Source organism: Sphingomonas trueperi, assembly GCF_011927635.1.
GTDB lineage: Bacteria > Pseudomonadota > Alphaproteobacteria > Sphingomonadales > Sphingomonadaceae > Sphingomonas > Sphingomonas trueperi.
Window position 1 is genome coordinate 278,731 of sequence record NZ_JAATJB010000005.1, and the last position, 48,120, is coordinate 326,850.

Below are 48,120 nucleotides of genomic sequence, written 5' to 3' on the forward strand. Positions count from 1 at the left end.
CGATGGGAATGCCGAGGCCGAGATATTCGGGCAGCAGGTTGGCGAGCATGCGCCAAACCACGCTCACCGGACCGCCCTCGGTCGCGACGAACTCGAACAGCCGAAGCATGCGATCGAGCACGAGCAGCATCGCGGAGATGATCAGGGTGGAGATCAGCGGCACCGCGATCAGCCGCGCCATGTAGCGATCGATCGAATTCATGCTGTTCGCTGAACGTCCTTCAGAGCTTGGATCCTTGCGCCCCTGTAACGGAAAACGGGCGGAAACGATCCGGTCGCGTATAGCCGTGCTGAACGCCGATGCCACCCGGAAAGTGTCATGTCGTTAGCCACATTGCCGGCAGGCGCGCTGCCGGGGGTGACGAAATTGCGCCGAACGTATATGGGCCCGCGATGCATTTCCTCGATCAAGCCAAGATTTTCGTCCGCTCGGGTGCCGGTGGGCCCGGTGCCGTGAGCTTCCGTCGCGAAAAGTTCATCGAATATGGTGGCCCCGACGGCGGCAACGGCGGCAAGGGCGGCGACATCATCTTCGAGGCGATCGCCGGCCTCAACACGCTGATCGACTTCCGCTACACCCAGCACTTCCGTGCCCCGCGCGGGAGCGGCGGCTCGGGCTCGAACCGCACCGGTGCAGGCGGCGAAGACCTGGTTATCAAGGTGCCGATCGGCACCCAGATCCTCGCCGACGACGACGAGCGCACGCTGCTGGCCGACCTCACCAAGGAAGGCCAGCGCATCGTCTTCCTGCGGGGCGGCGACGGCGGGCGCGGCAATGCAACCTACAAGACCTCGACGAACCGCGCGCCCCGCCAGCACGGCACCGGCTGGCCGAGCGAAGAGGCCTGGGTTTGGCTGCGGCTCAAGCTGCTCGCCGATGCGGGGCTGGTGGGCTTGCCCAATGCCGGCAAGTCGACCTTCATCAACGCGGTGACCAACGCGCAGGCCAAGGTGGGCGAATATGCCTTCACCACCACGCGGCCCCAGCTGGGCGTGGTGCGCCACAAGCAGCGCGAATTCGTGATCGCCGACATTCCCGGCCTGATCGAAGGCGCGGCGGACGGTGCCGGCATCGGCGACCGCTTCCTCGGCCATATCGAGCGCTGCCGCGTGCTGCTCCACCTGATCGACGCCAATGATGAGGACGTGGCGACCAGCTACCGGATCGTTCGCGACGAGCTGGAGGCGTATGGCGCAGGCTTGTCCGAAAAGCCTGTCGTGATCGCGCTCAACAAGATCGACACGCTCGACGACGAACTGATCGCCGCGCTCTCCGCCGAGCTGGAAGAGGCGAGCGGCGCGCAAGTCATTCCGCTGTCCGGCGCCGCCGGCACCGGGGTCGACTGGGTACTCGACCAGTTGCTCGAAGTGATCGGCCCGAACGAGAACCGGGCGGCCGACGAAAGCTTCGAAGATGGTGAAGAACCGGTTCAATGGTCGCCGGTCTGACGCATTTCTAGGGCAACGCTTCCCGCCTGATTCCTTTTGGGAGAGATGCGGATGGGTGTGTTCGGCTGGTTGCGCGGGTTGTTTGGTGCGAAGCCGCAGGCGGTTAGCAGGCCCGAGCCACACCGAATCGCCAGCGTTGCCGAACGTTCGGCCGAAGCGCGGGGGCTGTTCTGGTCGGCACTGGGGCCGGCGAGCGACCGCATCCTCTCGTCCGCGCCCGCAGGCTCGCTCTGGCCGGGCGGGCACGAGGCATACCGGCTGATCCACCGCGGCAGCGCGATCCTGCTCGCAACCGATGGCCTCTCGGATCCGTTCGACGATAGCGCCACCGCGAACGGTTTCGAGATCGAGCTGTTCGTCGAGGGCCCGGGCGAGGGCGCGCCGGCGCAGGTGGCGGGCGATGGCTGGATGCTGGAGGTGCTGCGCCGGGTCGCCGCGATCGTCGCCGAGGAGCAGGGCATCCTCCGCCCGCTCGAACGCCATGGCCCGATCCCGCTCGAACTCACCAACGTTTCCAGCTCGGCGGCGATCGCCGCGCGGCTGCCGGCGCATTTCCTCACTGCCGACGACGTGCTGGGCGTGATGATCGGCGGCCCGGAGCCCGATTTCGACACGCAGATCGAGGACATGCCGCTGTCTCCCGTCCGCGCGGTGCCGGTGGTGCTGCTCACCGCCGCCGAGTTGGGCGAGATCCGCGCGGGCGACAGTGATACCCGCGACGCGGTGATCGCGCGCCTCAAGGCGACCGGCGTCGGCCATTGCAGCGACCTCCAGCGCGAATCGATCGTGTGACCCGCTTGGCAGATGCCGAACCGCACCGCTAAGAGCGCGGGCATGTCCGCGCTCGCACGCCCTGCCGACGCCATCGGCTTCAGCCCTTCGACCTGCGGCCGGCTGGTCGTGAAGGTGGGCTCCTCGCTGCTCGTCGATCGCGAGGGGCAGATCCGCCGCGACTGGCTGGCGGCACTCACCGCGGATCTCGGCGCGCGGGCCCGTGAGGGGCAGCAGCTCGTCATCGTCTCCTCGGGTGCGATCGCACTCGGCGCGCGCCGGCTCAAGCTGCCCAAGGGCGGCCGCGCGAGCCTGGAGGATGCGCAGGCGGCTGCGGCGACCGGCCAGATCGCGCTCTCCAGCATCTGGGCCGAGCTGCTCCACGACCAGGGCATCACCGCCGCGCAGATGCTGGTGACGCTCGACGATCTGGAAGACCGCCGCCGCTACCTCAACGTCTCGGCGACGCTCGACCGGCTGCTGCGCCTCGGCGTGGTGCCGGTGATCAACGAGAATGATTCGGTCGCGACCGAGGAAATCCGTTTCGGCGACAACGACCGGCTCGCTGCCCGCGTTGCGAGCGCCGCCAATGCCGAGGGCGTGGTGCTGCTGTCGGACGTCGACGGGCTCTATACCGCCAACCCCAATACCAACCCCGATGCGCAGCTGATCGCGCTGGTCGACGTGATCGACGAGCGGATCGAGGCGATGGCCGATCGCGGCTCGGCCTCGGGCATGGGATCGGGCGGCATGGTGTCGAAGATCGAGGCGGCGCGGATTGCCACGAGCGCCGGCGCGCACCTCGCCATCGCCGATGGGCGGGTGGAGCATCCGCTGGCGCGGCTCGCGACGTCGCGGCGCGGCACGCTGTTCCTCGGCCAGAAGGGCGCGGCGGCGCGCAAGGCGTGGCTGCGCGGCGGACTCACCGCCAAGGGTGCGATCCATATCGACGAGGGCGCGGCGCAGGCACTGAAGGAAGGCCGCAGCCTGCTCTCGGCCGGGGCGACCCGCGTCGAGGGCCGCTTCGCACGCGGCGATCTCGTTGTTGTGGTGGGGCCGGACGGCAAGCATCTCGCGCGCGGGCTCGCCGAATATGGCCATGTCGATGCCTCGCGCATCGTCGGGCGGCGCAGCGAGGAGCTGGTCGGGATCCTCGGCTATGCCCCCCGCGCCGCTTTGGTCCACCGCAGCCACATGGCACTGCTGTGAGCGTGTTCGCGGTCACCGGCGGCACCGGCTTCGTCGGATCGCGGCTGATCGAGCTTGCGCTGAAGGCGGGGCACCAGGTCCGCGCACTCACCCGCCGTGACCAGCCGGCACGCGACGGCGTCACCTGGGTCCGCGGCGATCTCGATGCGACCGCGGCGCTGACGGAACTCTGCACCGGGGCAGATGCGGTCATCCATGTCGCCGGCGTGGTCAACGCGCCCGACCGCGAGGGCTTCGCGCACGGCAACATCACCGGCACCGCCAACATGCTCGCCGCGACCAAGCAGGCAGGTGTGCGCCGCTACGTCCATGTCTCCTCGCTCGCCAGCCGCGAGCCGGGGCTTTCCGGCTATGGCTGGTCCAAGGGCGAGGCGGACAAGCTGGTCCGCGATTCCGGGCTCGACTGGACCATCGTCCGCCCGCCGGCGATCTATGGTCCGGGCGACCTGGAGATGCTGGAGCTGTTCCGCGTCGCCCGCTTCGGGCTGGCGCTGCTGCCGCCGGGCGGCCGGATCTCGGTGATCGAAGTCGGCGACCTCGGCCGGCTGCTGCTGGCGCTCGCCGCAGCCGATCGCTTCCCCGGCGAGATCGACCCCGATGACGGCCGGGCAGGGGGGTGGACCCATCCCGAATTCGCCCATGCCATCGGCCGGGCGGTGGGACGGCGGGTGCTCGCGCTGTCGCTGCCCAAGGCGGTGCTGATGCTCGGCGCGCGCGTCGACCGGCTGCTGCGCGGCAAGCGCGCCAAGCTCACCCCCGATCGCGTGTCGTACTTCTGCCATCCCGACTGGGTGGCCGATCCCGCGCACCGTGCGCCAGCCAACCTCTGGACGCCGCAGGTGGAGACCGAGACGGGCCTTCAGGAGACCGCACGCTGGTACCGCACCAAGGGGCTGCTCTGAGCCCGGACGCCGCTTAACCATTCTATAAAGGGTGCATGTGGAACGCCCCGATCAAGCTCATCCTTTGGGACCTCGACGACACGCTGTGGCGGGGCACGCTCGCCGATGGCGACGCGGTCGCGCTGTTCGACCAGCGCGCCGAGATGGTCCGCGCCTTCAACGCGCGCGGCGTGGTCTCCTCGATCTGCTCGAAGAACGACTTCGACGCGGCGAAGGCCCGCCTGGAGGCGTTCGGGCTCTGGGACGAATTCGTCTTCCCCCACATCGCCTTCACCCCCAAGGCCGAGGCGATCCGCGGCATCATCGCCGACATGCAGCTGCGCGCGGCCAACACCCTCTTCATCGACGATAACCCGCACAATCTCGCCGAAGTGCGCCACGCCCTCCCCGAGATCCAGACGCTCGACGCCACTGCCGCCGATGCCGACGAGCAGCTCGCCGGCCTGCTCGCGATCCAGACCGGCACCCGCAGCCGCGTCGCCGAGTACCGGATCCTCGAAGCCAAGAAGCGCGACCGCGGCGCGGTGGAAGGCCAGTCCAACGAGGCGTTCCTGCGCGCCTCGGGCCTCTGCGCCTGCGCGCCGTTCATCATGGACAACCTCGAGTTCGTGCCGCGCATCGCCGAGCTGATCAACCGCGCCAACCAGCTCAACTACACCCAGTCGCGCGTCGACGCCGCCCAGCTCGAGCGCGACATCATCAACGTCACCCGCCACGACAGCTGGTCGATCTTCGCCTGGGACAAATATGGCCGCTACGGGCTGGTCGGCTTCGTCATGTACGACCGCGTCGAGCAAAAGCTGGTCCACTTCACCTTCTCGTGCCGCGCGATGCACATGGGGCTGGAGGCATATGCGCTGGGCAAGATCCGGGGGAACTGGCCCGATGCCGATTTCAGCGCGCTCGACGGCCGCTTCAGCCGGGTGTCTCCGGACTGGATCGAGGACCATGGCTTTGACGAGCCCGACGTTCGGGCCGCGATCCGCGCCGAGCGCAGTGGCCAGCTAGCGGGCGAGGCGGGAATCCGCATCATGTTCGACTGCCAGTCCGGCGGCATCGCGCATTACAGCCAATATCGTCCGGCGATCGACTTCGACAACAATCCCCGCCTTTTCGCGCTGCGGATGATGGACGACGACAGCTACAAGGCGCAGCACTTCCCGCCCTTCCTCGTCTATGGCGCGACCGTCGACTATCTCGACGTGCGCTGGCCGGGGAAATGGCACCTGCTGGAACGCGGCGTCTACCAGAAGTGTGTGCTGCGGCTGTGTATCCACCTGATCGAGAACGACCTTCGCATGCTGGTGGTGCTGCCGCCCGAGGACGCGCCGATCGAGAAGTATCGGCTGGGCCTCAACCATTCGCCCGAGCGCGCGCGAATCTTCAACGCGATCTGGCGGCAGATGGCGCGCGAGAATCCCGGCCGCATCTTCCTGCTGGAAGTGGCCGACCTGCTCGACAGCTATGAGGAGATGGCAGACGTCACCCATTTCCACCCCAGTCTGCTCCAGAAGATCGCCGCGCAGATGGACCTGTGGGTGTACGGCGTGCTCACCGCGGGCAGCGGGGATGCGGCGGCGGCCTGACCTTTCGGGCACTGCCCCGCCACGGGCCCGGTTTCGCCGCATTCGCTTGGCACCTGCGGCCGATCACACTAAGGACCGGCCGCATGACTGACCGTGCAGAAATCTTCGACATCGTCGCCGCGCAGATCGAACCCTTCAACAAGAAGGGAGTCGCGCTCACCGAAACTACCACCTTCGCGGGCGATCTCGAATGGGACAGCCTGACGGTGATGGATTTCGTCGCCGCGATCGAGGACGAGTTCGACATCGTCATCACCATGAACATGCAGGCCGAGATCGAGAATGTCGGCCAGCTGGTCGACGCCGTGCAGAAGCTCAAGGGCTGAACCGCATGACCGACCTGATGAGCAAGTTCGACGGCCTGATCGCCGAGCGGCAGGCGCTGCTCGACAGCGGCGTGATCGACCCGTTCGCGATCGTGATGGAGCAGGTGAAGTCGCCGACTGAAGCGGTGATCAAGGGCCGGGACACGATCCTGCTCGGCACCTACAACTATATGGGCATGACGTTCGATCCGGACGTGATCAAGGCCGGCAAGGACGCGCTCGACCAGTTCGGCTCGGGTACCAACGGCAGCCGCATGCTCAACGGCACCTTCCGCGACCATATGGACGTCGAGCAGGCGCTGCGCGACTTCTACGGCGTGTCGGGCGCGATCGTGTTCTCGACCGGCTACATGGCCAATCTGGGCATGATCTCGACGCTGGCGGGCAAGGGCGAGTACATCGTCCTCGACGCCGACAGCCACGCCTCGATCTATGACGGCTGCAAGCAGGGCAATGCCGAGATCGTCCGCTTCCGCCACAACGACGTGACGGACCTGGACAAGCGCCTCGGCCGCCTGCCTGCCGAAGCCGGCAAGCTGGTGGTGCTGGAAGGCGTCTATTCGATGCTCGGCGACATCGCGCCGCTCAAGGAAATGGTCGCCGTCGCCAAGAAGCACGGCGCGATGGTGCTGGTCGACGAAGCGCATTCGATGGGCTTTTTCGGCCCCAACGGCCGCGGCGTCTACGAGGATCAGGGGCTGGAAGCGGACGTCGATTTCGTCGTCGGCACCTTCTCCAAGTCGGTTGGCACCGTCGGCGGCTTCTGCATCTCGAACCACCCCAAGTTCGAGGCGATCCGCCTGGCCTGCCGCCCGTACATCTTCACCGCCTCGCTGCCGCCCAGCGTGGTGGCGACCGCGGCGACCTCGATCCGCAAGCTCGCGACGGCGCACGAGAAGCGCGCCAGGCTGTGGGAGAATGCCCGCACGCTGCACGGCGGCCTGAAGGCGATGGGCTTCAAGCTCGGCACCGAGACGCCCGAAAGCGCCATCATCGCGGTGATCCTGGAGGACCAGGAGCAGGCGGTGGTGATGTGGCAGGCGCTCCTCGAAAACGGCCTGTACGTCAACATGGCGCGCCCGCCGGCGACCCCGGCCGGCACCTTCCTGCTGCGCTGCTCGCTCTGCGCCGAGCATCGCCCCGAGCAGATCGAGCGCGTGCTGGGCATGTTCCGCGCGGCGGGGCAGGCCGTGGGGGTCATCGCCTAACCGGCCTTTTCACTTTCGTCCCAAGCGCCTAGAGTCGGGGCCGGATGAGCGAAGCGATCCCGTCTCTGGAGCGTTCGGTTCACGCGAAGAACTGGCGCCTGGTGCTGCTGGCGGCGCTGGCAGTGGCCGGCGTGCTCGTGCTCGGCGCGCTGATCCTGATCCAGCAGCGCACCGATCTCGAGCGGGACCGGGCGATCGCGCTCCAGCAGCACAGCTTCGAAGTGATTCTGCGCGCCAACCAGCTCTCCGGCGGCATCGCCTCGGCGGAGGCGGCGCTGGGCCGCTATGTGGTGAGCGCCGATCGCAATCTCGGCCAGCAATATAGCGATCAATGGGGCAAGGCCGGCGAGCAGCTCCAGCGGCTGCGCCAGCTGACCGGCGACAACCCGACGCTGTTCGCCGAGGTCCGCCAGCTGCAGCGCGCCTTCGCCGAGCGTGGCAAGGAACTCGACGCGACTGCGCTCTACACCACCTACAAGCGCAACAGCGACGCGTTCGGCGCCTATTATCAGGTCCGCGAGAGCGCGGCGCGCAAGCAGGTCGAAGCGATCCTCGACGATATCGTCGAGCAGGAACGACGGCTGCTGCGCGACCGCACCCGCGCGGCGGCGCAGCTGATCGAGAACAGCAGCTATGCCTCGCGCGTGCTCAGCGGCTTCGGCCTGGTGATTGCCCTGGGCGCCGTCATCTTTGGGTGGCTCGCGATCGAGGCGCAGGGCGATCGTGCGCTCGCCGATGCCGACGCCGCCTGGGAGCGCGAGCGGACGGGGCAACTGCGCGAAGCCGTTGCCGCCGCCACCGCCCAGCTGCGCGAGGAAGCGCGCGAGCGCGAGGTCGCCGAGGCCAAGCTGCGCCAGGCGCAGAAGATGGACGCGGTGGGTCAGCTCACCGGTGGTATCGCGCATGACTTCAACAACATGCTGGCCGTCGTGCTGGGCGGGGTGGAACTGGCGCGCCGCCAGATCGAAAGCGATCCCCGCGAAGCCGCGCGTCATCTCGACAATGCGATGGAGGGCGCGCACCGCGCCGCCGCGCTCACCCGCCAGTTGCTCGCCTTTTCGCGCTCCGAATCGTTGGCGCCCGAGCCGGTCGATGCCGGCGCGCTGATTCGCGGGATGCGCGACCTGCTGGATCGCACGCTGGGCGACGCGATCCGGGTGGAGGCGCAGGACCGCGGCATGGGGTGGCGGATCTGGGTCGACCGCCACCAGCTCGAAAACGCGGTGCTCAACCTGGCGGTGAACGCGCGCGACGCGATGAACGGGCGCGGCACGCTGGTGATCACCACCGGCGAATCGCGGCTGGCGGCGAACGAGGTCGGGCATTGCGCGGCGGGCGACTATGTCTCGGTCGCCGTCCGCGACGATGGCTGCGGCATGACCCCCGAGGTGCTGGAGCGCGTGTTCGAGCCCTTCTTCACCACCAAGCCGGTGGGCAAGGGGACGGGGCTGGGGCTCAGCCAGATCTTCGGCTTCGTCCGCCAGTCGGGCGGCGGCATCGCGATCGAGACCGCGCCCGATGCCGGCACCACGGTCACCCTGTACCTGCCGCGCTACAAGGGCGCGCTGACCGGCACCGTCACGGCGCCCGTGGTCATCGAGTCGGCGGAGGAGAAGGTGGGCGAGAGCTACGACATTCTCGTCGTGGAGGACGATCCCCGCGTGCTGGCTGCCACGCTGGCGGCGCTGCGCGAGCTGGGCCACCGGGCGGTGGGCTGCGCCGATCCGCTCCACGCGCCGACGGCGATCGCGGCGATGGCCTCGCTCGATCTGGTGATGACCGACGTGCTGATGCCCGGCCAGACCGGCCCGGAAATGATTGCCGCGGTCGAGGCGACGTTGACCGGGGTCGCGGTGCTGTTCGTCACCGGCTTCACCGGCGAGGCGAGCGCCGAGCAGCTCCGCGACCGCCCGGTGCTCCGCAAGCCGTTCACCGTCGCGGCGCTCGCGCGCGCGGTGCGCGAGGCCGTGGCGGGCGAAGCCCAGCGAATGGGGCAGGCGGCGGAGTAGGGCGCCGCGTCGCGCGTTACGGCCCTTCGCTCGCTGCCTCGATCCGCTCACGCAGCATCGCCGCGGCCAGGTCGCGCGCCGTGTCGCGCGGGAGGCCCAGCGCGCGGGCCATGGGGGCGCCGAGTAGCGCGTCGCCCAGCGCCATCAGGGTCAGCTGCAGCGTTTCCTCGCGCAGCGGCGCGCGCGAATCGGTGCCTTCGCTGATCCGGTCGACCAGCCGGTGGATCGCCTCCAGGATCGGGTCGAGCGCATCCTGATTGCCGGTGAGCAGCATCCAGCTCGCCAGTGCGCCCGCGCCCTCGCGGCCGAACGCGTCGAAGGTGAGGGCCACCACCTCGCGCAGGTCGTGGTCGGTGGTCCGGGCGCGCAGCACCGCCTCGCCGATCTTGGCGGTGACGGTCTCGGCCATGCTCGCCGCCAGCGCCTTTTGCAGCCCCGCCGCCGAGCCGAAATGATGGAGCAGGTTGGCGTGCGTCCGACCGATCCGCGCGGCGACGGCCTTGAGCGTCACCGCCTGCGGGCCGTCCTCGATCAGCAGCGCGCGGGCGGCTTCGAGCGCGGCATCGCGCGATTCTCCGGGGGAGAGGCGCCGGCGCGCCGCCTTGGTCGTCAAGCTGCTGGCCTTGTGTCCATATATGGCCGGCTTAGTCGAGCTCGCGCGCGGTGGGAAGCGCCGCGCCCATCCTCCCCCCTTGGAGGAAGGACGGGAAGGCGTCACGCCGCGAGGCGGGGTTCCGGCCCCGATCGGCAGCCTTCGGCGTCGAGATCCAGCTCGAAGCCGACGCACGCCATCTCGCATCCGCGACCCTTGGACCAGAGCGGCTCGACGCGGCCGGTCGGCTGGAAGCCCAGCTTGCGCAACACGCGGCCCGAGGCGGGGTTGTCGACCGCGTGGCGCGAGGTCACCCGGCGGATGCCCGACGCGCGCGCCGCGGCGAGCACGCCGCGCGCCGCTTCGGTGGCATAGCCCTTGCCCCAGGCGGACGGCGTGTACCAATAGCCGAGCTCGTGCGCCTCGCCGCCGGCCGCATCGATGCCGACGCAGCCGATCAACGCCACGCTGCCGCCCTGGTGCTCGAACACCAGGAAGCGCGTGTCGGTCCAATGGGCGAGAAAGGTCTCGGCCGCTTCGATCGAATAGGGCCAGGGCACGCGCGACAGATTGCGCACGACGGCCTCATGGTCGATCGCCCGGGCTAGGGTGGGGGCGTCCTCGGGCCAGCCGGGACGTAACGTCAATCTCTGGGTCCGCACGAACATGACCACTCTCCTCGGTCCTGCGGCTTATGCGCATGCCGATATGGCATCGCTGTTTCGCCGCGGTGTCAGGGGAGCAATAAAAAAGGGAGACCGGGGCGACCCGTCTCCCTTTTCGCGTTGGTTCATCCGAACCCGGGTCGCCCTGGTGGGCAACCCGTACGGTCGCCCGATGTTACTCGGCCGCCTCGGCAATCATGTCTACGGAGCAGAACTTGCGACCAAGCTTGCCTTCCTTGAACGACACGCGGCCTTCGACGAGCGCGAAAAGGGTATGGTCCTTGCCCATGCCCACGTTCACACCCGGGTAGAATTTGGTGCCGCGCTGACGCACGAGGATGTTGCCGGCGAGAACCGTCTCGCCGCCGAACTTCTTCACGCCAAGACGGCGGCCAGCAGAGTCGCGACCGTTGCGGGACGAGCCGCCTGCCTTCTTATGTGCCATTGTCTATACTCCTCGTGTCTCGTCAGTCGCTTACTGGGCCGCGCCGATGGCAGTGATCTTGAGGATCGTGTGCTGCTGGCGATGGCCGTTCTTGCGGCGATAGTTGTGACGACGACGCTTCTTGAAGACGATGACCTTCTCGCCCTTCGCCTGCGCGACGATTTCGGCAGAAACGGTCAGGCCGTCGGTAGCCTTCAGCTCGCCGCCTTCGCCGGCCAGCAGGACGTCGCCCAGCGTCACCGACGAACCGGCTTCGCCGTCGAGCTTCTCGACGACGATCTTGTCTCCTGCGGCAACGCGATACTGCTTGCCGCCCGTGCGCACGATAGCGAACATCGGTCTCTTCTCTGGTTCAAATGCATGTGCCCGCCAAGGTTGCACCTCGGCAGGAGGAAGGGCGCAACTATGCGAGGGGGGCGGGAATGTCAACCGTTCCGCAAGACGAAACTGCGATTTTCCGAGTCACGCGCGCTTAATGGCGATGGTTCGGCTTCAGCTGGTAGCGACCTGCGTCGAAGCTGTCGAAAAGCCCGCTGATTCCGGGATGGTCAACCGGCTCGTCGCTGTCGTCCGCCACCAGGTTCTGCTGGCTGACATAGGCGATATAGGTCGAATCGGCATTCTCGGCGAGCAGATGGTAGAAGGGCTGGTCCTTGGCCGGCCGCATGTCGACGGGAATCGAATCATACCATTCGTCGCTGTTCGCGAAGACGGGGTCGACGTCGAAGATCACGCCGCGGAAATCGAGCAGGCGGTGGCGCACCACGTCGCCGATGGCGAAGCGCGCGCTGGCGATCGGCGGCATCGGCGTGCCCGAGTCGATGGAAAGAAGCGAACCATTGGTTTCTGACATTTCCCCAATCTAGGGTTGCGGAGGCGCAACGGCAACGGTGCGCGGCCTGCCGTTCCCGATCCGGGAAGGGGCAGGGTGGCGCATGCGCTTTCCGCGATCGCGAAAAAACTTGAAGAACCCTGCTTGCGGCCCCCAAAACTTTGCGCTAGTGGCCGCGCCTCACAGCGACCGGTACGCGGTGCGGGGCCTTCCCGAAGCGCGTATCCTCCCTAGCGGAGAGGTGCCGGAGTGGTCGATCGGGGCGGTCTCGAAAACCGTTGTGCGGGTAACCGTACCGAGGGTTCGAATCCCTCCCTCTCCGCCATGGGGCCCCCGCTGGTGCGTCGAACGGATCGACGTCCTTCTCCCAGACAGCATCACGCAGCGACGGCATGGCGCCGACAATGCTCGAGACAGCGCGCGGACTTCACCGCCTCGCCGCGGCTGAATTGGTCGAGCTCGAGCTTGAGGTCCTGCGGCGCCAGGTCGCGGACGAACAGCGAGCGGCCGAGCCTCCGCTCGCCACCGGGTCCATGTCGCGAATCTGCACCTCGACGCGACCGTCGCTGTTGGAGAGGGGCCTAAGATTGCCGACATGGCAGTCCCCGCAGATCCAGATCGACGGTCCCTGCAGCACGCGTGCGGAAACCGGCGAGCGTTCCAGCCCATCATGGAATTTGGCGGTATTGCCGCGGACACAGCCGTGCGCCGAGCGCGCCATCTTCAGCGTGCGCCACGCGCTGAGGCCGGCCCGCCCAGGCTCTATCGTTGTCTGCCGCTCGCGACAAACATGGCCGGAACGATATGGGAGTGGTGGACACACTTGGGCTCGAACCAAGGACCCGCTGATTAAGAGTCAGCTGCTCTACCAACTGAGCTATGTGTCCGTACCGGAAGGCATCGGGGCAGAAGAGGAAGTGGTGGACACACTTGGGCTCGAACCAAGGACCCGCTGATTAAGAGTCAGCTGCTCTACCAACTGAGCTATGTGTCCATCCGGCTTCTGCATGGCGCCCTTGGTGGGGCACCGCCGCTTCGGAGGCGCGCCTTTAGCGTCGCGCCTTGCGGCTTGTAAACCCCAAAAATGAAAAAATCACCAGCGGGTCTTGGTGCGGCCGTCGCGGTCGATCGAGAGGAGGATTCCCAGGCACAGCATGAAGGTCATCACCGCGGTGCCGCCGAAGCTGATCAGCGGCAACGGCACGCCCACCACCGGCGCCAGCCCGATCACCATCGCCATGTTGATCGAGCAATAGAGGAACATCGTGCCCGAGATCCCCGCCGCGGTGAGCCGACCGAAGCGCGTCTTGGCGCGCATGCCGACGCCGATGCCCCAGGCGATCAGCATCCCGAACGCGACGATCAGGAACACGCCGCCGGCCAGGCCCCATTCCTCCATCATCGTCGCCAGCGCGAAGTCGGTCTGGCCCTCGGGGAGATAGTCGAGATGGCTCTGGGTGCCCTGCAGGAAGCCCTTGCCGAAGATGCCGCCCGAACCGATCGCGATCTTGGACTGGGTGATGTGGTAGCCGGTGCCGAGCGGGTCGCGCTCGGGATCGAGGAAGATCAGCACGCGGTTGCGCTGATAGTCGTGCAGTACGAAGTTGAAGGCGAGGGGGGCCGCGACCGCCACCGCCAGCGCACCGGCGATGAACAGCCGCAGCGGCACGCCCGCCAGGAACATCACCATGACGCCGCAGCCGGTGATCATCAGCCCGGTGCCGAGATCGGGCTGCATGATGACGAGCAGCGCCGGCACCCCGATCAGCACGCAGGCGGGCCAGATCGCGACGAACTTGCGCGTCTCGCTGGCCGGCAGCATCTCGTAGAAGCGGGCGAGCGCGAGCACGATCATCGGCTTCATCAGCTCGGAGGGCTGGAACTGGAAGCCGCCCAGGCTGATCCAGCGCTGGCTGCCGCCCGCGACCTTGCCGAGCAGTTCCACGCCGAGCAGCGCGACCACCAGCGCGCCGTAGATGGGGAGCGACCATTGCGACAGGACGCGTACGGGGATGCGCGACATGCCGATCGCCACCGCGAGAAACAGGAAGAAGCGGGTGCCCTGGTTGAATGCCCAAGGCCGGATATTTCCATTGGCGGCGGAGTAGAGCACGACCAGGCCGAAGCCGCCGATCGCGAGCACGAGGAAGAGGACCTTCCACGGCAGCTGCGCGACCTGCATGGGGACGATGCCGTTGCCGGGGCGCGCCATCAGTCGCCCTCCACGCTGCCGGTGGGCGCGACGTCGCGCTTGGTCGAATCGGCGGTGCTGTTGGCGGCCTGGTCGGCGAGGCTGCTCGCGGCCTCCTCGGTGTCCTCGGGCGCGGGCGGGGGCGGGGCGGCCTGCGCCGCGCGAAAGGCAGCGGACTGCGCCGCCATGCGCGTCGTATAGTCGCCGCCCCAGGTGGGCTCCACTTCGGCCAGCGTCTTCATCGCCTGATCGCGATCGAACAGATAGGTCATGATGTCCCGACCGATCAGCGGCGTATCGAGGTTGCGGATCGTATGGCCGTTATGCTCGAGTACGATCGCGGCGGCATATTTCGGATTGTCGTGCGGGGCGAAGCACACCAGCAGCGCGTGGTCGCGCATTTTGAACGGCAGCGAGCCGTTCTTGAGCACGCCGGTGCGGCGCTCCGCCATGGTGATGCGGCGCACCTGCGCGGTACCGGTCTTGCCCGCCAGCGCGACGCCGGGGACGTACATCCGTGCCGCACCGCCGGTGCCGCCGCCATTGATCACGCCGTACATCGCCTCGCGCACCACCGCGAGGTCCTCGGCGCTCACCGGCAGCGGCTGGGCACCCGAGGGGCCGTTGGCGAGCAGCCGCGGCACCAGGATCTTGCCCGAGGCGAGCCGGCTGGCCATCACCGCCAGCTGCAGCGGGTTGGCCAGCACATAGCCCTGGCCGATCGAAGCGTTGAGTGAATCGGCCACGGTCCAGGGATGGTGGTATTTCTTCAGCTTCCAGGCGCTGTCCGGCACGGTGCCGTAGCGCTGGGTGGTGAAGGGCATGTCGAACTTCTGGCCAAGCCCCAGCATCCGCGCCATCGGCGCGATCGCATCATAGCCGACGCGGCGGACCATCTCGTAGAAATAGATGTCGCAGCTCTGCATGATCGCGTTCTTGAGGTCGAGCGGCCCGTGCCCGCCCTTCTTGTGGCAGTGGAACACGCCGCTGCCGACGCGCAGCGCACCGGAGCAGAACACCCGCTCGTTCGGGCTCACGCCCGCCGCCATCAGCGCGAGGCCGTTCATCGGCTTGACGGTGGAGCCGGGCGGGTAGAGGCCCTGCAGCACCTTGTTCATCAAGGGAACATGGTCGTCCTCGGACAGCATCTTCCATTCGAGCTGGCTGATGCCGTCGGAAAAGCTGTTGGGATCGTAGGACGGCATCGACACCATCGACAGGATGTCGCCGCTGGCCACGTCGATCACGATCGCCGAGCCCGAATTGGTGCCCAGCCGCCGCGCGACATATTCCTGCAGCCCGGAATCGATGGTGAGCTTGATGCTCTCGCCCGGCTGGTCGGCGCGGGTCTCGAGCTCGCGCACCGGGCGGCCATGCGCGGTGACCTCGACGCGCTTGGCGCCTGGCTTGCCGCGCAGCCGGTGGTCGAGCGTCTTCTCCAGCCCGTCCTTGCCCAGCTTGAAGCCGGGGGTGACGAGCAGCGGATCCTTGTCCGCCTTGAACTGCTCGGCCGAAGCGGTGCCGACATAGCCGATCAGATGGCCGACACCCGCGCCGAGCGGGTAATGCCGGGCATAGCCGCGCGTCGGCGCGACGCCGGGCAGCTCGGGCTGGCGCACCAGCACCGCGGCGAAACGGTCCCAGTCGAGATTTTCCGCCACCTGCACCGGGCGGAAGCCGCCGGCGCGCTTGAGGTCGGTCTCGATGCGGGCGAGGTCTTCGGGCGGGAGATTGAGCAGCCGGGTGAGTTCGGCGAGCAGCTTGTCCTTGTCGACGATGCGATCTGGGATCAGGTCGACGCGGAAATCGGTGCGGTTGCTGGCGAGCGGCTTGCCGCTGCGATCGAGCAGCCAGCCGCGGCGCGGCGGGATCAGCGTGTTGTTGACCCGGTTGCTCTCGGCCTTGAGCTTGTATTGCTCGTTCTCGACCACCGACAGCCAGGCCATGCGGCCGGCGAGCACCATGCCGACGGCACCCTGCGCCACGCCGAGTACCACCGCGCGGCGGGAGAAGCTGTAGGTCTGGGCGGCTTCGGTGATCCGCACCATCGCTCAGGCCTTCACCACGTCACGGTCGAGCCAGGCGCACAGCCTCGAGGCGAGCGGGAACAGCATCGCCGATGCCCCCGCCTGGAGCAGCAGCGCGGCATCGACCTTGGCCGAGATGGGGGACGCGAGGAACCGTCCCGCGATCAGCACGAAGCCGGTCGCGCCCGCGGCGATGAGCCAGTCCTGCCAGAAATTCCGCCACACGATGCGCGTCTCTAGCACGTCGATGATCAACATGCATGCCATCCACAGGAACATCGCCGAGCCGAAGGGCTGGCCGCTGAGCAAATCGTCGAACAGCCCGAGCGGCGCGGCGGCCCAGACGCGCAGCGCATCGGGCCGCAGCAGCCGCCAGCCGAGCAGCATCAGCAGGCCGAAGGGCGGCAGGAACGGCACGGTCGCGATGACCGGTACGATCGTCACCAGCGAGGCGAGCGCGATCGACAGCGGCGCCAGCCAGCGCGCCCGGGGGCGCGGCGGCGGCACTCCCAGCGGCTGGAGGTCTAGCGCCATCACTTGGCCTTGGGGGGCGCGGCAGGGGTCGGGAAGGCCTGGGGCGGCGGCGCCGGCTCGGGCAGGAACACGCGCAGCACCATCACGAAATCGGCCATGTCGGGGTTGCTCGCGGGCGTGACGACCGAGGAATCGCGACCGATCGTGCTGACCTTGCCGAGCGGGATGTTCGGCGGGAACACGCCGCCGGTGCCCGAGGTGACGAGCAGGTCGCCCGCCCGGAAGGGGTTGGCGGCGGCATTGGCGGCGCGCACGTCGAGCGTGCCGTCGCCCTTGCCGGTGACGATGGCGGGCAGGCCGTCGCTCGCCCGGCGGACGGGGATGGTGCTGTCCGGGTCGGTGATCAGCAGCACGCGCGAGGCATTGGGTCCGGCCTCGACCACCTGGCCGATCAGGCCGTCGCCGTCACGCACCGGCTGGCCCTGGCTGACCCGCTGCCAGCTGCCGGCGTTGAGCGTGGCATAGCGGCGCGTGCTGGAGGCGGAGGAATTGACCAGCCGGGCGACGACGATCGTCTCGGGCGTGGCGTCGCGCACCTTGAGCAGCTGGCGCAGCCGCTGGTTCTCGCGCTCCAGGCCCAGCGCACGCTGGAGCGCGGCATGTTCGGCCTCGATCTGGCGCTTGAGCCGCGCATTTTCGCCGCGGACCCCGAAATAGCTGCCGATCGCCGTCGGCACGCTGCCCACGCCGCGCCGCACCGTGTCGAGGCCCGAGGAGACCGGTGTGGTCACCTCGGCCACGGTGCTGCGCAGCGCGGCGAACAGATGCGGGTTGTAGCGCGAGACCAGCACGAGCCCGCCGCCGATCAGCAACAGGCCGATCGCCGCCACATAGCTGAAGAACAGCCCATATTGCGCCCGTCGCGAAAACCCCGGGCGCCGATTCCGTGGCGGCGCCATCGCCGTTGGCCTTTCGTCAGACCTGGAGGAGAACGCCGCGGAACATCGGATCCTCGAGCGCGCGGCCGGTGCCGAGCGCCACGCAGGTCAGCGGATCGTCGGCGACGGTGACCGGCAGGCCGGTCTCGTCGCGCAGCACTTCGTCCAGCCCGTGCAGCAGCGCGCCGCCGCCGGTGAGCACGATGCCCTGGTCGACGATGTCGGCGGCCAGCTCGGGCGCGGTGTTCTCCAGCGCGATGCGGACGCCCTCGACGATCGTGTTGACCGGTTCGGACAGCGCCTCGGCGATCTGGCCCTGGTTGATCTGGATTTCCTTGGGCACGCCGTTGACGAGGTCGCGGCCCTTGATGTGGATCGTCTTGCCGATGCCGTCGACCGGCGGCTTGGCGACGCCGACTTCCTGCTTGATCCGCTCGGCGGTGGCTTCGCCGATCAGCAGGTTGTGGTTGCGGCGCACATAGGAGACGATCGCTTCGTCCATCTTGTCGCCGCCGACACGGACCGAGGTCGAGTAAGCGAGGCCGCGCAGGCTGAGCACCGCGACTTCCGTCGTGCCGCCGCCGATGTCGACGACCATCGAACCGATCGGCTCGGTCACCGGCATGTCGGCGCCGATCGCGGCGGCCATCGGCTCCTCGATCAGCCAGACCTGGCTGGCACCGGCGTTCGACGCGGCATCGCGGATCGCGCGGCGCTCGACCGAGGTGGAGCCCGAGGGCACGCAGATCACGATCTCCGGCCAGCGCATGAAGCGGCGCTGCCCGTGCACCTTGCGGATGAAGTGCTTGATCATCTCTTCGGCGACATCGATGTCGGCGATCACGCCGTCACGTAAGGGACGAATCGCCTCGATCGAGCCGGGCGTCTTGCCCATCATCAGCTTGGCGTCGTCGCCGACCGCCTTGACCTTCTTCACGCCGTTCAGCGTCTCGACCGCGACGACCGAAGGCTCGTTCAGCACGATGCCGCGTCCGCGCAAGTAAACAACGGTGTTCGCAGTACCCAGATCGATCGCCATGTCGTGGGACATGAATTTGAAAATGCGGGAGAAAGCCATCTATTGATCCGTCCTGCCGGGTTGGGCGCCCCCCGTCCGGCTGCTCGCACAAATTGTTTGGCCCGAACCCGTTCCGGGACGAAGTTGCCTCCGGCCTGGTTTCATGCGGATGCGGGTCGCGGGAGGCCGTCGCTTGGGCTACAGCGGATGGCATGTCAATACGCCGCCTGCCCGAACATCTTGTTAACCGTATCGCTGCCGGCGAGGTGGTCGAACGCCCTGCCAGCGCTCTCAAGGAACTCGTTGAAAACGCAATCGACGCAGGCGCGACACGGATCACCGTGAAGCTGGCCGGCGGGGGCATCGAATTGATCGAGGTGATCGACGACGGCTGCGGCATGGCGCCCGCCGAAATGGCGCTCGCGCTGGAGCGCCATGCCACCTCGAAGCTGCCGACCGACGATATCGAGCACGTCGCGACGTTGGGTTTCCGCGGCGAGGCGCTGCCCTCGATCGCCAGCGTCGCGCAGCTGACGCTCGAAAGCCGGGTGCGCGGCGCGGAAGGCTGGTCGCTCACCGTGGACAATGGTGCGAGGATCGCCGAGGGGCCGGCCGCGCTGCCGCCCGGCACGCGGGTGCGGGTGGAGGCGCTGTTCGGCCGCGTGCCGGCCCGCCGCAAGTTCCTGCGCTCGACCCGGGCCGAATATGCCGCCTGCCTCGACGGCATGAAGCGGCTCGCCATGGCGCGGCCCGACATCGCCTTCGCGGTCGAGCATGACGGCCGCCGCGTGCTGAGCGTGCAGGGCGGCGAGAGCCGGCCCGCGCGGGTCGCGGCGCTCACCGATCGGGCGCTGCAGGAGAACAGCGTCGCGATCGATTTCGAGCGCGAGGGGCTGGTGCTCGGCGGGGTGGCGAGCATCCCGACCTTCAACCGCGGCGTGGCGGACCACCAATATCTGTTCGTCAACGGCCGGCCGGTGAAGGACCGGCTGCTCGTCGGTGCGGTGCGCGGCGCCTATGCCGAGATGCTCGCGCGGGATCGGCACCCGGTGGTGGCATTGTTCCTCGACGTGCCGCCCGAGGTGGTCGACGTGAACGTGCATCCGGCCAAGACCGAAGTGCGCTTCCGCGATCCGGCATTGGCGCGCGGGCTGATCGTCAGCGGGTTGCGGCGGGCGCTGGATGCGGCGGGGCACAGGAGCGTGCAGCGGCCGAGCGAGGCGGCGCTGGGCTTGTGGCAGCCGGGGGGCGGGGGGAGCAATAGCCCCTCCCCTTCAGGGGAGGGATTGGGGTGGGGCAGCGTCTCACCGAGACCAAGCTATGATCTGGCATCCCTCCACCACAACCCCTCCAAGGAGGAGGGGCTTAGACGCTATTCCGGCGCCGTCCGCGATTCCGGCACCTTCTTCGCCGCCGCGCCCCTGGCCCGCGCCGAACCCGCCCGCCACGAAGCCCCGCTCGCCACCGATTTCCCGCTCGGCGTCGCCCGCGGGCAGGTCGCCAAGACCTATATCGTCGCCGAGGCGCAGGACGGGCTCGTCCTGGTCGACCAGCACGCAGCGCACGAGCGGCTGGTGCTGGAGCGGATGCGCCGCGCCATGGCCGGCGGCACCGTTCCCTCCCAGGCGCTGCTCCTCGCCGAAGTGGTCGAGCTGGACGAACCCGGCTGCGACCGGCTCGAAGCCCGCGCGCAGGAACTGCGCGACTTCGGGCTCGAGCTCGAACGCTTCGGCCCGCGCGCGATGCTGGTCCGGGCGGTGCCCGCCGCGCTCGGCACCGGCGACGTGCACGGCCTCGTCACCGATCTCGCCGACGAGCTCGCCAGCTTCGACGAGGCGCTGAGCCTGAAGGAGCGGCTCGATCATGTCGCCGCGACCATGGCCTGCCACGGTTCGGTGCGCGCCGGGCGCATCCTGTCGGTCGCCGAGATGAACGCGTTGCTCCGCGAGATGGAGGTCACGCCGCATTCGGGCCAGTGCAACCATGGCCGCCCCACCTGGGTGAAGCTGGCGCATGGCGACATCGAGAAGCTGTTCGGCCGGAAGTGACCGCCGATCAGCGCTGCAGGGCGTAGCGGAGGCGCACCGGGCGGCCATCCTTGGTCGCGCTGACGTTCACGACGCAGATATGCTCCATCTTGCTGTGCGGGCCGCAGCCGATGCCGGCGAATTTGAGCTTGGCATCGAACAGCAGCCTGCGGTGGCCGCGATCGGGCACGCCGTCGTCGACGATCATCTGGCGCACCACCTCCTCGGCATTGTCGAAGCCATAGGCGATCGCCTCGCCGACGAAGATGTCGCCGCCGTGCCGCTTCACCCGGATGCCGGGATCGCTGCCATCGGCACCGCGATGCCCCCGTGCGCCGAGCGCACCCTGCTCGCGGGAGAAGTCCACCGCAGTCAGCGCGAGGATCTCGGCCTGGGTGAGCGGTGGGAGCGGTTCCTGCCGTTCGAGAAAGGCGATGGTCTCGTCGACCACCACCGTGCCCTCGCGGGTGAGTATCCCGTTATAGTCGCCCGGCAGATAGACGACGGCACCGTCGAAATAGCTGCGATATTCGCGCAGCTTCTCGGCATAGGCGCGGGGATTGGCCCGCGCGGCGTTGATCTGGGCGAGGACCGAATCCTCGAGCGTTTGCGCATGCAGCGCCGTCGCCGCGAATAGCGACAGGAGAGGCGCGCATATCGCGAGCACGCGATACGACATAGGACAAAACCCCAAACCTCCCGGTCAGGGGTGTATCTGCACGACTCGTGGATAATCAAGCGTAATAATTGCGTAGGCGAAAGGAAGCGATCGCCCGCCAGACGCGCTGTCAGAGCGTGCGGATCAGCCCTTCCTGGGTGACGCTCGCCACCAGCCGACCGTCCCGCGCGTAGATGCTGCCGCGATTGAAGCCGCGGGTGTGGCCGGCCCAGGGACTGTCGGTCGCGTAGAGCAGCCAGTCGTCGAAGCGGAACGGCTCGTGCAGCCAGAGCGCATGGTCGAGGCTGGCGGTCTGCACCTCGCCGCTCATCCAGCTGACCCCGTGCGGCAGCATGCAGGTGCCGAGCAGGGTCATGTCGCTGGCATAGGCAAGCATCGCGCGGTGGAGCGCGGGTTCCTCAGGCAGGGGGGCGACGACGCGGAACCAGCTATGTTGCCGCGGTTCGCGGGGCTCGGGCTGGAACCAGTTGCGCGGGTTGACCGGGCGGATCTCGATCGGCCTGGCGCGGAGAAAGAAGCGCTTGAACTTCTCGGGAATCTGATCGCGGATTGCCTCGCGCAGCTCGGCCTCGGAGCGGAGGTCCTCGGGCGGCGGCACCTCGGGCATCGCGTCCTGGTGGAGCAGCCCCTCCGCGGGCAGCTGGAACGAGGCCGCCATGTTGAGGATCGGCTTGCCCTTTTGCATCGCGATCACGCGGCGATTGGCGAAGCTGCGCCCCTCGAAATCGCGCACCACGCGGTAGAGGATCGGGTAGTTCTCGTCGCCCGGGCGCATGAAATAGGCGTGGAGCGAATGCGCGACCTTGCCGTCCTCGACCGAGCGCTGCGCCGCCTGCAGCGCCTGGGCGATCACCTGTCCGCCGAACACCCGGCCGACGCCGCCCGGCTGGCGCGCGCCGCGGTAGAGATCGGTATCGAGCGTCTCGACGTCGAGCAGCGCGGTTAGGCCGGCGACCAACTCCTCGGGGGATTTCGCGTCGGTCATCAGTAGCCGGCCGCCTCCGCCAGCGCATTGGCGTGATAGTTGGAGTCGCCGAACATCTCGGCCAGCACGCGCGCGCGCTTCATGTAGAAGCCGATGTCATATTCGTCGGTCATGCCGATGCCGCCATGCATCTGGATACCCTCTTGCACCGCGAGGGTGGTGGCAAGCCCGGTCATTGCCTTGGCGATGGCGACGGCTTCGTCCGCCGGTTCGCCGGCATCGAGCAGCTGCTGCGCCTTGAGTGTCGCGGCGCGGGCGACTTCCAGCTCGCTATAGAGATGCGCGGCGCGGTGCTGGAGCGCCTGGAAGCTGCCGATCAATGTGCCGAACTGCTTGCGTTCCTTCAGGTACCCGATCGTCATGTCGCTCGCGCCCGCGCCGACCCCGAGCAGTTCGGCCGAGGCACCGGCGCCGGCGGCGCGGAGCAGCCGGCCCAGCGGATCGGCACAGGCATCGATCTCGCCGACCACCGCATCGGCGGTGACTTCGACGCCGTCGAAGCTGGCATGCGCGGCGAGGCTGGAATCGGCGAGGCGTTCGGGGCGGAGGTCGAGGCCCGCCGCCTTGGGGTCGATCGCGAACAGGGTGATGCCTGCCGCATCGGTATCGCTGCCGGCGGTGCGCGCGGTGACGAGGATCAGGTCGGCGGCATGGGCGTGATGGGCGAAGCGCTTGGTGCCGCTCAGGCGGAAGCCGTTGCCGGCGCGCTCGGCCTTGAGGGCGACGGCGCGGCCGAACTTGGGTTTCTCGTCATGCGCGATCGCGATCACCGCTTCGCCCGCGGCAATGCCGGGGAACCAGCGATCGGCATGCGCCGTGCCCTTCAGCGCCTCGACCGCGGCAACGGCGGTCGAGAGGAAGGGGGAGGGGGTGAGGTTGCGGCCGATCTCCTCCAGCACCACGCCCGCCTCGACATGGCCGAGGCCCAGCCCGCCCGAAGCTTCAGGGATCAGGATGCCGGTAAGGCCCATCTCGGCGAACTGCTTCCACAGGTCGCGGCTGAAGCCGGTGGGATCCTTGGCGTCGCGCAGCGCGCGGAGGTGGCGGACGGGGGCATGTTCGGCGACGAACTCGCGGGCGGTGTCGCGGAGCATCGTCTGTTCGTCGTTGAGGTAGAGCGGCATGGTTCCATTCCTCCCTCTCCCCCTGCGGGGGAGAGCCGGGGAGAGGGGCAGTCTCTCGCGCCGGCCCGTTTGTGACTGTGGGACTGCCCCTCTCCCAACCCTCTCCCCGGTGGGGAGAGGGCTTTTCAGCCCGGCAGTTCGAGGATGCGCTTGGCGACGATGTTGAGCTGGATCTCGCTGGTCCCGCCCTCGATCGAATTGGCCTTTGTGCGCAGCCAGGCGCGCGGCCTGGCGCCCTTGGCCGAGGCCTCGCTCTCCCATTCGAGCGCATCCGATCCGCCGGCGGCCATGATCAGTTCGTGGCGCTGCTTGTTCAGCTCGGTGCCGACATATTTCATCATGCTCGGCTGGGCGGGATGGGCGCGGCCGGCCTTGAGCTCGTCGAGAAAGCGCTCGGACATCGCCGAGAAGGCGCGCATCCGTACCTCGAACAGCGCGATCTGCGCGCGTAGGATCGGATCGGCGAGCCGGCCCTGGTCGTCGAGCCCGATCGTCGCGATCGCGCCTTCGATCAGCGGATTGCCGCCCGCCCGGTCCAGCCCCATGCCCGAGATCATCTCGCGCTCATGGCCGAGCAGATACTTCGCGACGTCCCAGCCCTTGTTCTCGTCGTGCACGCGCTGGGACTTGGGCACCTTCACATTGTCGAAGAAGGTCTCGCAGAAGGGCGAATAGCCCGAGATCAGCAGGATCGGCTTGGTCGAGACGCCGGGCGAGGCCATGTCGAACAGCACGAAGCTGATCCCGCCCTGCTTGGTCTCCTTGGAGGTGCGGACCAGGCAGAAGATCCAGTCGGCCTTGTCGGCATAGCTGGTCCACACCTTCTGGCCGTTGACGACATAATGGTCGCCGGCATCCTCGGCCCAAGTCTGCAGCCCGGCGAGGTCCGAGCCGGCATTGGGTTCGGAATAGCCCTGGCACCAGCGGATCTCGCCGCGCGCGATCTTGGGCAAATGCTCCAGCTTCTGTTCTTCGGTGCCATATTTGAGCAGCGCGGGCCCGAGCATCGAGATGCCGAAGCTGTTGAGCGGGGTGCGCGCGCCCATCCGCTTCATTTCCTCGCGCAGGATCTTGGTCTCGGCTGGGGAGAGTCCGCCGCCGCCATATTGGGTCGGCCAGTCGGGCACGGTCCAGCCGCGCGCGGCCATGCGGTCCATCCAGAGCTTCTGGTCGGGATGCGCCCAGTCGGGATTGCGCCCGCCCCAGACGATGTCCTTCTCCGATCGGATCGGTTCGCGCATCGCGGGCGGGCAGTTCGCCTCCAGCCAGGCGCGGGTGTCGCTGCGGAAGCTATCGAGATCCTGCGTCATCATCCTCTCCCTTCCAAACCCCTCTCCCCTCGGGAGAGGGAGGGGCCCGCCGCCGTCAGGCGGTGGGAGGGTGAGGGGGGCCATGTTAGCCGATTATCCCGCTCACCCTTACCTTTCCGGCGCGGCGCGCCTCCCTCCCTCTCCCAGCGGGAGAGGGAGAGTGATTGGTCACCGGTTGAACTTCTCGCCCTTCTCCGCCTTGTCGCGGAGCAGCGGGGCGACCTCGAAGCCGTATTTCTCCAGCCCATCGACGATCTTCTTGAGGCCCTCGCTGTCGGCCCAGAACATCGGCCCGCCCCGGTATGGGGGCCAGCCATAGCCATAGACCCACACCACATCGATGTCGCTCGCCCGCTGGGCCATGCCCTCGGCGAGGATCAGCGCGCCTTCGTTGACCATGGTGTAGAGCGTGCGGACGACGATCTCCTCCTCGGTGATCTCGTGGCTCGGCACATTGAGCTTGCCGCGCCATTCCTCGATCAGCTCGGCGACGCGCGGGCTGTTCGAAGGCTGGCGCTTCTCGTCATAGTCGTAGAAGCCGGCGCCCTTCTTCTGGCCCCAGCGGCCTTCGGCGGCGAGCGCGTCGCGGATATTCTCGATGCGATTGGGATCGCGGTGCCAGCCGATGTCGACACCGGCGAGATCGGCCATCTGGAACGGCCCCATCGGCATGCCGAAGGCGACATGGACCTTGTCGATCTGCTCGGGCGTGGCGCCTTCGAGCAGCATCTTGGTGGCTTCCACCTGGCGCGGCATCAGCATGCGGTTGCCGATGAAGCCGTAGCAGACGCCCGCGATCACCGCGACCTTCTTGATCTTCTTGCTCAGCGCCATGGCGGTCGCCAGCACGTCGTCGGCAGTCTTGGCGCCGCGGACGATCTCGAGCAGCTTCATGACGTTGGCCGGCGAGAAGAAGTGCAGCCCCACCACGTCCTGCGGGCGGCTGGTGGCGGCGGCGATCTCGTCGATGTTGAGATAGCTGGTGTTCGACGCGAGGATCGCGCCCGGCTTGGCGATCTTGTCGAGCCGGCCGAACACGTCCTTCTTCACGTCCATGCTCTCATAGACGGCCTCGATGATCAGGTCACACTCGGCGAGATCGTCGAAGTTGAGCGTGGGCTGGAGGAGACCCATCGCCTTTTCGACCTGCTCGGCGGTCATGCGGCCCTTGGCGGCGGTCGCCTCGTAATTCTTGCGCATCACGCCGGTGCCGCGGTCGAGCGCGTCCTGCGCCATCTCGACGATGGTCACCGGCACGCCCGCCGACAGGAAGTTCATGCTGATCCCGCCCCCCATCGTGCCGGCACCGATCACGCCGACGCGCTTGATGTCGCGCAGCTGGATGTCGTCGGCGATGCCGTCGATCTTGGCGGCCTTGCGCTCGGCGAAGAAGATGTGGCGCAGCGCTGCCGACTGCTGCCCCATGATCAGCTTCATGAAGCCCATGCGCTCGGCCTGGACGCCCTCGGCATAAGGCTTGCCGGCGGTCTGTTCGATGATGTCGATGATCGTGTTGGGCGCGTCGAGCCCGCGGAAGCGCTTGGCGTTGGCGGCGCGAAACTTGGCGAAGGTCTCCGCATCGACGGCGACCGGGCGCTCGCTGGAGCGCGAGACCGGCTGGCCGATCACCTCGTTCGCGAAGGCAACGGCGTCGGCGAGCAGGCTGTCCTCGCCCGCGAGCCGGTCGACCAGCCCCGCGTCCTTGGCCTGGGTGGCCGAGATCGGGTCGCCCTTGGTCGCCATCTCCAGCGCGACTTCGACGCCCGCGACGCGCGGCATGCGCTGGGTGCCGCCCGCGCCGGGGAGGATGCCGAGCTTCACTTCGGGCAGGCCGAACTTCGCCGAGGGCACGGCGATGCGATAATGCGACGCCAGCGCCACTTCGCAGCCGCCGCCGAGCGCGGTGCCGTGGACGGCGGCGATCACCGGCTTGTCGAGCGCCTCGATCTGGTCGACCAGCACCGGCAGCGACGGCTCGGCCATCGCCTTGCCGAATTCGGTGATGTCGGCGCCTGCGAAGAAGGTCTTGCCGGCGCAGATGATGACGACCGCCTGGATGCTCTCGTCGCCCTTGGCTTCCTCGATGCCGGCCTGCAGCCCCTGCCGCACCGCCACGCCGAGCGCGTTCACCGGCGGATTGTCGGAGGTGAGGATCAGGACAGGGCCCTGACGGCTGGTGGTAATCACGGACATGCGTTCGAACTCCTTGGTTCGGATTGCCGGCCTGGGGCCGGGAGCGGGGTGAAGGGCAGGGCGCGCGGTGCGGGGAGAACGCCACCACCAGCCGTCATCCCCGCGAAGGCGGGGATCCATTGGCGCTGATGCCGCGGTTCTTTCCCCCAACGCACAGGCGAATGGATCCCCGCCTTCGCGGGGATGACGATGGGAAGGGAGGAGAGGACTTCCCGTATCACCGCGTCAGCGCCGAATAGATCAGCGTCTTCAGCTCGCGCCGTATCGGGTAGAGCATCGACGGCGAGAATTGCGTCATGAACACCATCGAAAGCCGCTCGACCGGATCGACGAAAAAGGCAGTCGAGAACATCCCGCCCCAGTAGAATTCGCCGGCCGAGCCCGGAATCATCGTCCTGGCGACGTCCATGGTGATCGCGAAGCCCAGGCCGAAGCCGACCCCGGCATTGGTCGTCTCGTTGAACAGCCCGCGCGACAGGCTGGCGAGGTCGCGGCCGCCGGGCAAATGGTTGATCGTCATCAGCTGGACGGTCTTGGGCGAGACGAGCCGCACGCCGTCGAGCGCGCCGCCGTTCAGCATCAGCGTGTTGAAGCGGTGATAGTCGAGCGCGCTCGAGACCAGCCCGCCGCCGCCGGACAACAGCCTGGGGAAGCGCGACCAGGCCGAGGCCTCGCCGCGATCGTACAGCACGCGGCCTTCGCCTTCCTTCATCGTCCAGCAGTCGGCAAGCCGGTGGACCTTGTCCTCCGGTACCTGGAAGAAGGTGTCGCGCATCCCCAGCGGCGCGAAGATCCGCTCGGCGAAGAATCGGTCGAGCGTCATCCCCGAGAGCCGCTCGACCACCGCGCCGAGCACGTCGGTCGCGACCGAATAGGTCCAGGCCTCGCCCGGCGAGAATTCCAGCGGCAGCATGCCGAGCGTGGCGACGAACTGGTCGAGCGTCAGATTGCCGTGCCAGCTCTCGATCCGCTCGGCCCGATAGGCGGCGTCGACCGGGGTGCGCTCCTGGAACCCGTAGGTGAGGCCGGCGGTGTGGCGCAGCAGGTCGACCATCCGCATCGGCTGCGCTGTAGGGGTGGTGACGAAGGGTTCGCCATTCCCGCCGCCCGCATAGACGCCGACGCCCTTCAGTTCGGGCAGCACATGGTGGACCGGCGTGTCGAGCGCGACCAGGCCTTCCTCCAGCAGCATCATGAAGGCGAGGCTGGTGATCGGCTTGGTCATCGAGGCGATGCGGAACAGCGTCGATTCGTCGACCGCCGTGCCGTCCTCGCGCGCCGCGCCCTGGTGCGAAAAATGGACGATCCGCCCGTCGCGCGCGAGCAGCAGCTGCGCGTGCGGCAGCTTGCCGGTGTCGAGATAGCGCGCCTTCACAAAGGCATCGATCCGCGCCAGCCGGGCGGCATCGAGTCCATGGGTAGTCGGGTCGTCCACTTGCATCGTTGGCGGCATACCTCTCGTTCGAAACGCGTGCAATGCACCTTCTGGCGGGCGCCCGCTTTCTATTGCCTTGAGCGCGCGGCAAATCAACACTAACGTGTGCACCGGTTGGTCAACGAGCCAAACCCAAAGTTCAGAAAGTCGATGGAGAGCGCTGCCTTGACCCTTGAACCGATCGTGCCCTTGCCCCCCGACTGGCCCAAAGCCCCGCTCGCCGCCGTTGACGCGATGCTCACCGCCCCCGGCGCCAAGTTCGAAATGGACACCGTGGAAATCCGCGGGGTTTCCACGCGCGTGTGGAAGAACGCGCCGCCCACGGCCGCGATCCTCGCCCGGCTCGCGCGCGGCTATGGCGATCGGCCCTTCACCATCTACCAGGACGAGCGGGTCAGCTACGAGGCGAACTACCGCGCCACCTGCCATCTCGCGTCCTGGATGCAGGCCAAGGGCGTGGCCAAGGGCGATCGGGTGGCGCTGGCGATGCGCAACCTGCCCGAGTGGCCGACGATCTTCTTCGCCGCGGTGAGCATCGGCGCGATCCTGGTGCCGCTCAATGCCTGGTGGACCGGCACCGAGCTCGAATACGGCATGAAGGATTCGGGCGCCAAGCTGCTGTTCGTCGACGGTGAGCGGCACGAGCGGCTCAAGCAATGCTACGCCGCGCTCCCCGATCTGGAGCAGGTGGTGGTGAGCCGCGCCTGTTCGCCCATCGAGGGCGATGCGGTCGCACTGGAGTCGATCCTCGGGCCCTGCAACAGCTGGGCTGACCTTACCGACATCGCCTTTCCGGAAGTGGGCATCGCGCCGGACGACGATGTCACCCTCTTCTATACCAGCGGCACCACCGGCCATCCCAAAGGGGCGGTGGGCACGCATCGCAACCTGATGACCAATATCCTCACCTCGGGCTATTCGGTCGCGCGGTCGATGCTGCGCCGGGGCGAGGTGCCGCCCGCCGCGCCGCCCCACAAGGTGGGCCTGCTGGTGATCCCGCTGTTCCACGTCACCGCCTGCAGCGCCGGGCTGATGGCGCTGATCGCGGCGGGCGGCACGGTGGTGTTCATGCGCCGCTGGGAGCCGATCGAGGCGATGGAGATCATCCAGCGCGAGAAGGTCAACCAGACCGGCGGCGTGCCGACCATCGCCTGGCAGCTGCTCGAGCATCCCGAGCGCCACCACTACGACCTGTCGAGCCTGGAGAGCATTTCCTATGGCGGCGCGCCCTCGGCACCCGAGCTGGTCAAGCGGATCTTCCAGGAATTCGGCGCGCTCCCCGGCAATGGCTGGGGCATGACCGAGACGATGGCGACGGTGACGCATCATCTCGGCGAGGAATATCTCGCCCGGCCGACCAGCGCCGGGCCGCCGGTGCCGGTCGCCGAGCTCAAGGTCATGGACGTCGACGGCGTGCGCGAACTGCCGGTCGGCGAGGTCGGCGAACTCTGGGCCAAGGGGCCGATGATCGTGAAGGGCTATTGGAACAAGCCCGAGGCGACCGCCGAGACCTTCCGCGACGGCTGGGTGCGCACCGGCGATCTCGCGCGGCTCGACGAGGAAGGGTTCCTCTATGTCGTCGATCGCGCCAAGGACATCATCATCCGCGGCGGCGAGAATATCTACTCGTCGGAAGTGGAGGACGTGCTCTACGCGCACCCGGCGGTGACCGACGCGGCGCTGATCGGCATCCCGCATCGCACGCTGGGCGAGGAGCCGGTGGCGGTGGTCCACCTCGCGCCGGGCACCAGCGCGACCGAGGCGGAGCTGCAGGCCTTCGTCCGCGAGCGGATCGCGGCGTTCAAGGTGCCGGTGGCGATCCGCTTCTCGGCCGAGACGCTGCCGAGGAATGCGAATGGCAAGATCCTGAAGAAGGATCTCAAGGCGCTGTTTGTTACCGACAAGGCGGCGTGAGCTAGCGCGTATCCGTCGCCGCTTCTTCTAATCCCCCTCCCGCTTGCGGGAGGGGCGTTTTCGTGCGCGGCCGCGTACGCTCACACCAAATGTATCGCCGTCCCCGCCGCCGCGGCCGCGGCCGCAATCTCCTCTGGCGGCGCCTGGTCCGTCACCAGGTCCTGCACATCCCCGAACCCGGCGACCTGCACGAAGCCCGACTTGTCGAACTTGGTCGAATCGCACAGCACCGCGACGCGCCGCGCCTGAGGGAGCAGGCTGCGCTTGAACGCGGCCTCGCCCGCATCGAAATCGAGAAAACCGCGTATCGGATCGATCGCGCCCATCGACAGCACGGTCAGGTCGGGTGCGAATTGCCGGCAATAGTCGATCGCCTCGCTGCCGAACGCCGCATGATAATCGGGATCGACCGCGCCGCCCGCCACATAGAGCCGCTGGCCCGGATGCCCAAGCACCTGCGCGGCGATCTCGATGCTGTTGGTGATCACCGTCAGGTCGCGCACATGGCCCAGCGCGCGCGCCAGCCATAGCGTGGTCGTGCCCGAATCGAGCAGCAGCGTCATGCCCGGCCGGACCAGCGCCGCCGCGCGCTCGGCGATGCGCTGCTTGGCCTCGGCCTGGTCGCGCAGCCGCTGGCGATAGGGCGGTTCGAGCACGCCGCCCGGCAGGCACACGCCGCCATGGATCTTCTGCACCCGTCCGGCCTGCTCCAACTGGCGCACGTCGCGGCGGATCGTCTCCTCGGACACGTCGAACCGTTCGGCCAGTTCGCCGATCGACCATTGGCCGCGCTGCTCGAGTAGTTCGAGCAGCGTGGCGAGGCGGGCGGCCTGTGTCGCGCGGGCCGAGGGTGCCCGTGCGGGCAGGTCCAAGCTTTCCATCGAGCAACTGTATCAGCGTTCAGTGGGCGCGAGAACCCACACGGGAACGTTCAAATCCACATAAAACAACACTCAATGTCACATCTGAGTCATGAACCGAACCTAGGCGCCGCTGCGGGGCAGCCAGGGCAGGCAGGCCCCCACACACCACAAGGGAGGGCATTATGGCATTCACCTACCGCGCGGCGCTCGCCGCGCTGGCCGTCGGCGCGAGCTGCATTTCGATGGCCGCCGCCGCGCAGGATGCGGCGTCGCAAGGCCAGGAAGACGGCGAGATCGTCGTCAACGGCTACATCGCCTCGCTCGCCAAGGCGCGCGAGCTGAAGCGCAATTCGAACATCATCAAGGACGTGATCGTCGCCGAGGACATGGCGAAGTTCCCCGAACTCAACCTCGCCGAATCGATCCAGCGCCTGCCGGGCGTGGCGATCAACCGCGAGGCCGGCGAGGGCCGCCGCATCACGCTGCGCGGCCTGTCGCCCGACTATACCCGCGTCCAGCTGAACGGCATGGAAGTGCTGGGCAATGTGGACTCGGCGATGGACAGCCGCGGCCAGCGCTCGCGCGATCGCGCCTTCGATTTCAACATCTTCGCCTCCGAGCTGTTCTCGCGCGTCGAGGTGGAGAAGAGCTATCAGGCGTCGCAGGCCGAAGGCGGCATGGCCGGCACCGTCGGCCTGTTCACCGCGAAGCCGCTCGACCAGAAGCAGGGCATTTCGGGCGCCATCGCCGCCAAGCTGGGCACCAACAGCTACACCAAGGATGCCCAGCCGCGGGTCGCCGCGATGCTCAGCCAGAACTGGGACAACCGCTTCGGCATCCTCCTCTCGGTGGCCTATTCGAAGCGCAAGACCGAGGAGCAGGGCTACAACACCTATTCGCCGAGCCAGCTGAGCGCGAGCCAGATCGCCAGCTATCTGGGCAAGGGCCTCGACATCTCGGCGCTCTCCGCCGACCAGCAGGCCAAGTTGAAGTCGGGCAACCTGGTGTTCGCCTCGGGCAACCGCCTGTCGGTATGGGACGCCAGGCAGGAGCGCCTCGGCCTGACCCTCGCCACCCAGTGGCGCCCGGCCGACAACCTGCTGTTCACCGTCGACGGCCTCCACGGCGAGTTCACCACCAACCGCGACGAATATCACCTGGCGACGCGGCCCGACAACACCTCGGGCTCGGTGATCTTCGACACCACCTCGAAGATCAAGTCGATCCATTGGGACAGCACCAACTTCGTCGATTCGATCAGCGTCGACAACGCGACCTATGCCAGCGAGCATCGCCGCTCGCGCAACAAGAACAAGTTCAACCAGATCGCGCTGACCTACAAGTGGGACGCGACCGAGCGCTTCAAGGTCGACGGCCATATCGGCTATGAGGACTCGTCCTACACCACGCCGATCGACGACAAGCTCTACCTCCGCGCGCGCGGCGGCATGACGACGACCTATTCGGCCGACGGCACCAGCGCGACCAACAGCTACGCCTGGAACACGCTCGATCCGTCGAAATACGAGTTCAAGGAATTCTACTTCCGCGAATTCTGGAACAAGACCAATCTACGCGAGGGCGTGGTCAACGGCGCCTATACGCTGAACGACGTCTTCACGCTGCGCGGCGGTGCCAGCTATCGCCGGTTCAGCAACTCGGGCTCGGAAATCTACAATGACGGCCAGTTCCAGAAGTTCGGCGGCGACCCGGCGGCAAGCATCGTCGACACGTTCACGCAGAACAAGTCGGCCGACTGGCTGACCGGCAATTACGACCGCGCCTTCGCCAAGTACAACGCCCAGCACACCATCGTCGGCGCCTGGGACATCGAGAACACCTTCAAGGTGACCGAGGAGACCAAGTCGACCTACGGCCAGCTCGAATGGAATGCACCGGTGGCGGGCATGCGGCTGCGCGGCAATTTCAGCCTGCGGGCCTTCTTCACCGACACCACCAGCACCGGCAACGTCACCCAGAGCGACCGGCCGATCGGCGTGGTGACCACCAGCGCGAGCTATTCGGACGTGCTGCCGGCGCTGAACGCGGCGCTGGAAATCACGCCCAACTTCCTGCTCCGCGTCGCCGCCGCGCGCAACATCAACCGGCCGTCGCTGGGCTCGATGAGCGCCTCGGGCACCGCCTCGGCGGACGGCAGCGATCCGGCGAGCCGCAAGATCACCGCGAGCATCGGCAACCCCGATCTCAAGCCGTACAAGGATGATGCGATCGACGTGTCGGCCGAATGGTATTTCGGCCAGGTCGGGCTGATCTCGCTCGGTGTCTACCACAAGGACATCGACAACCTGATCATCACCGACACGCAGTACAACGTGCCCTACAGCACCACCGGCCTGCCGCTTTCGCTGCTGCCGAGCCTGACGCCGAACACGATCGTTTCGGAATATTCGAAGCCGATCAACGGCGGCAAGGCGTACATCACCGGCTTCGAGGCCGCCGCCCAGGCGAACTTCACCTTCCTGCCGGCGCCGTTCGACAAGCTCGGCATGTCGACCAACGTCACGCTGATCGACTCGAACATCCGCGACAAGAACGGGGTCAACAACCCGATCAACGGCCTGTCCAAGTCGAGCGCCAACGCGACGCTATATTACGAGACCAAGCGCTGGGGCATCCGCGGCTCGATGAACTATCGGTCGTCGTACCTGCGCTCGGGCTATGACGGCAAGAAGCCGGAGAGCAAGGATGGCTTCGACGGCACGGTCTATGTCGACGCGGCGGCCTTCTACAACCTCACCGACCGTATCCGCCTCACGCTCGACGCGATCAACCTGACCAACGAGACCGAGGTGCAGTTCAACAGCATCTACCACCGTCTCCACAACGAGACGCGCAGCGGCACCAGCGTGTTCGGCGGCGTCAGCATCAAGTTCTGATTTCCTCCCCCGAGGATCCACTGGCCGGTCCGGGGTTCGCCCCGGGCCGGCCTTTTTCGCGCGTTCGGCATGCAAGAACTGCGGCGCCACCTCTGCCCGGCAATGCGGCCAGGGCGGGGGCGATCAATCTTCGGCAAGCACGCGGGCGATGGCGTCGCTCCACCCGGCCAGCCGCGCTTCCCGCACGTCGGGCTCCATCTGCGGCTCGAAGGTGCGGACCGTGCCGCGCATCATCGCCGCGTCGTCGAGACTGTCGAACATGCCGCAGCCCAGGCCCGCGAGCATCGCCGCGCCCAGCGCGGTGGTTTCCGCGAAATCGGGCCGGTCGACGGGGAGGGCGAGGATGTCGGCCAGGTCCTGCGCGATCCAGTCGTTGGTGATCATGCCGCCATCGACGCGCAGTCGGCCCCATTGCGCGCCATCGGCGGCGAAGGCGGTCTCGAGGTCGTGGCTCTGGTGTGCCATCGCCTCCAGCGCGGCCCGGACGATATGCGCGCGGCCCGCCGAAAAGCTGAGCCCGGAGATCGCCGCACGCGCCTCCGGTTCCCACCAGGGCGCGCCGAGGCCGGTGAGCGCCGGCACGCAATAGACCCCGCCATTGTCGGGCACCGAGCGGGCGATCGCCTCGCTCTCCGCCGCGGTGGCGATCAGGCCGAGGGAATCGCGCAGCCACTGGACGAGGCTACCCGCGACGAACACCGATCCTTCCAGCGCATAGGTGCGCCGCCCGCCCAGTTGCCACAGCACGGTTGAAAGCAGCCGGTGGCGCGAGCGCGGCTGGAGCGTGCCGGCATTGGTCAGCACGAAGGCGCCGGTGCCATAGGTCGCCTTGGTATCGCCGGGGGTGAGGCAGGCCTGGCCGATCGTCGCCGACTGCTGGTCGCCGGCGAGCCCGCAAATCGGGATCGCGCCGCCGAAGGACGTGGTCACGCCGAACCGCCCGGCGCAGTCGACGATCTCGGGCAGTGCGGCGCGGGGCGCGCAGAACTGGTCGACCAACCCGTCGCTCCAGCCACCGCTGCCAAGGCCCATCAGCAGCGTGCGCGAGGCGTTGGTGGCATCGGTGATGTGCAGCCCGCCGGTGAGCTTCCACACCAGCCAGCTTTCCACCGTGCCGATCGCCAGCCGATCGCCCGCGTCCTTGAGTTGCGGCCAGTTGGTCATCGCCCAGGCGATCTTGGTGCCGGAGAAATAGGGATCGAGCAGCAGCCCGGTGCGCGCCTGGATGCCGGGTTCCTCGCCCGCCTCCCGCAGCGCCTGGCACAGGGGCGCGGTACGGCGATCCTGCCAGCTGATCGCGGGCGCGAGCGGCGCGCCCGTCGCCTTGTCCCAGAACACCACCGTCTCGCGCTGGTTGGTGATGCCGATCGCAGCGACTCGCTGGGGCCCGCCCGCCAGCGTTACCATCGCCGCCGCGCAGGCATGGCTCTGCCGCCAGATCTCGCCCGCATCATGTTCGACGAGGCCCGGACCCGGATAATGCTGCGTCAGTTCTGCAGATTTACTCGCAACACATTGGCCGGAAGGCGTGAAGAGCATCGCGCGAGTCGAGGTGGTGCCCTCGTCGATCACCAGAAGCAATTCGGCCATGCAATTGAGGCTAGCTGGCAACACATGCCGCCGCAATTGCGCCGTGTTAGAGCCTTGCATTGCCGCAACACAATCACGCCTCTACATTGTACCAGAAAGGGATTTTCGCGTGGACCAGCGTACCGGGATGATGGGTGGAGACCGCGGCGGGGCGGGGGGCGTTCCCGATCCGATCGCGGCCACCGATCTGCCCGAGGATTGGGAGGGCGAGGAGCCCGCGCCCAGCCTGCGCCGAGACCGGCTGATGGCCGCTTTGGTGCTGATCGCCGGCATGGGGCTGGTGCTGGCGCTGCCCTTCGCGCTCCAGGCGGGAGCGCGCTTCTTCCTGCCGGTCACCGCCTCGCTGGTGATCGCGATCGCGCTGGTGCCTTTCCTCGAATGGCTCGAGCGGCACCGGCTGCCCGCGCCGATCGCCGCCTTCATCTGCGTGCTGCTGTTCCTCACCGCGGCGAACGTCGCGCTCGCCTCGATCGTGGTGCCGGCCTGGCAGTGGATCCGGCGGCTGCCCGAGAGCATTCCCAAGATCCAGCACAATCTCGAACCGCTGATCCGCTTCTATTCGAATCTCGAGCGGTTCGTGAACAAGACGCTCAACAACTTCGCCTCGGCGCCGGTCCGCCAGCCGGTGGTGCAGGCCGCCCAGCCGCCGACGTCGCTGATGGATCTGTTCACCACCTCCGCCCCCTCGGCGCTGATCGAGATGTTTTTCGCGATCCTCGTCATCTACTTCTTCCTCGCGGGCTGGACCCGGCTGCGCCGCCGCGCGATCACCAGCCGCGCCAGCTTCGGCGGGGCGATGGCGACGGCGCGGGTGATCCAGGACGTGGTCGACGACACCTCGGCCTATCTGGGCACGATCACGCTGATCAACGTCACCCTGGGGCTGATCGTCGCGGGGGCCTTGTGGCTGATGGGCATGCCGACGCCGCTGATGTGGGGCGGCCTCGTCGCGCTGCTCAACTACATCCCCTATATCGGCCCGGTGATCGCGGCGCTGCTGCTCGCGGTGGGCGGGCTGATGTCCTACGCCGATATCGGCACGGCGATGGTGCCCCCGGCGATCATGATCGCGGCGCACCTCGTCGAGGCGAACGTCGTCACCCCGCTGATCGTCGGCCACCGGCTGACCATTAACCCGATCATGATCCTCATTTCGCTGAGCTTCTGGGGCTGGGTGTGGGGCACCACCGGCGCGCTGCTGGCGGTGCCGCTGCTGATCATCATCCAGACCGTACTCAACGCCGCGGGCAAGCCCGATATCGCCGGTTTCCTGTTCGAGCAGGGCACGCTGGTGCGCGATCCTTCGGACAATCGTTCGCGTCGTCGCGCGAACCTCGATCAATCCGGTTGACAGCCCGAAAACACGCGGCTAGGTGCCGCCTCCTCGCTTGGCTCAAGCGGGTGTAGCTCAGTTGGTTAGAGCGCCGGCCTGTCACGCCGGAGGTCGCGGGTTCGAGCCCCGTCACTCGCGCCACTCGCCATGCGGGACTCCAGATGGAATCCGGCGGCGATGGGCCGTCCAAGATTTCCTCGCTTGGTTTCAAGCGGGTGTAGCTCAGTTGGTTAGAGCGCCGGCCTGTCACGCCGGAGGTCGCGGGTTCGAGCCCCGTCACTCGCGCCATGCGGCGCATATCCCCGGAAATGAGGGACATGCGCGCTGGCCCGGCCTTTGCAGGCCCTCCCGTTTCTGCGCTAAGCCGCTGCGATGATCCGCACCTCTGCTCGCGCGCTCGCGCTGCTCCTCGCCTCCACCGCTCTCCCTGCAACGGCCCAGATCGCTGCCGATTCGACGCGAATCGAACAGACGGTCCGCACACTTGCCTCCGATTCGTTCGAAGGCCGCGCGCCGGGCACCCGCGGCGAGGACCGCACCCTCGGCTATCTGGTCGCCCGATTCGAGGCGCTGGGGCTGGAGCCGGCCGGGCCGGACGGCCAGTGGCTGCAGAAGGTGCCGCTGCTCCACACCCGCCTCGGCACGCCCGCGACGCTGCGATTCGACGGCCCCAAGGGCGCGATGCCGGTCGAGCAGGCCAGGGACCTCTACGTCTCGACGATTCGGCCCGATGCCGCCGCGCGAATCGCTGGCGCGCCGGTGGTGTTCGTCGGCTATGGCGTTACCGCGCCCGAGCGGCAGTGGGACGACTTCAAGGGCGTCGACCTGAAGGGCAAGGTCGCGGTGTTCCTGGTCAACGACCCTGATTTCTCAGCCGGGAAGGGCGAGCCGGTGGCGGCCAAGTTCGGCGGGCGGACGATGACCTATTATGGCCGCTGGACCTACAAGTTCGAGGAAGCCGCGCGGCGCGGCGCGGTCGGCGCGCTGATCGTCCATGATACGCCCGGCGCCGGCTATGGCTGGAACGTCGTGGTGAGCAGCGGCGGCGAGAATTACGACATCGTCCGCAAGCCCGAGGACCTTACCAGCGTCGCCCTGCAGGGCTGGCTGGAGGGCGGGGCGGCGACGCGGCTGTTCGCCGCCGCCGGGCTCGATCTCGCCAAGCTGCGGGTCGAGGCGCGCAAGGCGAGCTTCCGCCCGGTGCCGCTGGCGGGCGTCCGCTTCACCGCCGACGTGCCGGTCACCGCCGAGCAGGTCGACAGCTACAATGTTCTTGCCAAGATCCCCGGCAGCGAACGGCCGGACGAAGCAGTCATGTTCGGCGCGCACTGGGACGCGTACGGCGTCGGCAAGCCCGATGCGAAGGGGCGCATCTACCGCGCGGGCGCCAATGACGATGCGCTAGGCATTGCCGGGCTGCTCGAGATCGCGCGGAGCATGAAGGCGGGGCCGGTGCCGAAGCGCAGCGTCGTCTTCGTCGCCTGGACGGCGGAGGAGCGGGGGCTGCTCGGCTCGCTTTATTACACGCAGCATCCGGTGGTGCCGATGGCCAAGACCGTCGCCAACCTGACGCTCGACATTCTCCAGACGGCGGGGCTGGCCAACGACGTGGTGCTGGTCGGCAAGGGCCAGAACACGCTGGAAGACGACATGGCCCGCGTCGCCGCGACGCAGGGGCGGCGGGTGACGCCCGAGGGGCTCCCCGAGCGCGGGCTGTTCTACCGGGCGGACCATTTCTCCTTTGCCAAGCAGGGTGTGCCGACCTTGCTGCTGATGGGCATCGCCGGGGCTTCGGACCTCAAGCAGGGCGGGGTGGCGGCCGGGCAGGCGTGGATCGATGCCTATACCGGCCAATGCTATCACCAGGCCTGCGACGCCTGGGGGCCGGACTGGAACTTGGGCGGTGCGGTGCAGGACATCGATCTGCTGGGCACGATCGGGGCGGAACTGGCGAACGGGTCGGCCTGGCCGACATGGAAGGCGGGGTCGGAGTTCAAGGCGGTACGCGAACGCTGAGGCAAGCCCCCTCCACCCCCGCTTCGCGGTGGAGGAAACGCTAAGGGCTGCGGCGGTAGAAAAGCGTCTCTTCTCCCACGCAGCGGGAGTGAACCGCGCCGCGTCAGCGGCGTGGTGGAGGGGGCACCCGCCACCGCCCCGTCTCCATCCAGCGCAGCAGCGGCTTGAGCGGCAGGATCCACACGATCCCCAGCGCCAGGTAGACCAGGGTCTGCACCAGGATCGGCAGCCGCCCGATCGGCCCCGAGAAGCTCGCGACGAGCACCACCCACACCAGGATGAGCCCGACGATCGCCAGCGCGCCGGCAGGTTTGCGCCAGCTGGGGTTCATGGCTCGGCGTGCCAGCGCATGCCCTGCTCGGTGACCACGGCGTGGAGCGGCACGTCCCAGATATCTGCAGGAAGGGCAGGGACTTCCTGCGCGGACCAGGCGACGCCCACCCGCCAGGCCCGCTCGAAACGGGCAAAGGCGCGGTCGTAATGGCCGGCCCCCTGGCCGAGGCGGTTGAGCCGCGGGTCATAGCCGATCAGCGGGGTCAGGATCACGTCGGGCGCCACCTCGGGACTGGCGGCATCGGGCTGACGCAGTCCGAACGGCCCGGCGACCAGCGGTGCGCCCATGTCCCAGGCGAGAAAGCGGATCGGCGCCGCCCGGTCGATGACGTGCGGCAGCGCCAGCGCACAGCCACGCTCGGCGGCGGCGGCGGCGAGTTGGGTCGGGTCGGCCTCGCTGCCCACCGGGCAATAGGTGGCGACGATCATCCCCGGCATCAGTTTCTCGACGAACGCCTCGGGGGCGCGGATCGCGGTGCTCGATTGCGCGGCGAACAGGTCGCGCGCGGCGCGAAGTCGCGCGCGGAGGGCGGGCTTGTCGCTCAGCATCGGATCTGCGGGCAAGGTGTGACGGGAACCACCATGGGCCGTTGGCCTGAATATCCACCGACGCACAGAACGTCAGGTGGGAACCATGTGTTGCAGACCAGGATCTGCACAGGGACAGCTCCCATGGATGAAGATTATAGCCTCAGGGATAATTGCTAAGGCTCGCACCGGGCAGTTCCCGCCACAACCTTAATCTAGGACGTCGCGTCGCTTTCCTCAAGGGCCGATGCGACGGCTTCCAGCCGATCGGCGATCCGCTCCAACAGTTCGTCAGGAACGGCCTGCGCGGGGGCGGGCGTCTTCTCCGCTTCGTCGAGCGCATCGGCGAGGATCAGCGCGAGATAGAGCAGGGTGCGTTCGCCGCTTTGCCCGCCGGCCGCGCGCAGTGCGGCGTCGGCATGGCTGCCGATCCGCGCCTCGAGTTCGCGCAGGTGCGGCATGTCCTCGTCGCGCGCGGATACCGAATAGCTGCGCCCGGCGACCTGGAGCGTGATCTCCGCCATCAGCCCTGCTCCTCTTGCACGTCGCCTTCATCGCCGGCCAGCTGCGCTTCCAGTTCGCGCTCGCGCGCGATCAGCGCATCCAGATCGACCAGCGCCGACTCGATCCGCGCGCGCAGCGTCGCGTTGCGGGTCTCGAGCCTGGCGCGTGCCTGCGTCTGCGCGGCCGCGGCGACTTCGATACGCTTCAGAGCTCGCTCGATACGATCTGCTACTGGGTCGGACATTGTCGTGCCGGATAGCATGGTTCGCCGCAGCGGCAAGGGCGGCAGGGTTAATGCAGTTCGTAACGCTTGCGCCGAACGGTTGACGCGGGGGCCCGGTGCTTCCAAAGGCGTGCGCGACCAGACGGGGAATATCACGTGACAGCATCCTTCGCCGATTGCGCCAACGCCATCCGCGCGCTTTCCATGGACGCGGTAGAGGCCGCCAATTCGGGTCACCCCGGCATGCCGATGGGCATGGCCGACGTCGCGACCGTCCTCTTCCAGCGCTATCTCAAGTTCGATCCGGTGGATCCCGCCTGGCCCGATCGCGACCGCTTCGTCCTGTCCGCGGGCCATGGCTCGATGCTGCTCTATTCGCTGCTGCACCTGACCGGCTATGCCCGCCCGACGCTGGAAGACATCAAGAACTTCCGCCAGATCGGCAGCCCCTGCGCCGGCCACCCCGAGAATTTCGAGCTTGCCGGCGTCGAATGCACCACCGGCCCGCTGGGCCAGGGCCTGGCGATGGCGGTCGGCATGGCGATCGCCGAGCGGCACCTGAACGCCACCTTCGGCGACGAGCTCGTCGATCACCGCACCTGGGTGATTGCCGGCGACGGCTGCCTGATGGAAGGCATCAACCACGAAGCGATCGGCATTGCCGGGCACCTCAAGCTCAACCGCCTGGTCGTGCTGTGGGACGACAACAACATCACCATCGACGGCCCGGTGTCGCTCTCCTCGGTCGAGGACATCCCGGCGCGCTATCGCGCCACCGGCTGGCATGTCGTCGAATGCGACGGCCATGACGAGGCGGACATCGTCCGCGCGCTCGACGAGGCGGTCGCCAGCGACAAGCCGGTCCTCGTCAAGTGCCGCACGATCATCGGCAAGGGCGCGCCCAACAAGCAGGGTTCGTCCAAGGTCCATGGTTCGCCGCTCGGCAAGGACGAAGTCGCCGCCGCGCGCGTTGCGCTCGGCTGGAACCACCCGGCGTTCGAGATCCCGCAGGACATCCGCGACGCCTGGCTCGCCGCCGGTGCCCGCGGCGCCGCGCCGCACGCCGCCTGGAAGGAGCGTCTCGCCGCGCACCCCGATCGCCTCGGCTGGGAACGCCGCGGCGACGTGCAGCCGAACCTGCTCCAGCCGCACGTCCAGAGCCTGCTAGCCAACACGCAAAAGGTCGCGACCCGCAAGGCGTCCGAGCTGGCGCTGGAGGCGGTCAACGCGATCCTCGACGAGACGATCGGCGGTTCGGCCGACCTCACCGGCTCGAACAACACGCTGACCAAGGGGCTGCAGCGGCTCGACGCCGATAATTATGGCGGTCGTTACATCAACTACGGCATCCGCGAATTCGGCATGGCCGCAGCGATGAACGGCATGGCGCTGCACGGCGGCGTGATCCCCTATGGCGGCACCTTCCTCGTCTTCGCCGACTATGCCCGTGCGGCGATCCGCCTCTCGGCGCTCCAGCATGCCCGCGTCGTCTATGTGATGACGCATGACTCGATCGGCCTCGGCGAGGACGGCCCGACCCACCAGCCGGTCGAGCATCTGATGAGCCTGCGCGTGATCCCGAACCTCGACGTGTGGCGCCCGTGCGACGCGGTCGAGACCGCCGAGGCGTGGGAAGCCGCGCTCGCCAAGGCCGACGGTCCCTCGCTGATTGCGCTCAGCCGCCAGAACCTGCCGCAGTTGCGCACCGAAGCCGCCGAGAACCGCTCGGCCCGCGGCGCCTATGCGCTGCTGGAGGCGGAAGCCCCCCGCAAGGTGGTGCTGCTCGCCACCGGCTCGGAAGTCGAGATCGCGGTCGCCGTGCGCGAGGCGCTGGAAGCCCAGGGCATTGGCGCCGACGTCGTCTCGGTCCCGTGCTTCGAGCGCTTCGACGCGCAGGACGTCGCCTACCGCCGCGATATCCTGCCGCAGGATGCGCTCAAGGTGTCGATCGAGGCTGGCACCACCTTCGGCTGGGAGCGCTATACCGGAAACGATGGTTTGCGCTTCGGCGTCGATGGCTTCGGCGCTTCGGGTCCCTATCTAAAGCTCTACGAACATTTCGGTCTCACTGCGGGCGCCATCGTTCCGCAGATCCTTGCCAAGCTTAACGGAGAACAGGCATGACGAAGGTTGCGATCAACGGTTTCGGACGTATCGGCCGTCTGGTGGCACGCGCGATCCTCGAGCGCCCGGAAAGCGGCCTCGAGCTGGTCACGATCAACGATCTCTCGGACGCGAAGTCGAACGCCTGGCTGTTCTCGCGCGACAGCATCCACGGCAAGTATCCGGGCACGGTCGAGGCCGACGGCAACGACATCGTCGTCGACGGCAAGCGCATCAAGGTGACCGCCGAGCGCGATCCCGCCAACCTGCCGCACGCCGAGAACGGCGTCGACATCGTGCTGGAGTGCACCGGCTTCTTCACCAAGCGCGAAGACGCCCAGAAGCACATCGATGCCGGCGCCAAGAAGGTGCTGATCTCGGCCCCGGGCAAGAATGTCGACCTCACCGTCGTCTACGGCGTGAACCACGACAAGCTGACCGCCGAGCACACGATCGTCTCGAACGCGTCGTGCACCACCAACTGCCTGGCGCCGGTCGCCAAGGTCCTCAACGACGCGATCGGCATCGAGCGCGGCCTGATGACCACGGTCCACGCCTATACCAACGACCAGAAGATCCTCGACCAGATCCACCCGGACCTGCGTCGTGCGCGTGCCGCCGCGATGTCGATCATCCCGACCACGACGGGCGCCGCCCGCGCGGTGGGCGAGGTGCTGCCGGAGCTCAAGGGCAAGCTCGACGGTTCGGCCGTCCGCGTGCCGGTGCCGGATGGCAGCCTCGTCGACCTGACCTTCATGCCGAAGCGCGACACCTCGGTCGAGGAAGTGAACGCGGTGCTGAAGGCAGCGTCGGAGAGCGGCCCGCTCAAGGGCGTGCTGGTCTACACCGCCGATCCGATCGTCTCGGCCGACATCGTCCACACCCCGGCCTCGTCGACCGTCGACAGCCTGGAAACCGCGGTGATCGACGGCAAGCTGGTCCGCGTGGTTAGCTGGTACGACAACGAATGGGGCTTCTCGAACCGCATGGTCGACACCGCGACCGTGATGGCGGGGTTCTAAGACTGAAGTCCTCCGCTCCAGCGGAGGACGACCAAAATCCCCCTCCCGCTTGCGGGAGGGGCTAGGGGAGGGGAGGACGGCTGCACGGGCGATCGGCCCGAGGATTAGCCCCTCCCATCTTCAAGGCGGCCTTAGTGTCGCGGGGCAACTCTTCTTCTGTCATCCCGGCGAAAGCCGGGATCCATTCGCCACTCGGGCGAAGCAGGAGCGAAGACGTCCAGGCCAATGGATCCCGGCTTCCGCCGGGATGACGATGGTGGGGCGGGGGCGGCACGGCGACCACAGGCATAAGCGCAGGGTGCGAGCGCTCCGCCGACAGGATGCCGCTCGCGCAGCAATTCAAACGCGAGGGGTTCAGCATGGCGCGCACTTTCAAGACGCTCGACGACATGGGCGATATCACCGGCAAGCGGGTGCTGGTCCGCGAGGACCTCAACGTGCCGATGGCCGACGGCAAGGTGAGCGACGACACGCGCCTCCGCGCCGCGATCCAGACCGTCGCCGAACTGGCCGACAAGGGCGCCAAGGTGCTCGTCCTCGCGCATTTCGGTCGTCCCAAGGGCGTGCCCAGCGCCGGGCTCTCACTCGCCCAGGTGGTGAAGCCGTTCGAGCAGGTGCTCGGCCGTCCCGTCCGCTATATCGACTGGGAAGGCGACGCCGCTGCGGTCGCAACGCTGAACGACGGCGACATCGCGCTCCTGGAAAACACCCGCTTCTTCGGCGGCGAGGAAAAGAACGACCCCGCCGTGATCGATCGTTTCGCGGCGCTCGGCGATTTCTATGTCAACGACGCCTTCTCGGCCGCGCACCGCGCGCACGCCTCGACCGAAGGTCTCGCCCACAAGCTGCCCGCCTTTGCCGGCCGCCAGATGGAAGCCGAGCTCGACGCGCTCGACAAGGCGCTCGGCAACCCCGAGCATCCGGTGGCAGCGGTGGTCGGCGGCGCCAAGGTCTCGACCAAGCTCGACGTCCTCAAGCATCTCGTCGCCAAGGTCGACCATCTGATCATCGGCGGCGGCATGGCCAACACCTTCCTCGCCGCGCGCGGTGTCGATGTCGGCAAGAGCCTGTGCGAGCATGACCTGACCGGTACCGCCGAGGAGATCATGGACGCGGCCGATGCCGCCGGCTGTACCGTCCACCTGCCCTACGACGTGGTGGTGGCGAAGGAATTCCGCGCCAACCCGCCGGTGCGCACCGTCAACGTCCATGAAGTCGCCGCCGACGAGATGATCCTCGATGTCGGCCCCGCCGCCACCGAGGCGCTCGCCGACGTGCTCAAGACCTGCAAGACCTTGGTGTGGAACGGCCCGCTCGGCGCGTTCGAGATCCCGCCCTTCGATGCGGCCACCGTTTCGCTCGCCCGCACCGCGGCGGCGCTCACCAAGGAAGGCCAGCTCGTCTCGGTCGCCGGCGGCGGCGACACGGTGGCGGCGCTCAACCAGGCCGGCGTGGGCGGCGAGTTCAGCTTTGTCTCGACCGCCGGCGGCGCCTTCCTGGAATGGATGGAAGGCAAGGAACTCCCCGGCGTCGCCGCACTGGCGCGCTGAGGCAGGCCGTACCGACAGGGAAGGGCGGGACGCAACGGCGCTCCCGCCCTTTTTGTTTGTACCGGCGGCAAGGTGATTCTCTCGTCTGCGCTGGGCGGAGGATGGTCCGGTGCAGTGGTATCGCGTCAATAAGACAGCTTCTACAAACCAAAGAAATACCAATCCCCCGGCAGGTGCTTGAGCTGTTACGCAGCTGCGGAAATAGTTTTGCTCCGCAGCAACTCGGCAACGTTGTCAGCCTTTTCGTAAGGGAAGGGGCGCGATACGGACCCCTCGGTATCACCATCCAGAGGGACATCATGGGCATCACACCGGCCGTCAAAGCGATCCTCGACAATTACGGCTCCGACAATCCCGGAGTGAAGGCGAACCTCGCGCGCATCCTGATGCAGGGCAAGCTCGGCGGCACCGGCAAGCTGATCATCCTGCCGGTCGACCAGGGCTTCGAGCACGGCCCGGCGCGCAGCTTCTCGGTCAATCCCGACGCCTATGATCCCCATTACCATTTCCAGCTCGCGATCGACGCGGGCCTCTCGGCCTATGCCGCGCCGCTCGGCATGATCGAGGCGGGGGCCGACACCTTTGCCGGCCAGATCCCGACGATCCTCAAGGTCAACAGCTCGAACAGCTGGGCGACCGGCATCGACCAGGCGGTCACCGGCGGCGTCGACGATGCGCTGCGGCTCGGCTGCTCGGCGATCGGCTTCACCATCTATCCGGGCGCCGACGGCGTGTTCGAGATGATGGAAGAGATCAAGGAAATGCGCGCCCAGGCCGCCTCGGTCGGCATCGCGACGGTGATCTGGTCCTATCCGCGCGGCGGCAAGCTCAGCAAGGAAGGCGAACTGGCGCTCGACGTCGGCGCCTATGCCGCGCACATGGCGGCGCTGCTCGGCGCGCACATCATCAAGGTCAAGCTGCCCGCCGCGAACATCGAGCAGGCCGAGGCCAAGAAGCTCTACGAGGGCACCGACTGGTCGAACCAGGCCGATCGCGTGCGCCATGTGGTGCAGAGCTGCTTCGCCGGTCGCCGCATCGTCGTCTTCTCGGGTGGCGCGTCGAAGGGGGCGGATGCGGTGTACCAGGACGCCCGCGACATTCTCGCCGGCGGCGGCCAGGGCTCGATCATCGGCCGCAATACCTTCCAGCGCCCGCGCGCCGAGGCGCTGGCGATGCTCGACAAGCTGGTAGCGATCTACAAGGGCGAGGAGGCCTGAAACCTGCCCCGGCGGCGCCGACGGGTTCGCCCGGACGGCGCCGCCGCATAACTGCCGCTGCTTGACCCCGACGGACAGGGGGTGGAAGGCCCGCCGACAAAGGCGGTAGCGTTCCGCCAGATTTCAGCAGCGGAGTATCCCATGTCCGAACCCTTCGACGATCTCGAAGACGAAGCGAACCTCGAAGGCTTTGCCGAGAAATTCGTCCGCGACGATCGTCGCCCGCCGTGCCAGCTCTATCTGATATCGCCGCTCGACGTGACCGGCGGCTTTGCCGATCGCCTGCGCCGCGCGCTCGATGCCGGCCCCGTCGCTGCCTTCCAGTTCCGCGTGAAGGATGTCGACCAGCACCAGGCCGTCAAGCTCGCCGAGCCGCTGCAGCGCATCTGCGCCGATGCCGAGGTCGCCTTCATCGTCAACGACAGCGTCAGCCTCGCCAAGCGCCTCGGCGCCGACGGCGTCCATCTGGGGCAGGGGGACGGCGACGCCCGCGAGGCACGCGTGATCCTGGGCCCCAATGTCCAGATCGGCGTGACCTGCCACGACAGCCGGCACCTCGCGATGGAAGCAGGCGAGGCGGGGGCCGACTATGTCGCGTTCGGCGCCTTCTATCCGACCAGCACCAAGGCGACCGAGCATCGCCCCGAGCCGGTGATCCTGTCCTGGTGGTCGGCGCTGTTCGAGATCCCCTGCGTGGCGATCGGGGGAATCACCCCGGTCAATGCAGCGCCGCTGGTGCAGGCGGGGGCGGATTTCCTGGCGGTCAGCCATGCCGTGTGGGGCGGCGATGAGGCCGAAGCGGTGCGTGCCTTCGCCGCGATTCAGGGGATGCAGGGCTGATTCTGGGGGGATTCGCCGGTGATTCGGCGGGAATGGTCATCAAACGGTCATTCCTGCCGCGATTATCGACGATCAAAAACCGCGGATTTCCGCCGTTTTCGGGGCGGCTGTCACGAAAACGACAGAAAGTTTCATTTTCGTGTTGACGGTCCTGGGAAGCGCGCATAGAAGCCACTCCACCGACGCGGTGCTCCTCACCGGGACGCAGCGGTGGTCACCGAAATTCAGGCGCAGCGGCCGCCCCGAGAAAAAGGGGAAAGGCGCAGCGTCGATTTTTGTCGCTCTTTGACATTGTTGGTTTAGATGAAGGGACATGTGGGCGGCGGCTCCGGGTCTTGCAGCTTCTAGGTGCAGGGTGCTCGGTAAAAGCCAAGCCGTTTCATACATGTCCTTACACGTTTCCATACGTGGAAGCTGTTCTGTCGGGTTCGCCTGGCGGAGGAGCTTCACAAGAATGTGCAGGAACGGCTCCTAGAAATGAGCTGCTGCATGGTCGCACATTCCGGCGGCCATGTGGTGGAACATCAAACTTGAGAGTTTGATCCTGGCTCAGAACGAACGCTGGCGGCATGCCTAACACATGCAAGTCGAACGAGATCTTCGGATCTAGTGGCGCACGGGTGCGTAACGCGTGGGAATCTGCCTTGGGGTTCGGAATAACTCCCCGAAAGGGGTGCTAATACCGGATGATGTCGAGAGACCAAAGATTTATCGCCCTGAGATGAGCCCGCGTAGGATTAGCTAGTTGGTGTGGTAAAGGCGCACCAAGGCGACGATCCTTAGCTGGTCTGA

Annotated in this window: 42 protein-coding genes, 5 tRNA genes, 1 rRNA gene and 1 other RNA gene (1 of these 49 only partly in view); 22 read left to right on the top strand and 27 right to left on the bottom strand. The window is 67.6% G+C overall.

Annotated features, from left to right (window positions below):
* On the bottom strand, positions 1-202 hold the 5' portion of the coding sequence (lptF, locus tag GGR89_RS10925; RefSeq protein ID WP_206431154.1) for an LPS export ABC transporter permease LptF. It extends 1,010 nt beyond the left edge of the window; only the first 202 of its 1,212 coding nucleotides appear in the window; its start codon is at positions 200-202; its stop codon lies off the left edge, out of view.
* Positions 203-393: 191 nt separating this feature from the next.
* Between lptF and obgE the strand changes: the two genes are divergently transcribed.
* The 8 genes from obgE (at position 394) to GGR89_RS10965 (ending at position 9,460) form a co-directional block, all read left to right on the top strand.
* Positions 394-1,449, top strand: coding sequence for a GTPase ObgE (gene obgE / locus GGR89_RS10930; RefSeq protein WP_125977449.1), 1,056 nt, complete (start codon positions 394-396; stop codon positions 1,447-1,449).
* Positions 1,450-1,500: 51 nt separating this feature from the next.
* Entirely contained in the window at positions 1,501-2,241 is a 741-nt protein-coding gene (locus GGR89_RS10935; RefSeq protein ID WP_125977450.1) for a suppressor of fused domain protein, read from the top strand.
* Positions 2,242-2,283: 42 nt separating this feature from the next.
* Positions 2,284-3,429, top strand: coding sequence for a glutamate 5-kinase (gene proB, locus GGR89_RS10940; protein ID WP_125977451.1), 1,146 nt, complete (start codon positions 2,284-2,286; stop codon positions 3,427-3,429).
* Positions 3,426-4,331: an NAD(P)H-binding protein gene (locus GGR89_RS10945; protein WP_167712886.1), complete on the top strand. Its 906-nt coding sequence runs from the start codon at positions 3,426-3,428 to the stop codon at positions 4,329-4,331. The genes proB and GGR89_RS10945 overlap by 4 nt, the downstream gene beginning before the upstream one ends.
* Positions 4,332-4,366: 35 nt before the next feature.
* On the top strand, positions 4,367-5,917 hold the full coding sequence (locus GGR89_RS10950) for an HAD-IIIC family phosphatase (protein ID WP_125977453.1): 1,551 nt from the start codon (positions 4,367-4,369) through the stop codon (positions 5,915-5,917).
* An 83-nt stretch (positions 5,918-6,000) separates the two neighbouring features.
* Entirely contained in the window at positions 6,001-6,243 is a 243-nt protein-coding gene (locus tag GGR89_RS10955) for an acyl carrier protein (RefSeq protein WP_019368784.1), read from the top strand.
* A 5-nt stretch (positions 6,244-6,248) separates the two neighbouring features.
* Positions 6,249-7,451: a serine palmitoyltransferase gene (gene spt, locus GGR89_RS10960; RefSeq protein WP_125977454.1), complete on the top strand. Its 1,203-nt coding sequence runs from the start codon at positions 6,249-6,251 to the stop codon at positions 7,449-7,451.
* 44 nt (positions 7,452-7,495) lie between these two features.
* Positions 7,496-9,460, top strand: a complete 1,965-nt coding sequence (locus GGR89_RS10965; protein ID WP_125977455.1) for an ATP-binding protein — start codon at positions 7,496-7,498, stop codon at positions 9,458-9,460.
* Positions 9,461-9,476: 16 nt separating this feature from the next.
* Here the strand turns inward: GGR89_RS10965 and GGR89_RS10970 are convergent, their stop codons facing one another.
* The 5 genes from GGR89_RS10970 to hspQ all read right to left on the bottom strand — a co-directional run bounded on the left by GGR89_RS10970 (position 9,477) and on the right by hspQ (position 12,015).
* Positions 9,477-10,073 (bottom strand): TetR/AcrR family transcriptional regulator, encoded by a 597-nt coding sequence (locus tag GGR89_RS10970; RefSeq protein ID WP_125977456.1) that lies wholly within the window; start codon positions 10,071-10,073, stop codon positions 9,477-9,479.
* 101 nt (positions 10,074-10,174) lie between these two features.
* Positions 10,175-10,720, bottom strand: coding sequence for a GNAT family N-acetyltransferase (locus GGR89_RS10975; RefSeq protein ID WP_125977457.1), 546 nt, complete (start codon positions 10,718-10,720; stop codon positions 10,175-10,177).
* Between the two features lie 172 nt (positions 10,721-10,892).
* Positions 10,893-11,162, bottom strand: a complete 270-nt coding sequence (rpmA, locus tag GGR89_RS10980; RefSeq protein ID WP_064313800.1) for a 50S ribosomal protein L27 — start codon at positions 11,160-11,162, stop codon at positions 10,893-10,895.
* 30 nt (positions 11,163-11,192) lie between these two features.
* Positions 11,193-11,498, bottom strand: coding sequence for a 50S ribosomal protein L21 (gene rplU / locus GGR89_RS10985; protein WP_084580603.1), 306 nt, complete (start codon positions 11,496-11,498; stop codon positions 11,193-11,195).
* A gap of 136 nt (positions 11,499-11,634) precedes the next feature.
* Positions 11,635-12,015, bottom strand: coding sequence for a heat shock protein HspQ (gene hspQ, locus GGR89_RS10990; protein WP_125977458.1), 381 nt, complete (start codon positions 12,013-12,015; stop codon positions 11,635-11,637).
* Between the two features lie 214 nt (positions 12,016-12,229).
* Here hspQ and GGR89_RS10995 point away from each other — a divergent pair.
* Positions 12,230-12,319: transfer RNA gene (locus tag GGR89_RS10995), tRNA-Ser, on the top strand.
* A 102-nt stretch (positions 12,320-12,421) separates the two neighbouring features.
* Here the strand turns inward: GGR89_RS10995 and GGR89_RS11000 are convergent.
* The 8 genes from GGR89_RS11000 to GGR89_RS11035 all read right to left on the bottom strand — a co-directional run bounded on the left by GGR89_RS11000 (position 12,422) and on the right by GGR89_RS11035 (position 18,702).
* On the bottom strand, positions 12,422-12,817 hold the full coding sequence (locus tag GGR89_RS11000; RefSeq protein ID WP_277600121.1) for a DUF2252 family protein: 396 nt from the start codon (positions 12,815-12,817) through the stop codon (positions 12,422-12,424).
* Positions 12,806-12,881 (bottom strand) — tRNA-Lys (locus GGR89_RS11005). The genes GGR89_RS11000 and GGR89_RS11005 overlap by 12 nt, the downstream gene beginning before the upstream one ends.
* A 31-nt stretch (positions 12,882-12,912) precedes the next feature.
* Positions 12,913-12,988: transfer RNA gene (locus GGR89_RS11010), tRNA-Lys, on the bottom strand.
* 99 nt (positions 12,989-13,087) lie between these two features.
* Positions 13,088-14,206, bottom strand: coding sequence for a rod shape-determining protein RodA (rodA, locus tag GGR89_RS11015; RefSeq protein WP_125977460.1), 1,119 nt, complete (start codon positions 14,204-14,206; stop codon positions 13,088-13,090).
* Positions 14,206-16,233 carry a penicillin-binding protein 2 gene (gene mrdA / locus GGR89_RS11020; protein WP_125977461.1) on the bottom strand — a complete coding sequence of 676 codons (2,028 nt, stop codon included), beginning with the start codon at positions 16,231-16,233 and terminating at the stop codon, positions 14,206-14,208. Before mrdA ends, rodA begins: the two co-directional genes overlap by 1 nt.
* Positions 16,234-16,236: 3 nt before the next feature.
* Positions 16,237-16,746 carry a rod shape-determining protein MreD gene (gene mreD / locus GGR89_RS11025; protein ID WP_125977462.1) on the bottom strand — a complete coding sequence of 170 codons (510 nt, stop codon included), beginning with the start codon at positions 16,744-16,746 and terminating at the stop codon, positions 16,237-16,239.
* Entirely contained in the window at positions 16,746-17,645 is a 900-nt protein-coding gene (gene mreC / locus GGR89_RS11030; RefSeq protein WP_125977463.1) for a rod shape-determining protein MreC, read from the bottom strand. The genes mreD and mreC overlap by 1 nt, the downstream gene beginning before the upstream one ends.
* A gap of 16 nt (positions 17,646-17,661) precedes the next feature.
* Complete coding sequence (locus GGR89_RS11035; RefSeq protein ID WP_064313791.1) at positions 17,662-18,702, bottom strand: rod shape-determining protein; 1,041 nt, start codon at positions 18,700-18,702, stop codon at positions 17,662-17,664.
* 152 nt (positions 18,703-18,854) lie between these two features.
* Here GGR89_RS11035 and mutL point away from each other — a divergent pair, with 152 nt between their 5' ends.
* Entirely contained in the window at positions 18,855-20,690 is a 1,836-nt protein-coding gene (gene mutL, locus GGR89_RS11040; RefSeq protein ID WP_167712888.1) for a DNA mismatch repair endonuclease MutL, read from the top strand.
* A 7-nt stretch (positions 20,691-20,697) separates the two neighbouring features.
* Here the strand turns inward: mutL and GGR89_RS11045 are convergent, their stop codons facing one another.
* The 6 genes from GGR89_RS11045 to GGR89_RS11070 all read right to left on the bottom strand — a co-directional run bounded on the left by GGR89_RS11045 (position 20,698) and on the right by GGR89_RS11070 (position 28,401).
* Positions 20,698-21,348: a CAP domain-containing protein gene (locus GGR89_RS11045; protein ID WP_125977857.1), complete on the bottom strand. Its 651-nt coding sequence runs from the start codon at positions 21,346-21,348 to the stop codon at positions 20,698-20,700.
* Between the two features lie 109 nt (positions 21,349-21,457).
* Entirely contained in the window at positions 21,458-22,333 is an 876-nt protein-coding gene (locus tag GGR89_RS11050; RefSeq protein ID WP_125977855.1) for an acyl-CoA thioesterase, read from the bottom strand.
* Positions 22,333-23,457, bottom strand: a complete 1,125-nt coding sequence (locus GGR89_RS11055) for an acyl-CoA dehydrogenase family protein (RefSeq protein WP_125977854.1) — start codon at positions 23,455-23,457, stop codon at positions 22,333-22,335. The genes GGR89_RS11050 and GGR89_RS11055 overlap by 1 nt, the downstream gene beginning before the upstream one ends.
* Before the next feature lie 125 nt (positions 23,458-23,582).
* Positions 23,583-24,767 carry an acyl-CoA dehydrogenase family protein gene (locus GGR89_RS11060; RefSeq protein WP_206431277.1) on the bottom strand — a complete coding sequence of 395 codons (1,185 nt, stop codon included), beginning with the start codon at positions 24,765-24,767 and terminating at the stop codon, positions 23,583-23,585.
* Between the two features lie 168 nt (positions 24,768-24,935).
* Positions 24,936-26,960, bottom strand: a complete 2,025-nt coding sequence (locus GGR89_RS11065; RefSeq protein WP_125977850.1) for a 3-hydroxyacyl-CoA dehydrogenase NAD-binding domain-containing protein — start codon at positions 26,958-26,960, stop codon at positions 24,936-24,938.
* A gap of 217 nt (positions 26,961-27,177) precedes the next feature.
* A complete protein-coding gene (locus GGR89_RS11070; protein ID WP_125977846.1) occupies positions 27,178-28,401 on the bottom strand; it encodes a serine hydrolase domain-containing protein in 1,224 nt (407 codons plus the stop codon).
* 144 nt (positions 28,402-28,545) lie between these two features.
* Between GGR89_RS11070 and GGR89_RS11075 the strand changes: the two genes are divergently transcribed.
* Positions 28,546-30,309: a class I adenylate-forming enzyme family protein gene (locus GGR89_RS11075; RefSeq protein WP_125977844.1), complete on the top strand. Its 1,764-nt coding sequence runs from the start codon at positions 28,546-28,548 to the stop codon at positions 30,307-30,309.
* Positions 30,310-30,389: 80 nt separating this feature from the next.
* Here GGR89_RS11075 and GGR89_RS11080 read toward each other — a convergent pair whose 3' ends face one another.
* Complete coding sequence (locus GGR89_RS11080) at positions 30,390-31,190, bottom strand: DeoR/GlpR family DNA-binding transcription regulator (protein ID WP_125977842.1); 801 nt, start codon at positions 31,188-31,190, stop codon at positions 30,390-30,392.
* A 164-nt stretch (positions 31,191-31,354) separates the two neighbouring features.
* Here GGR89_RS11080 and GGR89_RS11085 point away from each other — a divergent pair, with 164 nt between their 5' ends.
* A complete protein-coding gene (locus tag GGR89_RS11085) occupies positions 31,355-34,069 on the top strand; it encodes a TonB-dependent receptor (RefSeq protein WP_125977840.1) in 2,715 nt (904 codons plus the stop codon).
* Positions 34,070-34,192: 123 nt separating this feature from the next.
* Here GGR89_RS11085 and GGR89_RS11090 read toward each other — a convergent pair whose 3' ends face one another.
* Positions 34,193-35,659: an FGGY family carbohydrate kinase gene (locus GGR89_RS11090; protein WP_125977838.1), complete on the bottom strand. Its 1,467-nt coding sequence runs from the start codon at positions 35,657-35,659 to the stop codon at positions 34,193-34,195.
* Positions 35,660-35,786: 127 nt separating this feature from the next.
* On the opposite strand from GGR89_RS11090, the gene GGR89_RS11095 reads away from it, so the two are divergent.
* The 4 genes from GGR89_RS11095 to GGR89_RS11110 all read left to right on the top strand — a co-directional run bounded on the left by GGR89_RS11095 (position 35,787) and on the right by GGR89_RS11110 (position 39,008).
* Entirely contained in the window at positions 35,787-37,010 is a 1,224-nt protein-coding gene (locus GGR89_RS11095; protein ID WP_209092242.1) for an AI-2E family transporter, read from the top strand.
* A gap of 46 nt (positions 37,011-37,056) precedes the next feature.
* A tRNA-Asp gene (locus GGR89_RS11100) sits at positions 37,057-37,133 on the top strand.
* A gap of 70 nt (positions 37,134-37,203) precedes the next feature.
* A tRNA-Asp gene (locus tag GGR89_RS11105) sits at positions 37,204-37,280 on the top strand.
* Positions 37,281-37,364: 84 nt separating this feature from the next.
* Positions 37,365-39,008, top strand: coding sequence for a M28 family metallopeptidase (locus tag GGR89_RS11110; protein ID WP_125977836.1), 1,644 nt, complete (start codon positions 37,365-37,367; stop codon positions 39,006-39,008).
* Between the two features lie 103 nt (positions 39,009-39,111).
* Here the strand turns inward: GGR89_RS11110 and GGR89_RS11115 are convergent, their stop codons facing one another.
* The 5 genes from GGR89_RS11115 to GGR89_RS11135 all read right to left on the bottom strand — a co-directional run bounded on the left by GGR89_RS11115 (position 39,112) and on the right by GGR89_RS11135 (position 40,617).
* Positions 39,112-39,339, bottom strand: coding sequence for a DUF2842 domain-containing protein (locus GGR89_RS11115; protein WP_125977834.1), 228 nt, complete (start codon positions 39,337-39,339; stop codon positions 39,112-39,114).
* Positions 39,336-39,890, bottom strand: a complete 555-nt coding sequence (locus GGR89_RS11120; protein WP_206431275.1) for a 5-formyltetrahydrofolate cyclo-ligase — start codon at positions 39,888-39,890, stop codon at positions 39,336-39,338. Before GGR89_RS11120 ends, GGR89_RS11115 begins: the two co-directional genes overlap by 4 nt.
* Positions 39,891-39,911: 21 nt before the next feature.
* A non-coding RNA gene (ssrS, locus tag GGR89_RS11125) (6S RNA) lies at positions 39,912-40,071 on the bottom strand.
* A 13-nt stretch (positions 40,072-40,084) separates the two neighbouring features.
* Positions 40,085-40,393: a cell division protein ZapA gene (locus GGR89_RS11130; RefSeq protein WP_125977832.1), complete on the bottom strand. Its 309-nt coding sequence runs from the start codon at positions 40,391-40,393 to the stop codon at positions 40,085-40,087.
* A complete protein-coding gene (locus GGR89_RS11135; protein ID WP_241213630.1) occupies positions 40,393-40,617 on the bottom strand; it encodes a hypothetical protein in 225 nt (74 codons plus the stop codon). The genes GGR89_RS11130 and GGR89_RS11135 overlap by 1 nt, the downstream gene beginning before the upstream one ends.
* Before the next feature lie 183 nt (positions 40,618-40,800).
* Here GGR89_RS11135 and tkt point away from each other — a divergent pair, with 183 nt between their 5' ends.
* The 6 genes from tkt to GGR89_RS11165 all read left to right on the top strand — a co-directional run.
* Positions 40,801-42,720 (top strand): transketolase, encoded by a 1,920-nt coding sequence (gene tkt, locus GGR89_RS11140; protein ID WP_209092243.1) that lies wholly within the window; start codon positions 40,801-40,803, stop codon positions 42,718-42,720.
* On the top strand, positions 42,717-43,721 hold the full coding sequence (gap, locus tag GGR89_RS11145; protein ID WP_125977828.1) for a type I glyceraldehyde-3-phosphate dehydrogenase: 1,005 nt from the start codon (positions 42,717-42,719) through the stop codon (positions 43,719-43,721). The genes tkt and gap overlap by 4 nt, the downstream gene beginning before the upstream one ends.
* A gap of 359 nt (positions 43,722-44,080) precedes the next feature.
* Positions 44,081-45,271, top strand: a complete 1,191-nt coding sequence (locus tag GGR89_RS11150) for a phosphoglycerate kinase (RefSeq protein ID WP_125977826.1) — start codon at positions 44,081-44,083, stop codon at positions 45,269-45,271.
* A 299-nt stretch (positions 45,272-45,570) separates the two neighbouring features.
* Positions 45,571-46,488, top strand: coding sequence for a class I fructose-bisphosphate aldolase (locus GGR89_RS11155; RefSeq protein WP_125977824.1), 918 nt, complete (start codon positions 45,571-45,573; stop codon positions 46,486-46,488).
* Positions 46,489-46,629: 141 nt separating this feature from the next.
* A complete protein-coding gene (thiE, locus tag GGR89_RS11160; protein WP_125977822.1) occupies positions 46,630-47,328 on the top strand; it encodes a thiamine phosphate synthase in 699 nt (232 codons plus the stop codon).
* A 526-nt stretch (positions 47,329-47,854) separates the two neighbouring features.
* Positions 47,855-48,120: ribosomal RNA gene (locus tag GGR89_RS11165) — 16S ribosomal RNA — on the top strand; the annotation flags it as partial.

Excerpts from the sequence above, each read along its gene's own strand:
- obgE (WP_125977449.1), top strand. The coding sequence starts at position 394 with ATGCATTTCCTCGATCAAGCCAAGATTTTCGTCCGCTCGGGTGCCGGT.
- GGR89_RS10935 (WP_125977450.1), top strand. The coding sequence starts at position 1,501 with ATGGGTGTGTTCGGCTGGTTGCGCGGGTTGTTTGGTGCGAAGCCGCAG.
- proB (WP_125977451.1), top strand. The coding sequence starts at position 2,284 with ATGTCCGCGCTCGCACGCCCTGCCGACGCCATCGGCTTCAGCCCTTCG.
- GGR89_RS10950 (WP_125977453.1), top strand. The coding sequence starts at position 4,367 with ATGTGGAACGCCCCGATCAAGCTCATCCTTTGGGACCTCGACGACACG.
- GGR89_RS10955 (WP_019368784.1), top strand. The coding sequence starts at position 6,001 with ATGACTGACCGTGCAGAAATCTTCGACATCGTCGCCGCGCAGATCGAA.
- spt (WP_125977454.1), top strand. The coding sequence starts at position 6,249 with ATGACCGACCTGATGAGCAAGTTCGACGGCCTGATCGCCGAGCGGCAG.
- GGR89_RS10965 (WP_125977455.1), top strand. The coding sequence starts at position 7,496 with ATGAGCGAAGCGATCCCGTCTCTGGAGCGTTCGGTTCACGCGAAGAAC.
- GGR89_RS10975 (WP_125977457.1), bottom strand. The coding sequence starts at position 10,720 with ATGTTCGTGCGGACCCAGAGATTGACGTTACGTCCCGGCTGGCCCGAG.
- rpmA (WP_064313800.1), bottom strand. The coding sequence starts at position 11,162 with ATGGCACATAAGAAGGCAGGCGGCTCGTCCCGCAACGGTCGCGACTCT.
- rplU (WP_084580603.1), bottom strand. The coding sequence starts at position 11,498 with ATGTTCGCTATCGTGCGCACGGGCGGCAAGCAGTATCGCGTTGCCGCA.
- hspQ (WP_125977458.1), bottom strand. The coding sequence starts at position 12,015 with ATGTCAGAAACCAATGGTTCGCTTCTTTCCATCGACTCGGGCACGCCG.
- rodA (WP_125977460.1), bottom strand. The coding sequence starts at position 14,206 with ATGGCGCGCCCCGGCAACGGCATCGTCCCCATGCAGGTCGCGCAGCTG.
- mrdA (WP_125977461.1), bottom strand. The coding sequence starts at position 16,233 with ATGGTGCGGATCACCGAAGCCGCCCAGACCTACAGCTTCTCCCGCCGC.
- mreD (WP_125977462.1), bottom strand. The coding sequence starts at position 16,746 with ATGGCGCTAGACCTCCAGCCGCTGGGAGTGCCGCCGCCGCGCCCCCGG.
- mreC (WP_125977463.1), bottom strand. The coding sequence starts at position 17,645 with ATGGCGCCGCCACGGAATCGGCGCCCGGGGTTTTCGCGACGGGCGCAA.
- GGR89_RS11035 (WP_064313791.1), bottom strand. The coding sequence starts at position 18,702 with ATGGCTTTCTCCCGCATTTTCAAATTCATGTCCCACGACATGGCGATC.
- mutL (WP_167712888.1), top strand. The coding sequence starts at position 18,855 with ATGTCAATACGCCGCCTGCCCGAACATCTTGTTAACCGTATCGCTGCC.
- GGR89_RS11045 (WP_125977857.1), bottom strand. The coding sequence starts at position 21,348 with ATGTCGTATCGCGTGCTCGCGATATGCGCGCCTCTCCTGTCGCTATTC.
- GGR89_RS11050 (WP_125977855.1), bottom strand. The coding sequence starts at position 22,333 with ATGACCGACGCGAAATCCCCCGAGGAGTTGGTCGCCGGCCTAACCGCG.
- GGR89_RS11055 (WP_125977854.1), bottom strand. The coding sequence starts at position 23,457 with ATGCCGCTCTACCTCAACGACGAACAGACGATGCTCCGCGACACCGCC.
- GGR89_RS11060 (WP_206431277.1), bottom strand. The coding sequence starts at position 24,767 with ATGACGCAGGATCTCGATAGCTTCCGCAGCGACACCCGCGCCTGGCTG.
- GGR89_RS11065 (WP_125977850.1), bottom strand. The coding sequence starts at position 26,960 with ATGTCCGTGATTACCACCAGCCGTCAGGGCCCTGTCCTGATCCTCACC.
- GGR89_RS11070 (WP_125977846.1), bottom strand. The coding sequence starts at position 28,401 with ATGCAAGTGGACGACCCGACTACCCATGGACTCGATGCCGCCCGGCTG.
- GGR89_RS11075 (WP_125977844.1), top strand. The coding sequence starts at position 28,546 with ATGGAGAGCGCTGCCTTGACCCTTGAACCGATCGTGCCCTTGCCCCCC.
- GGR89_RS11080 (WP_125977842.1), bottom strand. The coding sequence starts at position 31,190 with ATGGAAAGCTTGGACCTGCCCGCACGGGCACCCTCGGCCCGCGCGACA.
- GGR89_RS11085 (WP_125977840.1), top strand. The coding sequence starts at position 31,355 with ATGGCATTCACCTACCGCGCGGCGCTCGCCGCGCTGGCCGTCGGCGCG.
- GGR89_RS11090 (WP_125977838.1), bottom strand. The coding sequence starts at position 35,659 with ATGGCCGAATTGCTTCTGGTGATCGACGAGGGCACCACCTCGACTCGC.
- GGR89_RS11095 (WP_209092242.1), top strand. The coding sequence starts at position 35,787 with ATGATGGGTGGAGACCGCGGCGGGGCGGGGGGCGTTCCCGATCCGATC.
- GGR89_RS11110 (WP_125977836.1), top strand. The coding sequence starts at position 37,365 with ATGATCCGCACCTCTGCTCGCGCGCTCGCGCTGCTCCTCGCCTCCACC.
- GGR89_RS11115 (WP_125977834.1), bottom strand. The coding sequence starts at position 39,339 with ATGAACCCCAGCTGGCGCAAACCTGCCGGCGCGCTGGCGATCGTCGGG.
- GGR89_RS11120 (WP_206431275.1), bottom strand. The coding sequence starts at position 39,890 with ATGCTGAGCGACAAGCCCGCCCTCCGCGCGCGACTTCGCGCCGCGCGC.
- GGR89_RS11130 (WP_125977832.1), bottom strand. The coding sequence starts at position 40,393 with ATGGCGGAGATCACGCTCCAGGTCGCCGGGCGCAGCTATTCGGTATCC.
- GGR89_RS11135 (WP_241213630.1), bottom strand. The coding sequence starts at position 40,617 with ATGTCCGACCCAGTAGCAGATCGTATCGAGCGAGCTCTGAAGCGTATC.
- tkt (WP_209092243.1), top strand. The coding sequence starts at position 40,801 with ATGGACGCGGTAGAGGCCGCCAATTCGGGTCACCCCGGCATGCCGATG.
- gap (WP_125977828.1), top strand. The coding sequence starts at position 42,717 with ATGACGAAGGTTGCGATCAACGGTTTCGGACGTATCGGCCGTCTGGTG.
- GGR89_RS11150 (WP_125977826.1), top strand. The coding sequence starts at position 44,081 with ATGGCGCGCACTTTCAAGACGCTCGACGACATGGGCGATATCACCGGC.
- GGR89_RS11155 (WP_125977824.1), top strand. The coding sequence starts at position 45,571 with ATGGGCATCACACCGGCCGTCAAAGCGATCCTCGACAATTACGGCTCC.
- thiE (WP_125977822.1), top strand. The coding sequence starts at position 46,630 with ATGTCCGAACCCTTCGACGATCTCGAAGACGAAGCGAACCTCGAAGGC.